Below are 57,671 nucleotides of genomic sequence, written 5' to 3' on the forward strand. Positions count from 1 at the left end.
GGCTCCGCTTCGCAGGCCATTGCTCAACCCGCGCTCATGCGCAACAAAGCTGCCGGACTCTAATCCGTGCTGGTGGAAACCAGGGGGTCACGTCAGCTTGAACAGACCTCGAATGTAGTGGGCGGCCTGCTCCTCGCCCCAATTGTCGCGGGTATAGACGTAGATCTCGTCGAGGCGGCGACCCGCACGATTCTGAACCCGAAAGGTGGCCACTCGATCAGCCCCGCGTATTGCGCGCGATCACCGTCTCGGCATCGAGTTTTTCATAGGCCGTTTCCGGCGCAGCAAAAGCGGCCGTCAATTCGGCTTTCAGCCGCGCGAACCCTTCGGCCTCGGCGCGCTCTTTGTCGCGGCGGATGAGATCGCGGACATATTCGCTGACATTCTCATAGGCACCGTCGTCGCCGATGTTGTTGGCAACAAACTCGCCCAGTGTGCCGCTGACACGGACATTCAGGGTCATGGCCTTGGGCATGGCATCGTCCTTTAAAAGACTGTCCTCAACATAAGGAATATTGTGGACAAGTGCAAGCGCATGGATCGAGCGAGGCGACATGGCCGCCTGCTATAGAACGACAAAATCGGCCCTTGGGATGTGCTGACGCAGATCGAGGTCGGGCAGGCTTGCACGACGCGCGCAGGAAGGCCGAGAGCGATGATCTGGTTGGAGAGAAATTCAGCATAAACGGCCTTGTAAGGGGCGCGAGGACGCCAATATCGGCATCGGCACCTTGTCTTTCTGAACGGGAGCGCAGGCATATCGCGACCATAATGCCGGATGACGGCGATTCATCCTTCCGCTAGGGTCCCCGGATGATGACAGCGAGTGCCAGAACAACGCCTCCAGCGCCGAAAACGCGGCGACAATACAGCAGCCAGGGGATGACCGAGCGCAGGGCACGGATCATCGCCCGCGCGCATGAAATTCTTGGCGAGGGCGGCGTTCAGGGCTTCACGATCGAGCGCCTGTGCCGCGAAGCCGATGTCGCGCCGCGAACGCTGTATCGGCTGTACGGCGACAAGGAGGGCGTGATTTTTGCGACAGTCGCCGAACGGCTTTGCGAAGTGCGCGCCCACATCGCGCGCCGCCGCAAGGTCTATACCATCGAGGTGGTGTTCGACGAACTCGACTGGATGGTTTCGGAAATGTACCGCGACCTTCTGTACGCGCGCACGGTCATCGATTTCTTCTTTTCATCGGTGCCGCGCCCGGCTGCCATTCGCGAGTTGGGATCGGTCGCCTACAATCGTTTCCGCAACTGGATGGACCGCGAGATTCTGGCAGGCAACACGTGCAGCAATCTCGATCTGGAACGCATCGCGCAGGAGCTCGTCGCCACGGAATTCGTGATCTACCACCGCTGGGCGGTCGAGGCGATTGACGGGCCGGCGTGCCGCCTGGAGCTTCACGCGAACTTTCTGAAAAGCGCCATCCTTGTACTGGAAGGCGAGGAACGCCGGCGGTACGTTGACCTTCTGGCGGAAACGCACCGCGCGCTCGGGCTGAGCCCCATCGGCGCGGCGGCATCCACCAACCGGGCCGAACGCGACGACGGCATTCATTTCACCGGCAAGGCATAGGCAATGATCTCGTCCGAACGCGGCGTCTGAAACCACATGTGCTGGCCCGCGGAGACGACGACATATTGCCGCCCCCCGCTCATGTAGCTCATCGGCGTCGTCTGGGTTCCGCCGGGAAGCCGATCCCGCCAGAGTTCCTTGCCGGAGCGCATGTCGAACGCCCGCAGATAGCGGTCCATTGTTGCGGCGATGAACAGCAGCCCGCCGCCCGTGGTGACAGGCCCGCCGATATTGGGCGTGCCGAGCGCAATATCCATAGGCAGCGGCACCGGAATACGATCGTTGATCGTGCCGAGCGGCACATCCCAGAGCGTTTTCCCGGTTCGCAGATCAATGGCGGTGAGCCCGCCCCACGGCGGCGGCGTGCAGGGCGCACCGAGCGGCGATAACAGCCATTCCCGCTTTACGTCATAAGGGGTGCCGGCCATCGGCGAGACATCTTCGGTTGCGGACAGCTGCACGGTGCCGCCCTCCGACGTCCTCCTGCGCAGCGTTACCACGGACGCCACGCGGCTGGAATTGATGAAATAGATCTGCCGCTGCGGATCAATAGCTCCCGCGCCCCAGTTCGCGCCGCCCGACGCCGCCGGATAGGTGATGGTGCCGCCCATGGTGATCGGCGTGAACAATCCTTCGGAGCGATATTTGGCGATGAGGTCGCGGCACTTGCCGCGGTCCCACCAGGTGAATCCCCACGCCTCGTCAGGCGTGATCGACTGCGGCGCGATGGGACGCGGGAGGCGCGGCCGGGGCTGGGTCGGCGACAGCCATTCGCCCTCCACGCCGCCTTGCGGAACGGGCACTTCATCAATCGGGAACAGCGGCGCGCCGTCGCGGCGATCGAAGACGAAAACATAGCCCTGCTTGGTGGGCTGCACGAGCGCCGGGATGGACACACCGTCGCGGTCTATGGTCATCAGCGTCGGCTGCGCGGGCGTGTCGTAATCCCAGATATCGTGATGGATGAGCTGCTGCGCCCAGACCAGCTGCCCCGTCGCCGCATTAAGCGCCACGGTGCTGTTGGCATGGCGATTATCGCCCGGACGCAGGCCACCGTAATAGTCGGGCGAGGCGCTCGAGGTCGGCAGATAGACCATGTTGAGGTCCGGGTCCGCCGACATCACCGACCAGACGTTGGCAGCGCCCGTCGTCTGGCGGCTGTCGCCCATCCAGTCGCGGTCTGATCCGCCATCCTGCGGGATCGGATCGAAGGTCCAGATTTCCCGGCCCGAACGCGCATCGAAGGCACGGACAATGCCGCGCGGGGCACTGGCGCGCACGTTGTCGAGCACCGAGGTGCCGATGACGATACTGTCCCTGACGATAGCGGCCGGGCCCGCGAGCTTCACCTCGCCCGGATGATGGACCTTCCCCGGATCGACACGCACCGTACCGCCCTCACCGAAGGCAACGCAGGGACGGCCGCTGCGGGCATCGAGCGCGATCAGGCGCATGTCGACGGTGGCCAGAATGATGCGGGTGGCGCACGCGGCAGTTTCCGGCACCTGCGTGTCGCGCCACTGCGAGACGCCGCGGCAGATATATTGATCCGGGATACGGAAGCGCGGATCAATCTGCGGGTCGAAAACCCATCTTTCCCGGCCTGTGGCGGGATCCAGCGCGATCACGCGCGCGAACGGCGTGCAGGTGATAAGCGAGCCGGCCGCAAGGATCGGCGTCGTCTCGTTGGTGCTGTTCGCCAGCATCGACTCCGACCGGCGGCCCAGCTCGCCGGTGGAATAGCGCCAGGCGACCTTCAGGTGCGCGACGTTCTGCGGGGTGATCTGTTCCGCCGGGGTGAAGCGCGTGCCGGCCTCGGTCGCGCCCCACTGTGCCCACGGTGTTTCGTCCGATGCGGTGGCGGGAATGACGAGCGGCCCCGGATCCGATCTGCCAAGCAGCGCCCACGCGCCTGCGAGCAGCGCGGCAATCGCCAGCAGGATGGACAGGGCTTTGACGGAGCGCGCTCGGCCGGCCATCGGCTCAGGCCGATATCGTCGCGATATGGGCGCGCACCTCGACGGTCTCGCCCTCCTCGGCGAGGATTTCGGAGAGCACGCCGGAGCCGGGTGACGGCACCTCGACCGTGGTCTTCGCGGCTTCGATTTCCAGAAGGTATTCCCCCTCCTGAACGGTATCACCCACGGCTTTCATCCAGCGGATGATCTCGGCATCCTGCATGCCCATGCCGAACTGGGGAAGCAGCACCTTGATATTTGCCATTGTCTGTTGCTCCTCTTCAGGCGGGGACAGGTTCGGGCGACGTGACAAGCTGGCGCGCGGCAGCGACGATGCGGTCCGCCGACGGATACAGCGCCTTCTCGATGGACGGCGAGAACGGCAGATGCGTATCGGCCGTGGCCACCCGCAGAACCGGCCCACGCAGCGACTCGAATGCGTGCTCCGCAATCAGCGCGGCGATCTCGCTGGCGGCGCTGCAGGTCTGGTGCGCGGGGTCCACGGCAATCGCCCTGCCGGTCTTTCGAACCGACTTCAGAATGATATCCTTGTCGAGCGGCACGAGGCTGCGCGGATCGACGACCTCCGCCGAGATTCCCTCTTTCTGAAGTGTCTGCGCGGCCTTCAGCGCCAGCGGAACCGCGCCGCCAATCGCGATGATGGAGACGTCTGTTCCCTCACGCTTGATATCGCCGCGGCCGAGCGGAATTATGAAATCGGGATCGTCGGGTAACTCCGATTTCGACGTCCAGCAGGTGGAATCCTCAAAGCACAAAACGGGATCATCATCCCGGATCGCGGCCTTCAACATGCCCTTCATGTCGTATGCCGTGGACGGCACCATGATCTTGAGACCGGGCTGGTTCATGAACATCGGATAGTTCCGATCCGAATGCTGCGCGGCGTTCGCATTGCCGTAGAACATGCAGCTGCGAATGACGAGCGGCAGACGTGCCTGCCCGCCATAGATGTAGCGCGACTTGGCGATGATGCTCATGATCTGGTCCATCGCCGGATACAGAAACGACGAGATCGTTGCATCGACGATCGGCCGCATGCCGACCATCGAGGCGCCGGCGGCCGCGCCGATGAATCCATTTTCGGAGATCGGCGTGTCGCGCACGCGTTCCATGCCGAAGGCATCGACGAAGCCGGTCGTCGTGCCGAAGACGTTGCAGATGATGTCCTCGCCCATGATGAAGACGCGTTCATCGCGGCTCATCTCCTCGAACTGCGCCTCGCGGATCGCTTCAAGAAAGGTTGTTTTTGCCATTGTCTCTCTCCGCTCAGGCTTTGATGAAATCAGGGATCGGCAGGCGATCGACGAACACATCGTCGAAGGCTTCGGCCTGTTCGGGATAGGCGCTGTCGCGGGCGAACTGGATGGCGTCCGCCACTTCGTCGGCAACCTCGCGCTCGATGGTGTCGAGCACGTCCGCAGCGACTCCGGCCTCCAGCAATCTCGCACGGTAGAGCGTCAGCGGATCACGCTTGCGCCATTCGTCCACCTCCGCGCCGCGATCGAGCAGGATGCGCCCCATGTTCACGGCGTGGTCGGCATAGCGATAGGTCTTGGTTTCAACGAGGGTCGGACCGCCGCCGGTGCGCGCGCGCTCGACAGCCTCTGCAACGGCCGCCTCGACGGCGTCGACATCCTGACCATCGACGATGATCGCCGGCATGGCGTAGGCTTTCGCACGCTCAGCAATGTCTTTCACCGGCACCGCCGCATGTGCGGGTGTGGAGACGGCGTATCCGTTGTTTTCGCAAACGAAGATCGCCGGCAATTTCCAGACGGCCGCGAGATTGACGCCTTCGTGGAACGCGCCCTCGTTGGTCGCGCCGTCACCGAAAAAGCACAAGGCGACGCGGTCGTTGCCCTGCAGCTTCGAGCCGAGCGCCGCGCCGGTCGCAACCGGAATGCCCGAGCCCACGATGCTCGTTTCGCCGAGGCTCCCGACGGAAAAATCAGACAAATGCATGGAGCCGCCCTTGCCCTTGCAGATGCCCGTGACCTTGCCGAGCAGTTCCGCCATCAACGGGCGCAGCTTCGCGCCCTTCGCGATCGGATGGCCATGGCTGCGGTGCGTGCCGACCATGTAATCGTCGTTCCGCAGCGCCATGCACGCGCCGACGCCGGAGGCCTCCTGCCCCGCATAGGTGTGCAGCGAGCCGGGGATCTCGCCCTGCGCGTGAATGGATTCCGCCAGATCCTCGAATTGCCGAATGCGCTGCATGCGGCGATATTTTTCGAGACTGCGATCGTTGGTTCCGTCCGTCATCATGGTCCTTTCAAACAGTTTCGCGAACTGGCGCGGCGGCAGCCGGCGCGTCCTCGGTGGTGATGAGTTCCAGCGGCGCGGCATACATCGGCTCCGGCCCCGGCGGTGTGATCGCGTAGACATTTTCCATATGACAGGGCCCGAGCTTTGCGCCGAAATACAGGCTGTCGAGGCTGATCAGCATGTCTTCTTCCATCACGAAGCCCTGCTTCACCCCGGCAAGACCGGCGGCGGGATAGGGCAGCGGGATTTCGAGCGGCATCAGCCCGATACCGTGCGCCACGACGAGGAGCTTTTCGGGCGTCGCGACGCCCTTGTCCTTCAGATACTCGTATCCGATGGCGGGCAGCGTGTTGGTGGAGACACCGGGCCGCAAACGATCGACCATCTTCAGGAACGCATCGCGCAGAATGTCGTGCATACGCTGATAGTCGGCGGAGGGCTTGCCGATGACTGCAGTGCGGTTGATGTCGATCCAGAACCCGTCGAGCACGCCTTGCGTTTCCAGGATGACGATATCGCCGCGCCGCAGTTTGCGATTGCCGCGCGTGCGAAAGAGATCCGGGATGAAATCATCCTTGTCATAAGAGCCGCCGAACAGCATCGCGCCCTCGTCAACCGGGATGACGCCGTTGCGCACCATGAAATCGCACAGACCCACCTGCACGCCGTTCCAGTCGACGCCTTCGCCGAGCAGCGATCCGGCGTGGGCGATCACCCGGTCGGCCATCTTGCCGACGCGGCGATAGCGTTCGATCTCGCCGGCGGTTTTCACGACGCGCACGCGCATCATGAAATCAAGCGCATCGCGATAGGTGTGTGGAACGGCGGACACAACCGCTGCGGAGACGCGGTGCTCGTCGAACGCAATCGTTTTCCCGGCCATGCCATGATCGGCAAGCGCGGCGGAAATCGCGGCGGCGATATCGGGCTGGCACGCGCCGCGGATCGCCGACGCCAGCTTCACGGCATCGGCATCGAGCGCACCGGGAGTGCGATCCGGATCGATATAGCGCGCGACCTCGCAGAAGTTCAGCATATCGAACGTGCGAATCTCGTCGTAGGTGCAATTGGCGCCGTCGCGGTTCAGCACCGCGACGATGCCGAGCGTGGCTTCGGGAATGACGAGGATCGCCGGCTTGGCCGGATCCGCGAAGACGATTGCGGCCGCGAACGCTTCCATCTGCGTCCAGCGTTCCAGGACCGAATGATAGCCGGTGGCATAACGGACGTCGTGCGGATGGCTGAGCACTGCGGCGTCCAGACCTTCGCGCGCCATCATGTCACGCATACGGTCGATACGGGGGTTCGGCATCAGGCAGGCTCCCGCACCGCAGTGTCGGCGGCTTCTGCCTTCGAAATGTCGGGCTGATGCTTGCCCAGATCGAGATCGCGCAGGAACTCGTGATTGAGCACGAAACGAATGTCGCCTTCGGGACCAGTGAACGCAACCGCGCCGTGGCCCATGAACAGATATTCCGTGGGCACCTTGCAATGCGCTTCGGTATGACGCGAACCGATGGGCTCGTAGCCATAGGTGCCGGCGGGCGCGGAGCCGACGTCGTAGATCAGCTCGCCCTTGGTGATGAAATACTGGCCATGACCGAGGTGCCAGTGCGGCGCGAAGGTGGCGCCGGGCTGCATTTCCACCCACAGCACCCAGTCGCCGGTTTCCTCGCTGTAGCGCAGCATGCGGATCGTCGTCCCCTCGCCCAGCTGATGCGGTTTCGCGTCGGCGATGTTGACGATGAGATCGCCCACCTTGCCGGGATTATGTGTCGCAGTCATCGTGCTCTCCTCGTCACATCGTCGCTGTAAGCCCCTCGTCGGCGATCACGACCGCGCCGTGGAGCGCGCTCGATTTCGGATCGACGAGAAAGCAAATCACTTCCGCCATCTGGGCGGGGTCCATGAAGAATTCGCCGCGCGGCGAAGGATGATCCTTCATCAGCGCAGCGATGGCCTGCTCGCCTTCCGGCGTGCGCAGGCCCGCCGTGAGCGGTGTGGCGACCGAACCGGGGCAAACACAGTTGATGCGAATGCCCTGCGCGCCCAACTCCGCCGCGAGCGTGCGCGCCAGCATGGCGACGCCCGCCTTCGATGCCGAATAGGCGCTGTCCCCCGCGCGACCGGCGATGCCGGAGACGGAGCCGACAAATACGATCCACCCTGCGCGCTTTTCCAGCATCGCCGGCAACACCGCGTGCGTGACGTAGAAACTGCCCTTCAGATTCACGTCGATGTGCCGATCGAACAGCGCAAGCGGGCTTTCCGGCACGGGATTGGGCGCCCACATCGCAGCGTTGTTGACGAGGATATCGACCGGGCCAGCGGACGCGGTCATGTCTGCGACGCTGCGCGCCACCGCCGCCGCATCGGAGATATCGACGTGACGCGCCGCGTCGATCATGCCCTCTGCAACGGCCGCATCCAGCTCGGCCTGCGGGGCGTTCGACAACACCATCACATATGCGCCCTCGCCGCGCAGCTGCCGACTGACGGCCTCCCCGATGCCGGAGGTGCCACCAGTGACGAGCGCGATCTTGTCGGCAAAACGCGTCATTGCGCGGTGTATCCTCCGTCTACAATGAGTTCGGAGCCCTGCATGTATCCGGACTCGTCTGACGCGAGGAACCTGACCGCCTTCGCGATATCGATGGGATCGGCCATCCGCCCGATGGGATGCGCGGGGCCCATTCCGGCGAACGCCTCTTGGACCGACTTGAAGAAACCCTCGTCGACGAAGCGCTGCATGATCTGATCGACCATGCCGGTCTTCACGCCCGAAGGGTGCAGGGTGTTGACGCGGATTTTCTGCTTCAGCGCCGAGAATTCCATCGCGCACGCCTTGGAGAACAGACGCACCGCGCCCTTCGACGTGCAATAGCCCGTGTGCAGCGGCGAGCCGATGAGGCCGGCGACCGACGAAATGATGATGATCGAACTGCCGTGCGGCGTCGTTTCACCGGTCCGCGCCATCAGATCAGACGCGACCTTGGTGCCCAGAAATGGCCCATCGACATTGACGGCCATCTGCTTGCGCCATTGTTCAAGCGTGGTGTTGACCAGCTTTTCGACAACGACAATCCCGGCGACGTGCGCCAGAATGTCGAGCCGTCCATGCTCGGCTTCGGTCGCGGCGATGGTCTTCTGCCAGCCTGCTTCGTCGGTGACGTCCAGCCGGTAATAGCTGCTGTTCGCGATATCGCTGGTGAACGTGCCGCTGTCGGCGGGAAGATCGGCGCCGATCACGGTGGCGCCTGCGTCGGCAAGCGCGGAACAGATTTCCTTGCCGATTCCGCCGGTGCATCCGGTGACAAGCGCAACGCGGCCTTCGAGCGATCCTATCATCCCAATTCTCCTTAGATGTTCTTGTCGGTGAGCGGTGTGCAGAGGTGGATTTCGGGCTGCCCGTCGACACAGTCCCAACCTGCCGCCGACATCGCGACGTGATAGGGTTTGCCGGGATGCGCGGCTTGGGCTTCGGCGCTTTCGAATAGCTCGGTGAAGATGAAAAGATCGGGATCGTCGTTCGATCGCATGACTTGCCAGATCAGCGCTTCAGGTTCATTCGCGTGCACATCGCTCTGGAGCTTTGCGACGAGACGTGAGAATTGCTCGGCGCGGCCGGGCTTGGTCCGCACATGCATGATGACGCCGATCATAAGGAGACACCTCTTTGATTTCGCAGGACATGTTGCGTGAAGCTGCGCGATTGGCCCAGGGGCCGACTCCGGCCGCCGCATTGCCGCTCATCGACAGGATGCTCGCGGCGGCGCCCCGTCATGCGGATGTGCTGACCGTCGCCGGGCTCGCCGCGCAGCGCCTCGGCAACCTGCCGCTGGCGCTCGAACGATTCGCGGCGGCGCGCAGCGTGGACCCGGACAATCCCGCGCGGCTTGGAAACCACGCCGTCGCGCTGAAACAGGCGGGCCGATACGACGAGGCTATCGCCGCGCTGCACCGCGCACTGGAGCTGCGCCCAGGCGCGCCCATCACGCTCGCCAATCTGGGATCGTGCCTGATTGCCGCAGGCAGAGCGGGCGATGCCGTTGCCCCGCTGCGAAATGCCGTATCCCTGAAACCCGATCATGCCGAAGCCTGGAACAACCTGGGCATCGCACTCGCGCGGAGCGGCAACGCCGACTCGGCCGACACGGCGTATCTGACGGCGGTTCGGCACCGGCCCGGATATGTCGAGGCGCTGCTGAACCGGGCCGACCTGCTCGTGCGCGGCGACCGCATCGACGAGGCCGAAGCAATCGCTCGCGAGGTTCTGGCGACGCACAAGGGACATCCCCGCGCCGCGAACCAGCTGGCGAGCCTTCACGACCGGCGCGGCGATCTCGACAGGGCGATTGCGCTCTACCGCGAGGCGCTCGACAGCGACGGGCTCAATCATCCCATCGGTGTGAACCTCGCCATGGCGCTGCTGCGCGTGGGCGACAATCCCGCCGCGCTCGCGCTGTGCGACAGGCTGCTCGATGCCTCTCCCAGCATTACAACGCCCCTCGCGCTGAAATGCGCGGCGCTGGACAGAATCGGCGACGCGGCGGCGCTGAATACGCTCATGAGCCTCGACCGTTTCACTGCGATGATCGACATCGAGGAAGCGCCCGGATTCGAAACGATGGATGAGTTTCACAGGGCGCTCGAACGGGACCTCGCGGCGCACCCCTCGCTCACGTTCGAACCGGAAGGTCTGGTGGCGCGGACCGGACATCAGAGCGGAGACCTCGCGGAGGACACCTCCCCTGCCTTCGCCGCGCTTGCGCACATCGCTCGCACCGAGCTTGCTCGCCACATGGACAGGGTGGGCGATGGCGTTCATCCCTGGCTGAGGGCGCGGCCCTCGGAATGGTCGCTCACGCTGTGGGGAACGATGCTGTCTCCCGGCGGCGCGGTCGAAGCGCACATTCACGCGCCCAACTGGCTGTCGGGCGTCTATTATCCCGCCTTCGCGCAGGACGGAGGAGACGGCCACGAGGGCTGGTTCGCCATCGGCGCGCTGCCGCAGGCGCTCGGCGGCGGCGGCACGCTTCATGTTCGCCAGCCGAAGGCGGGGCGCATGATCCTGTTTCCGTCTTATCTCTGGCATGCGACATTGCCGTTCACCGGCACGAACCGCCGGATCAGTTTCGCATTCGACCTTGTGCCGGAGGGCATCGGCCGGCGGCACAGCCTCGATGCGACCATGGCTTGACAGCCCGGCCCGCCGATCGAACCCACGGGGGAGGATTGTGGGAGGCAGATCGGAGGGCCGGGCCATCACGGCCGTTCAGAACCTCACACCCAGCTCCGCTCCGATGGACCGGGGCGCAGCATAGTTGGTGAAGTTGAACAGGCCGGCAACGGAATTTGCCGCGACGCGATACGTTTCATCGAGAAGATTGCGCGCGTAGATCGCGACCCGGTAGGTTTCTGTCGGATCGTTCCACTGCAGACTGGTTCCCAGCAGTGTCCGCGACTGACCGATTGTGAAATCGGAATTGAGCGTCGTGGTCTGGTAATCGGTCTGATAATTCACGTCCGCATTGACCGTGACCTGACCCCAATCCTGCTCGGGGAAGGCGTAATTGACGGCAAAGTTCGCCGTCCATTTCGGTACGTTGCGCAGCTCGAGATTCGAGGCATCATCATTGATGCCATCACCGTCAATATCCGTGAGGAATTCGAGATATTTCGCCTTCTGATAGCCCAGCGCCGCGTTGAGCGTCAGGCCATCCACCGGCGCTGCACTCGCTTCAAGCTCAAGCCCGTAGACCTCTGCCTTGCCGGCGTTAGTGGTCTTCGTCTCCTGCCCCGGAAGCCCGGTGATCGGATCGGTGAACGGCACCACGGCATCACGCTGAAGATCATCGTAACGCACGTAGAAGGCAGCGGCATTGAAGCGGAACCGGCGGTCGGCCGTTTCGGTCTTGAAGCCGAGTTCGAAACTGTCCGCCGTTTCCTCGCGGAACGGCAGCGCAGATGTCGCGGACATCGCCTGCTCGTTATAGCCGCCCGACTTGTAGCCCTGACTGTAGGTGAAATAATTGTTGATACCGTCGGCAATTGTCCAGCGATAACCAGCGCGGAACGTCGGCTTCTGGAAGCTGTCGCTGTCCGAATATTCCGGCCAGAAGCCGGTTTCGATCAGCGACCGGCGAACCTGCGGCCGCACCGAGAAGCTCTTTTTCTCCTTGGTGTAGCGGGCACCCAGGAACACGGAGAACGGATCGGCGAGCTGGTATTCGGCTTCACCGAACGCCGCGTAACTGTCCACCTTGTAATCCGCGGTCGACTGGTTCGGATCGGACGTCGCCGTATCGTCGCCAAGGTAGCGCAGGAAGCCCAGGAACGACGTGGCGTTCGCGTCCAGCGTCTGCCCCCAGTACATCGTACCCACCGTGAATTTCAGGCTGTCCGAGAAATCGGACGAGAAGCGCGCCTCCAGGCTATATTGTTCGCGCACGTCTTCGCGTGTCGAAACGAACAGATACGCGCTCTCTCCCGTATAATCCGATGGCAGGCTGGATTCCACACGGCGATAGCCGCCAACGAGCGTGAGCGCGCCGACATCCGGCCAGCTATGCTCGCCGCGAAGATAGACACCGTCCACGTCGATCCGGTGGCCATTCATCGTGCCAGGACATGTGGGCGCATCCGCGTCGCCGCGGCAAAGCGTGTTGCCGGTGTCGAACGGGCTGCCGCCCGTCGTCTGGATGCCCGGGAAACCAACCGCGTCCAACAGGAAACCGGGAGGCGTTTCATTGACGCTGGGCGGGGCATCGCCGCGATCCCGAAGCATCTCGTAGGTCAGCATGATGTCGGTGTCATCACCGGCTTCCCAAAGCAGTTTCGCGCGCCCGCTGAAATAGCGGGTGCCCGAAATGCGCTGGCCGCGCGGCTCGACGTCCGGCTGGAACTCATCGACATTGTTGCTCTTCGTCAACCGGTAGAAACCGTCGCTCTCCTGGAAGGACCCCGCAACGCGCAGGAACAGGTTTTCGGCGAGCGGAAGATTGACCGCCGCCTTCACATCCTTCGTATTGAAGCTCGAATAGCCGACCCGAAGTTCCGCGCCGAAATCGGCGGTCGGGCGTTTGGTGATGACGTTGATGACGCCGCCCACGGTGTTCTTTCCGAACAGCGTTCCCTGCGGCCCGCGGAGCACCTCGATACGCTCGATATCGAACAGATCGAACAGCTGCGTCTGAACGTGCGCCAGAACGAAATCATCAACCACCACGCCCACGGCAGGCTCGAAGGTCAGGATGATGTCGCTGGTCGACTGGCCACGAATACCAATGGCCGCAGCGTTGAACCCCGGCACGTTCGCGATGACGACATTCGGAACGTCACCGGCAATTGCGCGGAGATCGGTCGCGAACTTGCGATCGATCGCGGCGGCGGAAAACGCGGTCACTGCGACCGGCGTATCCTGAAGCGATTCAGAGACGCGGCGCGCAGTCACAACAATATCTTCGAGACTGAACACTTCTTCCTGCGCGCTCATCGGGGCCGGAGCCGGATTTCCAGTCTGTGCTGGCGACGTATCGGCCTGCGCCTGCGCAAGCGCTGCTGTGCTGGTTGTTGTCAGAAAGGCGATCGTCGCCGTTTCCAGAGCGCGTCTTGCGCCCCAGAGAAACTCCTTCATGGCGTCCTCCATCCCTCAATGGTCGTCCGCCCCTTTCGGGCGAATCATTTTCCGTTTCATAGCCGGTTGGCTGTTTCATAAAGGAGCATATATGTTCATTTTGTGAAAGCAAAAAAACAGACATGAATGCTTTTTTAGAGAACATGAACAACAAGGATCAGTGACTTTTTTATACTAACTATTTGATATTATTGACGTATCGCCTTTGTATCGGTATACAATATGACTCTGATTCATATGTGGCAGCCCCTATGCCAAGTGACTTTAGTCGGGACGGGATTGATCGGTTGCTTTCCTATGTCCGGTGTGGTGTCAGCCCGAGCGACGCGGCGAATTGTCTTCCCGATCGGAACTGGTCGGGATCGGTGACTGTCGCGGCGATGGCATTGCGAGAAATTCGCGGCTGAACTCGTCGATGATGCCCGGCATCCGGAACTTGTTTTTGGCCCGGAGCTAGGAGCCGTCGCGTCCCCTTCCCGCAGCGGCAAGCATAAACGCGCGTTTCCCCCTCCCCGTGGTCGCCCATCCGCCGCCAATTCAGCCGGGCGGAGCTTGGGACATCGCGCTGCACCCGCGCCCCGTCTTACAACCCCACTGGTGATTGAGGCACACCGGCCATTGCTTGCTTCGCACCTCAGGCAGACCGCGACATTCGGCATAAGGATTCCGGCAACGGCAACGGGATGATGCCGCCGGTCATGGAGCAGGAATTGCAGTACGGATTGAGGGACGTCGCAGCCACTATCGATCCGTCACCGGCAAGTTTGATGGTCGATGTCTATTCGGGACACCTGATGCCCGACGAGCAAGTGCGGATTTTCGGACAGACCGAGCGCGCCTTCGCAACCCGCGCGGTTCGTCGCGGTTCCTCGGTGCGGGCTCTCGGCAGCGGTCCGGCTCGGGGGCTCCCCGCGCTTCCCGTTCTTGCCAATGGCACGCAGTATGATCTTTATGACTATGTATCGCGCAACCGGGTGGCCGGTCTGCTGGTGATGCAGGGCGACGAACTCGTCCACGAGCAGTACGAGCTCGGCATCGCCCCGGATACGCGCTGGATTTCCATGTCGATGGCGAAATCCATCAGCACCACGCTGGTGGGCGCGGCGATCAGGGATGGCTACATCGGTTCGGTGGACGATCAGCTCACACACTATCTGCCGGAGCTTGGCGGCAGCGGGTATGAGGGCGTCTCGATTCGCGCGCTGATGCAGATGACTTCGGGCGTAAGCTGGGATGACACCCACACAAACCCGGATTCTGAACGGCGACACATGCTGAACTTGCAGATCGCGCAGGAACCGGGCGCGATCATGGCCTATATGGCGGGTTTGGCCCGCAAAGGGCCGCCGGGCACGCTGTGGAACTACAGCACGGGCGAGACCCATGTGGTGGGTGCTCTGGTGCACGCCGCAACCGGAAAATGGCTGGCCGATTATCTTTCGGAACGGATCTGGTCGCGCATCGGCACGGAAGCCGATGCCGCCTGGTGGCTGGAAGCTCCCGGAGGTCTCGAGGTCGCGGGCAGCGGCATTTGCGCGACGCTGCGGGACTATGCGCGCTTCGGGCGGTTTGTGCTGGAAGGCGGTGTCGTTGATGGCGAATCCATTCTTCCGGAAGGATGGGCGGCCGAAGCGGGCGCTGCGCGAGAGGTCGCCGGCCAGCGGCTGGATTATGGTTACATGTGGTGGGCCGTGCCTGCGCGAGATGGCGCGCTGGCCGACGGCGCTTACTCCGCCCGCGGCATTTTCGGACAGTATATCTATATCAATCCCGCCCGGCGCATCCTTGTCGTCGTGCTGAGCGCGCGGTCGAAACCCAGGGGCGCCGAAGCGATCCTCGACAATGATTTCTTCAATTCGGTCGTCGAGGCTATTGGCTGATGGACATTGGCGGAGGCAAGAACAGGTCATGACCACCGCCATCGACGCCCCCTGCCTGCCGGGCAAGCCCGCCCCCCGCGAAATCTGGGGACAGCCGCGGGGGCTTGCCTATATCGCCTTCACCGAGGCGTGGGAACGGTTCTCCTTCTACGGAATGCAGGCGCTTCTGGTCCTCTACATGGCGGGCCATCTGCTTCAGCCGGGCAATATCGAAGCCGTCTGGGGGTTCGCGACGTTCCGCGGCGGCATTGAATCGATCACGGGGCCGCTCTCCACCCAGGCGCTCGCATCGCAGATCTTCGGACTCTACGTCGGGCTCATCTACTTCACGCCGGTTCTCGGCGGTCTCCTCGGCGACAAGGTTACGGGACGCAAGCGCGCGGTTCTGGCGGGTGCCTGCCTCATGGCCATCGGTCACTTCCTCATGGCCCTGGAAGCGGCTTTCCTTCCTGCACTGGGGACGCTCATTCTCGGCGCGGGTCTTCTCAAGGGCAATCTCGCCGCGCAGGTCGGTGATCTTTACGAAAAAAACGACAGCCGGCGTGACGGTGCGTTCACGATCTACTGCACCGCAATCAATGTCGGCGCCACGATCGCCCCCCTTGTGTGCGGTACACTCGGCGAGCTTTACGGCTGGCACTACGGCTTCGGCGCCGCCGGCATCGGCATGCTGGTGGGCATTGTCATCTATCTTGCGGGCTATCGCCATCTGCCTCCTGAAAACGAGGCCATCGAACGCGGCGACAAGCCGAGCCTGGCGCCGGGCGACGGCCGCGTCATCATCGCCATCCTCATCGTGCTTTCGATCACCGCGCTTTACTGGATTGCGCAGGCACAGGTCTGGAACACCTACCCGCTTTGGCTTCGCGATCATGTCGACCGCGATGTCCTTGGCTGGTCCGTGCCGGTCACCTGGTTCCAGTCGCTCGACTCCCTCGCCGTGCTGATGCTCGCTCCCGTGATGATCCTGGCCTGGCGGAAGCAGGCGAAACGCAGCACCGAGCCGACCGAGCTTTCGAAAATCGCCATAGGCTGCTGCGCCTTCGCGGCTGCCTGCCTGCTCCTCAGCATCGGCCAGGCCGTTGCAGGCGATGGGCAGGTCGCGCTGGTCTGGCCTGTCGCGTTTCATTTCCTTTGCGCCATCGGCTACCTCTACGTCGCGCCGATCGCGCTTGCGCTGGTGTCGCGCGATGCCCCTGCCGCCGTGAATGCCATGATGGTGGGCGCCTACTACCTCGGCATCTTCATCGGCGGCATCGGCAGCGGCTGGCTGGGTCGCTTTTACGAGCCGCTCGGGCCGCTCGGCTTCTGGATGCTTCACGCCGCGGTGGTCGCGAGCGGCGCGCTGTTCGTGCTGCTGCTGCGGCAATGGCTCGTTTCGATGCTGCGCTCCAACGATACGCGCGCCCGGCACTGAACAGGGTGCTGGTGCGGTCCGGGCACCAGCACCTTTCCGTTTGTCATCTTGGCCCTTTCGCCAACCCCCTGAATGATCGCGATCAACAGGGTCGCCGACTGAGGCGACCCGCAGGGTGAGGATTTCAGGGTCATGCTTCGCAACTTTGCCGATACCGCCGCGCTTCAATCCCTCGACGCCGCGCACCACGTCCACTCGTTCGCCGACCCCAAGGCGCTGGCGCAAAAGGGCGCGCGCATCATCACGCAGGGCAAGGGCTGCTACGTCTGGGACAACGAGGGCAATCGCCTCCTCGATGGGATGGCGGGGCTCTGGTGCGTCGCGGTCGGCTACGGCCGGCAGGAGCTTTCGGACATCGCCGCGCGGCAGATGACCGAGCTTGCCTACTACAACAATCACTTCGGCACCTCCACGCCGCAGATGATCGAACTCGCAGAGAAGATCGCAAGGCTGACACCCGACGGGCTCGATCATATCCTGTTCGCCAATTCCGGGTCGGAGGCCAACGACACCATCGTCCGGCTCGTCCGCCGCTACTGGATGCTGCAAGGCAAGCCGACCAGGCAGACCTTCATCGGGCGCGATCTGGGCTATCACGGCAGCACGCTCTGCGCGGTGAGCCTTGGCGGCATGTCGCACATGCACGGCATGGCCCCCGAGATGCTCCCGGGCTTCGCGCATATCATGCACCCGCACCACTATCTGCTCGGCGACGGCCTGACGCGCGAAGAGTTCGGCCTGAAGGCTGCGCGCGCGCTTGAAGAGAAGATTCTCGAACTCGGCCCGGACAATGTCGCCGCGTTCATCGGCGAGCCGCTGCAGGGCGCGGGCGGCGTGATCGATCCGCCGTCCACCTACTGGCCGGAAATCCAGCGCATCTGCCGCCGGTACGATATCCTGCTCGTCGCCGATGAGGTTATCTGCGGGTTCGGGCGGACCGGCGAATGGTTCGGCTCGCAGCTTTACGGCATCCAGCCGGATCTGATGCCGATGGCGAAGGGGCTCTCCTCGGGCTATCTGCCGATCGCGGCCGTCGCCGTCGGCGCGAAGGTTTTCGATGTGCTGAACGAGGGCGGCCTTCTTGCGCACGGCTTCACCTATTCGGGGCATCCGGTCGCCTGCGCGGTCGCGAGCGCCAACATCGACATCATCGCGAACGAAGGCCTCGTCGATCGCGTCCGCGAGGATGTCGGCCCCTATTTCCACCAGTCGCTCCGCCAGCTGGCCGACAGCCATCCGCTGGTCGGCGAGGTTCGGGGTGTCGGCCTCGTGGCGGCGCTGCACCTTGTCCGCGACAGGGCGCCGAAAACCTTCTTCGCCCCGGAGCAACAGGCGGCGATCCATTGCCGCGAAACCCTGTGGGACAACGGCCTCATCGCCCGCGCCGTCGGACAGGCCATCGTGCTCAGCCCGCCGCTCGTCATCACGCGCGCGGAGATCGACGAGATGGTCGATAAGCTGAAAGCAGGCCTCGACGCGACCGCCGCTGCGTTCGTGATATGATGACGCTGCCGATTTCACCGGCCGCATCGGCGCTGATCGCGCGCGGACTGAAGCTCGGCGGGCCTGCGTCCCGCATGTTTGCGGTGCTCAATCCGGCAAACGGCGCGCACATCGCCGACGTTGCGGACCGCAGTGCTGACGACATGCACGCCGCCGTCGCACGTGCCGGGGCCGCCTTCCCCGCCTGGAGCGCCCGCACCGCGAAGGAACGCGGCGCGATCCTCCGGCGCTGGCATGGGCTTGTCGTCGATCACGCCGATGCGCTCGCGGAAGTCCTGACGCTCGAACAGGGCAAGCCGCTTGCGGAGGCGCGCGGCGAAATCCTCTTCGGCGCGAATTTCATCGAATGGTTCGCCGAGGAAGCGAAGCGCGTCTACGGCGACATCATTCCTCCCCATGCGCCTGACAAGCGCTGCCTCGTGCTGAAGCAGCCGATCGGGGTGGTCGGCGCAATCACGCCGTGGAATTTCCCGAGCGGCATGATGACGCGCAAGGTCGCACCGGCGCTCGCGGCGGGATGCACGATCGTGGTGAAGCCCGCCGAGGATACGCCGCTTTCGGCGCTTGCACTCGCCGTGCTGGCGGAAGACGCGGGCCTTCCCCGGAACGTGATGAGTGTCGTCACGGCGGCGCAGGCGTCCGAGGTCGCAGGCGTGCTGACGGCGAGCCCGGATGTGCGCAAACTTTCGTTCACGGGCTCAACCCGCGTCGGCAAGCTGCTGATGCGCCAGTGCGCCGATACGGTGAAGAAATTGAGCCTCGAACTCGGCGGCAATGCGCCTTTCATCGTCTTCGACGACGCTGATCTCGATGCCGCCGTCGCCGGCGCCATGGCGACCAAGTTCCGCAACGCCGGGCAGACATGCGTATCCGCCAATCGCCTCTATGTGCAGTCCGGCGTCATGGATGCCTTTGCACGAAAATACGCCGAGGCGGTCCGCGCGCTGAAGATCGGCGACGGCTTCGCATCCGGCACGCAGATCGGTCCGCTTATCAATGCCGCAGCTGTCGAGAAGGTCGACGGGCTCGTGCGCGACGCCATCGGCAAGGGCGCGCTTGCCGTGCTCGGCGGCGGACGGCATCCGCACGGCGGCAACTTCTACCAGCCGACGATCCTCACCGGCGTCTTGCCCGGCATGGAGATCGCAGGCGCCGAGATTTTCGGCCCCGTCGCGCCGATCACGCCGTTCGAAACCGAGGCCGAGGTCATAGCCCGCGCGAACGATACGCCTTACGGTCTCGCCGCCTATTTCTGGTCGCGTGATATCGGCCGCGTGTTCCGGGTGGCGGAGGCACTGGAATATGGCATGGTCGGCGCCAACGAAGTGCTGACCTCGAACGAAGGCGCGCCGTTCGGCGGCATCAAGGAATCCGGTATCGGGCGCGAAGGCTCGCGTTACGGCATCGAAGACTTTGTTGAAATCAAGTATCTTGCGCTCGGCGGAATCGCCGCGGCGGCCTGAACAGGGAGAGTTCCGATGAAGACCAGCAAAGAGGTTCTCGCAGCCCGCGCCGAAGCCGTCGCGCGCGGCGTGTCGCATGTCACCAGCATCGTTTGCGACCGCGCGCAGAACGCCGAGATCTGGGATCTGGAAGGCCGTCGCTACATCGATTTCGCGGCGGGCATTGCCGTGTGCAACACCGGGCATAATCACCCCGATGTGAAGGCGGCCGTCATCGCCCAGCTCGACCGCTTCACGCACACGAGCTTCAACGTCGCGATGTACCCGCAGTATGTCGAGCTTGCGCAGCGCCTGAACGCGCTCGTGCCGGGCAGCAGCCCGCGCAAGACGATCCTCGTCTCGACGGGGGCGGAGGCTGTCGAGAACGCGGTGAAGGTCGCGCGTGTGGCGACGGGGCGCAGCGCGATCATCGCCTTCTCGGCGGCATTCCACGGCCGGACGATGATGACGATGGCGCTCACCGGCAAGGTGACGCCTTACAAGGCCGGCTTTGGCCCCTTCCCCGCCGACGTGTTCCACGCACGCTTCCCGGACAGTGCGGCGGGGATCACGGTGGAAGACAGCATCGCCAGCATCCACGACATCTTCCACGAGGATGTCGATCCGGCGCGCGTCGCGGCCATCATCATCGAGCCGGTGCAGGGCGAAGGCGGTTTCCACATCGCGTCGGTCGAGCTTCTGCAGGCGCTGCGCAAGCTCTGCGACGATCACGGCATCCTGCTGATTATCGACGAGATACAGACCGGCTTCGGCCGGACCGGCGCGCTGTTCGCGCATGCCCGCGCGGGGATCGAGGCCGACATCATCACGATGGCCAAGGGCATCGCCGGGGGTTATCCGCTCGCTGCCGTTACCGGCCGCGCCGACCTGATGGACGCCGCCGCGATCGGCGGCCTCGGCGGCACCTATGCCGGTTCGCCCGTGGCCTGCGCTGCGGCGCTCGCCGTGCTCGACGTCATTGAACGCGAGGATCTGTGCGCGCGCGCTGAAGCGATCGGAGAGACGATCGAAACCCGTCTCACCGAACTGCGGGCGCGGGCGCGCAAAGGCATGATCGGCGACATCCGCCGCCTGGGCGCAATGGTCGCCATGGAGCTTTGCGCCGCCGAAGCGCCGCATGCCGCAGACCCGGCGCTGACGCGCGCATTGATCGCGGAGGCGCAGACGCAGTGCCTGATCCTGATTTCCTGCGGCACCAGGGGCAACGTCATCCGTTTCCTGATGCCGCTGACGATTCCAGACGCGCATCTCGAAGAGGGTCTTACGATTCTCGAGCGGTCGCTCGCGGCACTCGATGTGATCTCGCCCCGGCTCGCCAACGCAAGCTGAAAGCACTCAGGCCTTGCCGGAAAGCGACTTGGCGATCGCGTCCTTCAGCCAGCGTCGATAGTGCCGGATAAGGGGCGCATCCCAGCGGTCGGCGCGCGCAATGAACAGGTAAATACCGTCGCTGTAGGGCTGGAAACTCTCCAGCCCCTTGCCGATCTCGACAAGGCGGCCGCTCGCGAGGTCGTCGGCGGCGACAAGATGGTTCGCGAGCGCGACACCGCGCCCATGCAGCGCCGCATCGAGCGTCAAATGGCCTTGCCAGAGCTTGGGCCCGGTTAAATCTATATCGTCGTAGATACCGTGCGCGGAAAGCCAGTTGACCCAGGAATCGAAGTTATCCTCGTGAAGCAGTCTGTGGCGAAGGAGATCGCCGGGTTTTTCAATGGGCGCCGAGGCGACAAGGTAGTCGGCGCTTGCCACCGCGACGATCGGCACGCGCGCCAGTTCGACATGGCGCAGCTTGGGGCCAAGCAGGAACGGTGAACCGTAGGTCGGAACGAAACGGATATCGATATCCGTTTCGTGGGAACCGAAATCGGGGCTGCGATCCGTCGGACGGATTTCGATCTGCACGGTCGGGTCAAGCCGCTCGAAAGCGCCGACCCGGCGCGACATCCAGTGCAATGCGAAGCCCGGCATGCACCAGATGTGGAGACGGTGCTCGCTCCCTCGCCGGATCAGATCCATCGTGGCATCCGACAGGATGTCGAGCGCCATCGCCACCTGCTCGTGGTAGCGTATGCCCTCTTCGGTCAGAACGACACCGGCGGACGTGCGCTCGATGAGCGTGGTCCCGGTCCATGTCTCGAGCGTTCGGAGGTGGCGGCTGATCACGGCATGGTCGCGGCCAAGGCTCTGGGCGGCGCGTCTTACGCCCTTCAGGCGCGCGACCGCGTCGAAGGCGCGCAAGGCCTCGAATGGCGGCAACGACTTGCGCGACGGCGGATTGACGCCCTTGACCTTACGCTCCAGCACATAGTCCTCCCGACCAGGCTGAGCTTCCCATCCCGCCCTGTTCGGGTCAAGAACCCGTGAACCAACCACTTGAAAGCCTTAAATCAGGGGCGGCGCGTCCGAAGACGCGCCGCCGGTATCGTTCAGAAGCTGACCGACGCCTTGACGCCGAGGACGCGCGGACGTGTGCGATTGGAGTTTGCCCAGCCCTGATAGGGGTCGATGGCCTTGTTCACGTTGGCGATGTTCTGGCCGTACAGCTCGACGCCCACCGCACCGAACGTCGCGCCGATCCGCGCATTCAGCAGCCCGATATCGTCGGACGCCTGCGGCAGCGCGGACGGCAGGAAGCTCGACCGATCGATGTATGTCACCTTGTCACGGTAGCTGTAATCCACGCGCACGAAGCCGGGCACGTTCGCCGTCCAGTCGAACTCGTAGTTGGCGCCGAGCGTGATGCTGAACTTCGGCGTGTAGTCCGTGCGGTCGCCGGGAATATTGACCTGATCCGTATCCGCCGTCGCGACGATCTCGCTGTCGAGATACGCGGCGCTTGCGGTAAAGGTGAGCCCGGCGGTCGGGCGGACGGCGGCGCCGAGTTCGATACCCTTCACCTCGACCTCGCCGATATTGCTCGATTCCGAGAAATACTGGCCTTCCACCACGACCAGCCGCCGCCGCACCATGTCCTTGTACTTGGTGAAGAACGCCGCGATATCGTAGCTGAACGCGCCGCCGGGCGTCATGCCCTTCGTGCCGATCTCGTAGGTGTAGACCTTTTCCGGGTCATAGGGGGCAAACGGCTCGCTGTTGAACCCGCCCGAGCGGAAACCCTTGGCGATATTCGCATAAAGGCTGCCGTTCTCCGAATACTGGTAGGAAACGTAGAAACGCGGATCGACGGAATCGAATTTCGCCCGCTGCGTCGTACCGGCGCCCGGCGCATATTCGATCAGGCTCGTCCGCTTGTCCTTGAAATAGCGGATGCCGGCGCCGACGGTCAGGCGGTCGAACAGCTTGTAGGACGCGTCTGCGAACAGCGAATACGACTTTGCGCTGGATTCGGAGAAATAATAGAGGTCGTCGTACAGCACGCCGCCGCCCTCGTTGAGATCTCCGTCGGGTGCGTAGACATATTCATAGTCGGCGATGAAATCGCTGTTGCCGTCGCTGTAGAATGCGCCCAGCGTCCATTCGAAAGGCCCACCTGCCGACGTCAGCCTCAATTCCTGGCTGAACTGCTCCGCATTGCCCCAGCGATCGTCGTTCCCTTCCACGATACCGTAGGAATAGTTTCCCGGCCGCGGGATGTAGGTGAACGGATACTGGTGGCTGTGCTCGATGTACGTCGTTGCGCTGACCAGCTCGGCGAAGCCCATGTCGTAGCGGAGTTCGAGGTTGTAGAGATCGAAATCGAACTTCTTGGGAATCATGGCCTTGCTGCGGTCCGGCCCCACGTCCACCGTGCGGTCCGGTTCTTCGTAACCCATGCCGAGCTTCGTGTCGGCGCGGTGAATCTGCACCATCGCCTCCGCGCTGAAATTGTCACCTGGCGTCCACAGCAGCTTGGCGCGGACATTGATGAGTTCGGTGCCGTTGCCGTTCTTTATCCCTGCCTCCGGCTGGTCGATCCAGCCGCCGCCCTGCTCGTAAGCGCCTGCGACACGCAGTGCCAGCTGATCCTCCACCAGCGGGATGTTGAGCACACCGCTCAGCTTCGTACCGACCTCGCCGTCGGCTACATCATAAACTTCTCCCTCGACCTTGCCTTCGAAGCGGCTGGCGTTCGGATCGTTGGTGACGAAGCGGATCGTACCCCCCGCAGAGCCCTGCCCGTAGAGCGTGCCCTGCGGGCCCTTCAGAACTTCCACCCGTGCGAAATCGAGCGGAACCGGGCTCAGCTGATCGAAACCCGAAAGCGAAAGCGGCGCCTCATCCAGATACATGCTGACCAGCGCGCCCGAGCCCGACTGGTTCGCCAGGCCGCGCAGGAAGATCGTGTAACTGCCGGGGCCGTCTTCGCGCATTGTAAGACCGGGCACCGCGAACGACAGATCCTGCACGCTGTCGATCCCGCGCCTTTCCAGATCCTCGCCGCCGAGCACCGCTACGGCCATCGGCACGTCGATCAGACGCTGCTCGCGTTTCTGAGCGGTGACGACAATAACATGGCTGCTCTCGCCCGCGTCATCGACTGCTTCCTGCGCCTGCGCTGCAGCCGCGACCATCGCGAACGCAGATACGCCTGCGACGAACTTCATTCTCGAAACCATTACCACCCCCTCTTTGCAGCTTGTTCTTGGTTGGAAAGGCTATGGGACAGCCACTTTCGCGGCAGATGCGAAAATCGCGACAGGCGGTGCAATGAAGTCACCACCATGACATCTTACGTGAAAGCCGCGATGCCTGTCTGCGCGCGCCCCAGGATCAGCGTATGGACGTCGTGCGTGCCTTCATACGTGTTGACCGCTTCAAGATTGCACATATGCCGCATGACGTGAAAGGCGCCGGAAATGCCATTGCCGCCATGAATATCCCTTGCGGCACGCGCGATATCCAGCGCCTTGCCGCAACTGTTGCGCTTGATCACCGAGATCGCTTCGGGCGGACATGTCCCTTCGTCGAGAAGCCGTCCAACTTTCAGGCATGCCTGCAGGCCGAGGGCGATTTCAACCTGCATCTCAACCAATTTGCGCTGGACAAGCTGGTTCGCCGCAAGCGGTCGGCCGAACTGGTGCCGTTCGAGCGCATAGTCCCGTGCCGCATGCCAGCAGGCCGCGGCGGCCCCCAACGCACCCCAGCCAATACCGTAGCGGGCTTTGTTAAGGCAGCCGAACGGACCTTTCAGGCCTTCCACATTCGGCAGGATATTCTCCTCGGGCACAAAAACCCCGTCCATCACGATTTCACCGGTGATGGAGGCGCGCAGTGCCAGCTTGTCCCTGATTTCGGGTGTCGACAGGCCATCGAAACCGCGCTCGAGTACGAAGCCCCTGATAACGCTGTCGAGCTTCGCCCAAATCACCATGACGTCGGCGACAGGTGCGTTGGTGATCCACGTCTTGGTGCCCGTGAGTCGATATCCGCCAGCCACGCGTTCGGCGCGGGTCGCCATACCGCCCGGATCGGAACCCGAGCCGGGCTCGGTCAGCCCGAAACACCCCGCAAGCTCACCGGAGATCAATCCCGGTAACCAGCGTGCGCGCTGCGCGTTCGAGCCATAGGCGTGAATGGGATGGATAACGAGACTCGACTGCACGCTCATCGCGGACCGATAGCCGGAATCCACGTTCTCGATTTCGCGGGCAATGAGGCCGTAGGCCACATGGCTGGCCCCGGCTCCTCCATCCGCTTCCGGCACCGTGCAGCCGAGCAATCCCAGCGCGCCCATTTCCCGAAGTATTCCGCGATCGAACACACCATCGCGATTGGCATCAATGATGCGGGGCAGCAGTTCAGCCTGCGCGTAGTTTCGGGCTGTATCCCGGATCAGGCGCTCTTCATCGGTGAGATCTGAATCGAAGGCGAGCGGATCCGACCAGTTGAACTGGGCAGGCATGCGAATGTCTCCTTGATGATTAGTTGCCGCGCTTGCGGCCCGTCTGTTGCCAGCGTCCGGGATTGACGATCACCCCACCCCGATCGTCGAAGCGCAGCACGGTCGGATATCGGCCGGGCACAACAAAATCGCCGGCTTCCGTCCGCAACAGCTCGACGGGCGCCTCCTTCGGAATACCGAAAACCTTGCGCGCGCCGGTGGCCTTGCCGAAAAGCTTGTCCTGATCCACCGTAAGTTCGAGTTCGGCCAAAGCGCTGAAGGTGTATCGGCCCGTAAGCCTGCGCAGGGTGGCTTTGTCGGCGGGGTGGCGATCCGGCGTTTCCGACGCTGCAGCGGGTTGGGGTGGCACGGCGCTGAGAATCGCGTCCCACATCACTTCAGAAGCCATTGTTCCGATATCGATCGATGCGATGCGCTTATCCTCCGGCGGCGTATATTCGGCCGTTGAAACCGCATAGAGCACGTCCCCGTCGAACTCGGTCTGGAAGGGCTGAATACCCCGCGCCATCGAGGTGTGAACCTGGATCGCCAGTCTCTGCAGTTCCGAGGGTTCCATTTTCTGGTTCACGACGATGAGGCTGATCGTCGTATTCTTCTTTTCCCCGGATGCTGGACCTTCGGCCATGCTCGAAGACGCGTCCATGGGCTGACCCTGCCACCCCGGCTTGCCGCTCGCCGGTGCGCCCGCCAGAATGTGCTGGGTCTTGAGTCCCTCAAGCCACGTTGTGTCCGGGTAGCAGGCCACGGCGCGACCGTCACGATCGGTGACGATACCAAGCGCGTTGACGACGGTGAAGGCCGCGATCTTCAGCTCACCGGTCTGCCGGAAGGCACCGCCTTGCCCTGAGTGCGCATTGCAGCCGAAGATGCTGCCGCTGATCGCGGATCGGCCCGCGCCGTATGCCCCTCTGGGGAAAACACCGGGCGTGGCTGCTTTAAGTGCAGCCTGCGCGAGTCGCTTATCCGGGTAAATCTCGTTCAGTCGTCGTCCGCCGAAATCATAGATGATCGACCCCACGGTCAGCCCGATATTGTCCCAGTTCCCCCCGCGATAGCCCTCGTCCTTCAGCGCCGTGTTGACCGCTGTCACCGCTTCGAGGCCGTACCAGGAGCCGCCGGAGAAGACGACGGCATCCAGTTCAGGGAACGGATAACCGATCTTTAGATATTCGGTATTCACGGTGCCGGGCCCGCCGCCCCGAACATCGACCGCCGCGAAAACGCGCCGATCGAACCGGAAAACGGTAAGCCCGGTCGGACCATCCTCATATTGACCGGTGCCGATTCTGAGGGCTGGCCAGTCGAAGCGGAGTGCCGCGGGCGATCCGTAGCCATCATTTATGGTGAGCTTCAGCGCATCCTGCGCCGGAGACTGGGCCGCGAGCGGAGCGCCCGTAAGAGCCAATGCGATGGCCGCCGCTGCCGCGGCCACCATTCCGCGCGTTCTCGCCTGTCCCATTTTTGTCTCCATCCCGATACCTTCGGGCCAGAATTGCGATGTCTGCCGCAAAAGCGAAGATGCAAATGCGAAAGCAGGTGTTGCCATAAACGCACCGCCTCAGGCGCGCCAGTCAGCTTCACAGACGCAACGCCTGATGCGTCAATGGCAGCACAGCGATTCTGGAAGGAACGAGCATTTGGGGAAGGCCAGGCAGCGTTTGCACGCGGGCGTTCTGCGCATTCACCGCCGGCTCAGCCTCGCAGCCGTGTTGTTTTGGCTAGCGCAAGCTCTTTCAGGGGTTTTGATCGTCTTCCATTGGGAGGTCGAAGACGCATTGATCGCCGCCGTTCATCGGAACACCGATCCGCCGGCGATCGAAAGCCGCCTTGGAGAGTTGCCGGGACGGCTTGCTGTGGCTGCCACAGGGTTTTGGCTTCTGACGATTTTCATGCTGGGCCTCACCCTGTGGGTCAGGCGCAGAGGGGCGCGGTGATATGCGGACACCGCCGCAGGCGCGGTTGGCAGCACCAACCACCGCCGGGCATTTCTAAGGTAAGTTTAAGGGACAAGGGGGAGATCATATGCCGTACCTTTCGACTTTACGCGCGATCCGTGGCGCTACGGCCCTCGGCATCATGATGGGCATTCAGGTCAGTACGGCGCAGGGAACGGAAATTCTGACCTCTCCTGCCCGAGACGTTGCGCTGACGCTCACGGAAGGCACCTGGATGAGCGTCGACGTGAGCCCCGACGGGAAAACCATACTCTTCGATCTGCTCAACGACGTTTACGCAATGCCGGCCACCGGCGGACAGGCAAAAGCCATTCTCTCGGGTCCGGCCACACAGCGTAGCCCGCAGTTCAGCCCCGATGGTCGCCACATCCTGTTCCTGAGCGACGAGGACGGTGCGGACAACATCTGGATCGCCGATACCGACGGCCGGAACGCGCGACAGATCAGCCGGGAAACCGTAGCCATGATCACCGCGCCAACGTGGGCGCCTGATGGCCGGGCAATCGCAGCAACGAAAACCAGCGCCTCCGTATTCGAGATGCGCACTTCGGAAATCCGCCGCTTCGAAGTCTCCGGCGGCGGCGACACCGGAATCGTCGAGGCACCCGCCAGCGGCAAGGATATCCAGGAACCGCGCTACGCTCCCGATGGACGTTCGCTTTATTATACGGAGCGGGTCGGCGGCACGCATTACGTCTACCATAATCCGGGACTTTCGAACTTCGTCATCCGTCGCCGTGATCTGGTTTCCGGCAAAACCAGCGACCTCATTTCCGGGTTCGGCAGCGCGACAAGCCCGCAGATTTCCCCGGATGGCACCAAGATCGCCTTCATCCGTCGCGTCGGCGCGAAGACCGTGCTGTTTCGCTACGACATCGAAGCACGCATACAAACTGCGATCTATCAGGATCTCGATCGGGATCTGCAGGCAGATTATCTGGCGCAGGAACATTACTACCCCGCCTTCGACTGGTTCCCCGACAACATCCATGTCGCGATCGGGGGCAAGGGCAAGCTTTACAAGGTAAACATGCAGACCGGAGCGGCATCCGAGATTCCGTTTCGTCTCACGGCCCGGCACCGGATCCACGACGCGCTGCGAACCAGACTCGACCTGGCTCCGAAGCAGGTCGAGGCGAAGATCATTCGTCAGATTTCGCCGTCACCCGATGGCAGAACCCTGTTGTTCCGCGCGCTCGGTGCATTGTGGCAACAGGACATGGAAGGCTCCGCCCCACCCCGGCGGCTCACGCAGGGAACCGGCGTCGAAACCAACCCGGTCTGGGCTGCTGACGGCAGATCGATCGCCTATGTCGACTGGAATGACGAGACCGGGAGCACGCTGCGGGTGCGCGATGCCCGCGGCGGACGCGAACGCGTGATCGCAAGCAGCCGGGGCATCATCGGAGAGCCCGTTTTCTCGAACAACGGCAAGAGCATCGCCTATCGCATTCTCGATCCGGACAGCGCGATGGGCGGCGCAAGCGATGCTGCCGGCCTCTATGTTGTCGATATGAACGGCACCAAACCGCGTTTCCTCGCAAAAGCGTCCGGTGTCGCCCGCTTTTCACCCGATGATTCCCGTGTCTATTTCATGGGAACGCCGGACTATGCTGCGAAACGCGCGGTGAACCTGCGCAGCATAGCGGTCGCTGATGGCCAAACGCGAGACCACGCGTATGCGGAAACTGCGGATACCGGCGATTTTACGCTCAGTCCCGACCTCAAATGGATCGCCTTCAAGGAAGAGCAGGAACTTCATGTCATGCCCTTCCCCACCGCCGGCGAGACGGCCGCGAAGATAAGTGCAAGGGGCAATTCATCCGCGCGAAAGCTGACGCGATCGGGCGGCTTCGACATGGCGTGGAGCGCTGATTCGCGGCAACTTTACTGGGTTCTTGGACCGAACCTCTTCAGCACCTCGCCCGATGACGCAGGGACAGTGGGCACGGCCACGCGAAAGATTGCAATCACTGCCACCGCCGACCAACCATCGGGAGTCATCGCCTTCACCAACGCGCGCATCCTCCCAATGAGCGGCGGCGACACCGTGATCCCACGCGGCACCGTGGTGGTCGAAGGTAATCGCATCAAATCGGTGGGTGCGGAAAGCCGCGTTCAAATTCCGGCCAATGCCAAGACCATCGACCTCGCGGGCCGAACGCTCATGCCCGGTCTGTTCGACGCGCATGGCCATATAGACTGCTGCTATGGCACCGGCGTCATGCCGCAGAAGCATCCTACCCGCTACGCGGCGCTTGCCTACGGCGTCACCACGAACTTCGATCCCTATGCGAACGAGCTTTCAAGCTACGAAACGGGCGAAATGACGATCGCGGGAAAGATGGTCGGCCCGCGCTGGATCACGACCGGCAACGTGATCTACGGCCGCGCCGGAAAACCCGACCGCGTGTTCAATCAGATCCGGAGTCTGGAGGATGCCCGCGCTATCACGAGGCGCAAGGCGGCGATCACGGACGGCGCGATACTCAAGAGCTACAAGTTGACGACCCGCGCACAGAAACAATGGCTCCTCGAGGCTGCCGCCGAAACCGGACAGATGGTGGATGCCGAAGGCGCCGGCCACTTCTACGACAACGTCAGCATGATCCTCGACGGTTATACCAACCTTGAACATAATCTGCCCGTCGCGACCTATTACGACGATCTTCTGCAGCTCTTCAAAAATTCGCAGATGTCCATGACGCCGACGCTCATCGTCACGTTCGGCGAACTTTTCGGGGAGAACTATATCTATCAGCATCAGGAACCATGGAAGGAATCGAAGGTCCGCACCTTCATCCCCGGTGTCAATAACGCCTATAACCCGGTGTCCGGCCCCTCCGATGCTCCTCTATATGTTCGCGCCATGCAATCGATCCATCAGGCCGACGCGCTTTACGACGTCGGCTTCCGATCCGTAGGACGCTCGATCAAACGGCTGGATGATGCGGGCGTCACGGTCAATGTCGGTTCGCACGGACAATCCTCTGGAATCGCCATTCACTGGGAGATGCAACTGCTTGCCGAAGGCGGAATGACGCAGATGCGCATTCTCCGCGCCGCGACAATCAACGGCGCTAAAACATTCGGGCTCGACCATCAGCTTGGCTCGATCGAGCCAGGCAAACTTGCCGATCTGATTGTCCTCGATCGCGACCCGCTCGTCGACATCAAGAACACGAACAGCGTGCGCTACACCATGGTCAATGGCCGGCTCTATGATTCCGAAACGATGAACGAGATTGGCAACCATCCGCGTGAACGCAGCAGGTTCTTCTGGGAATTGACAGATCAGAACGGGATCGACTGGAATCCGGCATGGGGAGAGGTGGGCCGTGAACGCTAGACTAAGCACCTGAGACAGGCCGACATCTTCGGGGATACGCTGCATGCTGAAGAGGGCAGTGAGGAGAAGCCATCCATGCAGGGCGACACTTGATCCGGCTCAAGCTGGGGAGGCTGTGAAAACCGGCTTGCCAGTAGTCCCGCGTCAACTCGCGCGATTCAGACGGATGCGCGCGGAGTTCCGCCATGCGATCGTAGCGACCGCGAGTGTCGTCATCGCCAGCATCAGAAAGAACGTCGGGATCGAGCCGCCCACAGCGAACAGGAAGCCCGCAAGCAGCGCAACCAGCACGACCGCAGCGGCGTTGGCCAGATTGTTGGCGGCAACGCTTCGAGCCCGCCGTTCAGGATCGCCGACCGTCTGCAGGACGGCAAACAGCGGTACCGCGAACGCGCCCGCCGCGAGGGATATGCCGAACAGATCGAACAGGATGCGCCAGGAGTTGCCATCCGTCAGAAATTCGGACGCGCCAACGAGCCTGGACGGAGCGGGCAGTCCGCTCGTCACAAGCCAAAGGTCGAAGGTGAAGAGGCTTAGGAATGCGGCGGAGAACGGCACATATCGCGCCGAAACGCGGCCTTTGAGAAGGTTGCTCACCCCTATCGCACCCGCCGCGAGGCCCAGGGTGAAGGCCGCAAGGAAGATCGCCCCGACAGTCTCGGTAGCACCGACGACGTTCGCCACCAGCGAGGGGAACTGGCTGGTGAAGCCTGCACCGAGCGCGTAGAACCATGAGATGCCGAGGATAGCGCCGAGCAGCACCCGATCCTCCATGGCGGACCTGACCAGATCGATCATTCCGGCTGCCAGGTTCCGCCTCATGGGCAGATCGGGGTGCACCGGCGGCGCCGGCGGTATCGCGCACGCCGCAAGGAAAGCGCCGATTGCGAGCAGCACCAGGATCACGGCAGTAGCCGCATTGGGGAGCAAAGCTGCCGCTACCTGACCGGAAACGGTGGCGAGGAAGCTCGCCGCCTGCATCAGGCCTGTGCCGGCAAGCAGTTCGCGTTCATCGAGGTGCTGCGGGAGGATCGAATATTTCAACGGGCCGAAGAAAACGGCCCGCATGCCGGTCCCGAAGACCGCCGCCAGCATCAGCGGCAGCGAGCTCAGCATGATCGCGACCGCCGCGAACATCATCAGGCCGACATCGACAGCGCGCAGGATCTGCGCGAGCCGCGCCTTGTCCATTCGCTCCGCGAGTTCCCCCGCGAGCGATGAGAACACGAAATAGGGAAGGACAGAAAGTCCCCCCGCAACGACGGCCCATGTCCCGGCCATCGCGGCATTGCCGGGGAGTATTTCGAAGGCAATCACGAACAGCATCGCGGTTCGATACAGGTTGTCGTTGAACGAGTTCACCGCCTGCGTCACGAAAAGGGGCCCGAAGCGTCTTGTACTCAGGAGGCCAAAGCCGGAACCGGCCACCACGGAATGGCCCCTGCGCTCCGAGCGGTTCGAATCGACGATTCTCCCAGCGGTTTTCAAGACGCGGCGGACTTTTTTGCGAGCTTATCCATTGCCATACTGATCAACACGGTCGCAGCCGGCCGAAATCGTACCCCATTGCGTGGCGCTTCGACACTCGGATTGAGGGCACGGCGCTCAGCCAAGCGGCCACCGAACTCGACCAACATCTCGACCGTGCGAGGGGCAGCCTTAGACGCGTTCGGTCCCGTGATCACCTGCCATTTCCCCGCGGATGCGTCGGTCCAGACAGGAACGACCGATCCTTCCGACAACCTATACAGGGTTCGCGCTCTGTTCAAGCAAATCGGCGAGCGTACCGAAGGCGTGTTGGCCCCGGAGCTTGCAAAGGTTTCGGCGATCCTGAGCATCGTTGGGAGGCAGGCGGAGGGCTTCCCAAGGCGATCACTCCGCCATTCCCGGACGCGATCGTCCGACCCTGCGTCGTCCCTCTGCTGCGCAACGCGATGGACTTCGTCTCCTGGACGGACCGCAAGGGCCTGGGTGACGGCGCTCACCCGCCGCGGGCTTTATGGGCGAAAAGCCCTTCCGCTCATAAAGCCGGGTCAGCCATCCCTCTATATAGAGCGCCCTTATGCGAGCATGCGCACCTTGGGCTCTCGGTCCCAATAGCGGGTTTTGGCAGCCTCGACGAAGCCTGCGAGGTCTACGACACCCTCATCCGGCTCAACCCCTGCCTTTTCGAGCAGAGGAGCGCTCTCAGGTGTATGCCCGATCGCTTTGAGGTGCCCGAACGCGTCCATCACAAACTGGATTGCAGCAGCCTCGCCCAGCAGTGTTTTACAGCCCTCTTTGGAAAGGACGAGCGCAACCGCATCGACCATCACCGAAGGGCAGCCGGCGAGTTGCGCATCCGCCTTGCGTATGGACCCGTCGGCAAGCGTCGCGCCCCCGACCTTGGGCGCGATCAACACTGCGCGTGCGCCGGCCGAATCGATCGCTTTCAAGAGCTTGTCGAGTGCCTTGGCGTCCGAGCCATCGGCGATCAATACGCCAACCGATCGGCCTGCCAGAGTATCCAGATCAAGCGGGCCGTTGATGATTCTCACCGCGGGAGAGGGGTCGAAATCCTGAACGGGCACTGCTGAAGGCGAAGCTTTCGGCAGCGGCATGGCAAGTCCCTCGGCGACACGTTTCGCAAGGTCCGGATCCACGTTCAAAAGGTTGGCAAGTACCCGTATCCGCACATGCTCCAATCCGACCTTGGACAGCTCGAAAACCAGCGCCGACGCAAGATGTGCCTGCTCCGCCGGATGCAATGAACGAAAGAACATCCGTGCCTGACTGTAGTGGTCGGCGAAGCTTTCGGCACGGATACGCAGTTTTCCGCCCTGCTCTTCTGCCACGTCACGACCGATCGCCGTCTCGAAACCGGTGACGGGACATTCGCGGGGGCCGGTCTCCTCGCCTGCCTCGCCTAGACTATTGGGTTCATAGTTGGCGCGGCCTTTCGGCGTCAGCATCTGCATGTGACCGTCCCGCTGAAAATTCATGACCGGGCACTTCGGCGCATTGATGGGAATCTGGTGGAAATTGGTCGAACCCAGCCGCTTCAGCTGTGTATCGAGATACGAGAACAGTCGCCCTTGCAGCAGCGGATCGTTGGTGAAATCGATACCCGGCACGATATTCGCGGGGCAATAAGCGACCTGCTCGGTCTCCGCGAAGAAGTTGTCGGGGTTGCGATCCAGCACCATTCGGCCGATCGGCCTGATCGGAAGCACTTCTTCGGGTATGATTTTGGTGGGATCGAGCACATCATAAGGGAGGCTGTCCGCGAATTTCTCGTCGAAGGCTTGGATGCCAAGCTCCCATTCGGGGAAATCACCGCGTTCAATAGCCTCGAAAAGGTCGCGCCTCTGGAAGTCAGGATCGGCACCCGCGATTTTCACGGCCTCATCCCAAAGCGTGGATGCCAGGCCGAGTTTCGGCTTCCAGTGAAATTTGACGAAAGTGGATTTTCCCTTCGCGTTCACCATCTGGAAGGTATGGATGCCGAAGCCCTCAATGTTGCGGAGGGTGCGCGGAATCGTGCGGTCGGACATCGCCCACATGATCATATGCGTCGATTCCGGCATCAGACTGATGAAATCCCAGAATGTATCATGTGCCGAAGCCGCTTGCGGATATCCGCGATCGGCTTCCATCTTTACCGAATGAATGAGGTCCGGGAACTTGATCGCATCTTGAATGAAGAAAACCGGAATATTATTGCCGACAAGATCCCAGTTACCGTCTTTCGTATAAAATTTTACGGCAAAGCCGCGCACATCGCGAGGTGTATCGACCGATCCTGCACCACCCGCCACGGTGGAAAAGCGCGTGAAGAGCGGCGTGCGCTCGCCGGGCCGCTGGAAAATATCGGCTGAGGTAAGCTCGGCAAGGCTCTCGTAAACCTCGAAAAACCCATGCGCCGCAGAGCCGCGCGCATGAACGATGCGTTCCGGAATGCGTTCGTGATCGAAGTGGAAGATCTTTTCTCGCAGCACAAAGTCTTCAAGCAGCACGGGACCGCGCGCGCCTGCCTTGAGCTGATTCTGGTTATCCGAAACACGGATGCCCTGATTGGTGGTAAGATGGCCTTCCGCATCATGAGGCCCGCTCTTCGGCACCTGCTGGTGCGTCTCGCCGCCTTTGCCCGGCCGCGTTTCAAAGCCCGTCGTTTTCGAGTCTACCTTCGGCATGATTCGTCTCCCCATGTTCGCATGCAACTCCAACGGCGGCGGACGCTCGATGTTCCGAAGCGCCGTCGCGTTACGCGCCAAAGCGATAAGGGTCGAAGCAAACCGCGTCGGGGTCCGGGGTGCCGGAAAATTCAGCTGCAATGAGTTCGGCGGCCAGCGCGGCGAAGCTGACGCCGTTTCCGCCAAAGCCGCTTGCGAGCCATAGGCCGGGATGGTTGGCGGCCTCTCCGATGCCCGGCAGCCCGTCCGGCGATGAACCGAAGGCCGCGCCCCATGCGCAGTCCACAGCGATGTCATCCCGGCCGATCATCTTGCTCAGTTTCGCCTGCAGCTTGCCGCGCTTTTCACCGATCAGCGCGTCTCGCCGGGCCCCGTCCTCGAAATTTTCATCTTCTCCGCCCGCAATCACCCGCCCGTCATGGGTCGCACGCGCGTACATGTAGGGGCTCGAGGCCTCCCAGATCATCGCGTTTTCCCGCCAAAGCGGCGCGGTGCCCGGCATGGTCGCAATGGCATAGCTTGAAAGGATCGAAAACGCCTCGGGCAGAAACCAGCGCGCACGCTCGTAGCCGGTGGCAAGAACCACTTTATGCGCGGTTACAGATTGACCGGCATCAGTACGCAGTGTGCTGCCGGTTGCAGAGTGTTCAATCGCATTGATATCCGCAGGGAATGTTATGGTTGCTCCTTGACTGCGCGCACGGTCCAGCAAGCTCAACGTCAATCTGACGGGATCAACCTCGTAGCTTCCATCGCAAAGGAGCGCCGGTCTCGGCGGAAGACCAAATCGCGACGCGACAGCGCCGCCTTCCAGGAACTGCGCTGGAAGACCGGCAGCACGCCTGGCTTCACCTTCGGCTTTGAGCGCGTCTTCATCGAGCAGCGTTCCGGCCAGATACAGTTCGGGGCGCTCCACCCGCGCCGCATCGAGGCGCAACTCATCGATTCTGTTTGCCAGGCCTCGCACAGCGCTATGCACCCGCCGCCAGCGCCTCCCCGCCTCTTCGGCACCGATGCGTTCCGACAGGTGCGTTAGCGGCACATCCGCCGCCCACATGACAAGCGCCGTCGATGCGGCAGTGCTGCCGTGACCCGGCGGCCTGCGATCGAACAGTGCGACGCTGCGCCCGGAAGACGAGAGCCGCTCCGCCAGCATCGCCCCAATGATACCGGCCCCCACGATCGCGACATCGACAGCATGATCGGGGAACGTGTCGGTCACCGTTTCCGGGTAATCGTCCGGAAGCCAGCAAGAGGTTCCGCCACGCAGGTTTCGGGTTTCAGTCAGAAACATAAGACGCCCTTGCAAATCCGCGTCCGATCTCACGTTTCCGCAAGTCAGTCGGGCATCAAGCCTGTAGGTATGAGCCACAAGCGCGCGGGCGGCGTTTACGTTCCCTTGGTCTGAAAATTGGCCGCTCTCATGGGCGGCGTCACGCCGGCCCGCGCAATTCGACAAGCGCCGCACGCGCCGCCGCTTCGTTGATGGACTTGCGATCAATGATCCTTCGCGCGACTTCAGCCACCTCGTCGCCGACAGCACCCGCCGCGAACGCGACATTCTGGGCATGAAGCGACATGTGCCCCCGCTGGATACCCTCGGTCACCAGGGCTTTCATCGCCCCGAAATTCTGCGCCAACCCCACGGCCGCAATGATCCGCGCCAGTTCTCCCGCCGTTTGAACCTGCAAAATGGCAAGCAGCGCGCGCGCCGTCGGATGGATTTTTACAGCACCGCCCACCAAGCCGACAGCGAGAGGCAATTCGATGGCGCCGGCCAGGTCGCCGCCGGATGTAACCTCCCATTGGGTCAGGCTGCGATAGCGTCCGGTGCGCGCGGCAAAGGCGTGCGCACCCGATTCCACGGCGCGCGTATCATTGCCCGTGGCAAGGACGACAGCGGAAATGCCGTTCATGATGCCCTTGTTGTGCGTTGCTGCGCGATAGGGGTCGTTATCGGCAAATTTATAGGCGGCGATCATCGCATCGCGGATCTCAGCACCCCCGATGGCTTCGCATGTCCAGGTCGCCCGCGCACGCACGACCCGTCGATCGGCGAGGTTAGACAGGATACGCAGCAGCGTCCGCCCGCCGGTCCACGCCGCGATATCAGGCGCAAGCCGTTCTGCCATCGAATTGACCGCATTGGCACCCATCGCGTCGTGCGTATCGATTACGATGTGCGTGATGACCATGCAGCCCGAATCCGTACCGATGAGACGGACATCGAGATCGCGGAAGCCTCCGCCCAGGCTGACGAGAATGGGATCGCAGGCGTTGCAGATGCGTTCGATTTCCGCCCGGCGTTCCAGAATCAGAAAACGCGCGCGGACGGGATCCGGTATATCGAGCAACTGGATCTGCGCGATCATTTCGGTTCCCGACATCGATGTCGTGAAGCCGCCCGATTCATAACATTGGCGCGCCGAATTGCCGACAGCGGCGATGACCGATGATTCTTCTGTGGCCATCGGTACAAGGACATCGCGCTCATCGACCCGCATGTTCGTCGCGATGCCGACCGGAACGGCGATGGTGGTGACCATGTTTTCGATCATATGGTCTGCCAGATGCGTATCGATATTGGATGGCCGGGCAAGCTGGCGCCGATGCTCGTCTTCAAGGTCTGCAAAGCCGGCGACCAGGTCGATGCGTTCCTCGACACCGAGTTTGTGAAAGCCTGATATCCGGGATGTCCTTCGGGTCGCGTCGTTTGTCACCGCTGCTCTTTCGCTTACTGTTGTACGGCGGCACCAGACGCGTCAATGCCGCAAAATAACTTCGACAATCCGCACGGTGTCCCGATTTATCGATAGCGATGTCAGCGGACATGATGCAGGTACAATTCAGGACAATATGATAGGAACGTAGCGAACGCCGGGAACAGAGCATCACGCCATCGCCACCCCTCAAGATTGATTTCGTCGTCAACAGCATCCTGATGCAACTGCGTGCGGGCACGCTGCGGCCCGGGCAGCGCCTGCCATCGATACGAGACGAAGCACAGCGCCTCGGCATCGGAAAAAATACCGTGGTCGAGGCATATCTTCGCCTGGTCGGGCAAGGCATTTTGCAGGCGAAACCGGGATCCGGTTATTATGTTGTCCGAACCCCTCCGGCTGCAACGCAGGAACACAAGATACCGCTGGTCGCTGCGACCGACCGGGTTTCGCTACTTGCCGAGCAGCTTGACCGCCGTTTGCCGATCCGTCCCGGCGATGGACGCCCACCTACCGAGTGGCTCGAAACCTCCGAGCTTCGTCGCTATCTCTCCTATCAAAGATTTCAGGAAGCAGATTCCTACAATTCGAGCTGGGGCTACGCGCCGCTTCGCGAACGACTGTGCGGCGCTTTGGCGGAAAGAGGTATCTCATGCCGGGAGAGCCAGCTGTTGATGACCCACGGCGCCAACCATGCGATGGATCTCGTCATCAGAAGATATGTCGCGCCGGGCGACAATGTGCTGGTTGACGATCCGGGCTATTATCCCTTGCTTGCCAAGCTGGCACTCGCAGGCGCCAATGCGGTCGGTGTCAATCGAATGCAGGATGGCCCCGATGTCGGCGATCTGGAAGCAAAGGCAAAAAAAAGCGGCGCACGACTTTTCTTCACCCAGTCGCTTGCTCACAATCCGACCGGTGGATCGATTACCTTCGGCACCGCCTATTCCGTGCTGAGAGCGGCGACGGAGTTCGACCTTCTCGTAATCGAGGACGATCCGTTCGCGGATATTCTGCCTTATACCGCGCCCCGCCTGGCAGCACTCGATCAACTCGACCGGGTAATCTATATCGGCACGTTCTCGAAAACATTGGCGGGCAGTTTCCGCACCGGCTATATCGCCGCCGCACCGCGACTGGCGAGCGAACTGAACGAACTGAAGGTCGTCACCACCGTTTCGACATCGGCGCATGACGAACGGCTGATCTTCCAGTTGGTCGAGCACGGCCATTATCTCAAGCACCTTCGCCGGCTGCGCGCGCGCGCGAGCACGGCCACCACGGCGAGCGTGAAGGCGCTGGAGGCTCTGGGGTTCAGCATCCGTCGCCCTATCGGCGGCGGCTTTTATCTATGGATCGAACTGCCGGAACATATGGGCGGCGATGATCTGGCCCATGATGCCGCGATGGCCGGCATCTTCATCGCCCCGGCCGCCAATTTCTCGACCTCCCGGAATCCGCCCCCCGCCATGCGCGTCAACGTGGCCTACGGCGCGGACCCGAGCTTCATCGGCTGGCTGGGCGATCAGGTCAATCGTCGCTGATCCGGGCGCGCGGCGAAGCGAAGCGGGCCAAGGATTGTTTGGCGGAATCGCTGGTGAATGTGCGCTGGCCGAGGATCGCTTCGCGCGCGAAGGCTTCCGCGACGGGAAGGTCATACAGCGTCAGTGCCGCTTCTTTGATGGTCTGGACCGCGACAGGGCTTTTGCTTGCGATCTCGGCGGCAATGGCAGCCGCCGTCGCTTCAACCTCGCCACTTGCAACCACCTGGTTCAACACGCCTCGCGACAGTAATTCCGCGGCGGTGAAACGCCTGCCCGTCAGCATTAATTCCATCGCATGCGCATAGGCGATCTGCCGGGTCAGGCGAACCAGCGTGCCGCCTGCAGGTACAAACCCGTGCCCGACCTCGGGAAGCTGGAACACGGCGTCTTCGGCAGCGATCCTGATATCGGTCGCCAGCAAAATCTCGAATCCTCCGCCCATGCACAGCCCGCGTACCGCAGACACGATGGGCTTGTAGAAGGCGCCGGTCTTGAGATGGGCCGGATCCCAGGCACTGATATCGAACCGGCCCGAAGCAAGCGCCGGAATGGATTCGGTGAGATCGGCGCCGACACAGAACGCCCGGTCCCCAGCGCCGGCGAGGACGACAGCGTGAATGCGATCATCGCTGCCGATCTCGGCGAAGGCGCGCCCGAGATCGTCGTACATGGCCAGCGTCAGCGCGTTGAGCTTTTCCGGCCGCGCAAAGCGAACGGTTGCAACCGCGCCGTCGCGCGTCACCTCGATCGCCACCTCAAATCACTCCGTCTTCGCGAAGCGCAGCAAGCGCAGCATCGTCGAGACCAAGCATGCCCTGAAGCACAGCGGCATTATGTTCACCCAGCGACGGCGCCGGATCGTGCGCCGCAGCCGTCGCACCCGAAAGTTTTATGGGCAGACCCAGCATGCGGATATCGCGCCCACCCACGGGAACATCAACGATCATGCCCCGCGCCTCGATATGTGGATCCGCGATCACTTCATCGATCGATTTTATAGCACTGAGCGGCACATCATCCCCTGCCATCGCTTCCAGCTGCGCCTTGGTGTAGCGGCCGAACCACCGTTCGAGCAAAGGGTTAACGATCTTTTCGCTGACCTCCGGATCGAAGCGTTTCTCCATCGTGTCGATCCGCGGATCAGTCGCCATCCCGGGCTCGCCGAACAGCGCGCAGGTGATCGCCCAGAACTTGTCCGTATATCCGCCGAAGAACACATAGCCGTCGGCACAGGGAAACTGGCCATAGGGCCGAACAAACGGATGATCGTTGCCGAGGGGACCCGCTATCTCTTTGTCCACGGTGTAGCGGACAACCGCACTTTCGGTGAGAGAGAGCACGGCATCCTGCTGGGAGATATCGACGACCTGGCCGATACCGGTACGCTCGGCCTCGCGCAATGCGGCGAGGATACCGATCGCCGCATAAAGCGCCGCCGAAAGATCGCCGATGATCGTGCCGACGCGAACGGGCGGCTGCCCTGGATAGCCGTTCATCGACCACAGCCCGCCAGTGGCTTGTCCGCTATTGTCATATCCGGGGCGCCTGGAGTTCGGTCCGGTACGTCCAAATCCGCTGATTCCGGCATAAACCAGGCGCGGGTTCTCGTGCTTCAGATCGTCGTAACCCAGACCGAACTTGTCCATGACGCCGGGGCGGAAGTTCTCGATCAGAATATCGGCTTTCCGAACCAGCCGTTTGAAAATCTCTTTCCCGTCTGCGCTTCTCAGGTCGAGCGAAACGCCCAGCTTGTTGCGGTTGTACTGCGCGTAAAAGGCGCTCGTCTGGCTTTCACCCTCGTTCACCATGGGCGGGAAGGTCCGCGTGTAGTCCGGGTCCTTGGGGTTTTCGATCTTGATGACCGTCGCGCCCATGTCGGCCAGAATCATCGCACAAAAAGGCCCGGCGACAACCCGCGTGACATCCAGAACGACAATGCCCGTGAGCGGCCCCGTGCGCGGCGATGCGGGGCCGGCGGTTTCATTGCCGTCAACGTTCAGCGGCATGCTATTCGTCCTTCAGAAGGTCGCGCTCACGCAGCAGCAGCATGGTCACAACAAGCGCCATCGCGACAACACCCCAACTGTACCAGAGCCCCGCGTAGGAGTTCCCGGTTCGGGCCACGATATACTGCTCCACAAACGGCAGCACCCCGCCGAAATATCCTGTACCGAAATGGTACGGAATCGACATCGAGCTATAGCGTATGCGCGCGGGGAACAATTCGCTCAGCAATGCCGCTACAGGTCCGTAAGTCGCGCCGGACAGCGCCGTGAGCGCCATGATGGCAAGGAAGATGATCGCAATGTTCCGCGGCGACGGCGTGACTTTTTCGAGCCGGTAGCCCGCCCCTGTCAAAGCCGCGTCGAGTTCGGCTTCGCTACGGCCGGTCACGACGCTACCCCCCACCGTCATCTCCACGGCGGGCGCTTGTTGCAGACTGTAGGAAATGCCTCGCTTCGACAGATAATCGATCAGGCGGCCGCACGCTTCGTCCTGTGTCCCGGCAAACGGATTGAAAGCGCAGTCCGGTCCGGAGACAACGATCGGCGCCTGCTGGGCTGCGCGCGTAAGATGCGGGTTCGCCGCCCAGCCGATCACCCAGTAGAGCGGAAAGAGCAACAGCAGCGTCAGCGCATAGCCTGTCACGATCAGCCGCTTGCGCCCGATGCGGTCGCTCAGCCAGCCGAACAGTATGAACCAGCCCACGCCCATCGCCGCAGCCGCGCCGACGATGATCTGCGCCACGCTCTCTTCAACGTGCATCGCTCTCTGCAGAAAGCCGAGCGTCGTGAACATCGCTGTGAACCAGATCACCGTGAGCCCGGCGGCGATACCGAACAGCGCCAGAAAGAGCCGTCGACCGTTTCCGGGATAGGTGAAACTTTCGCGGAGCGGATTCTTCGAGGTCTTTCCTGCCGCTTTCATGGCTTGGAACACCGGACTCTCGGAAAGTTTGACGCGCATCCAAAGCGAGATCGCAAGCAGCACGATGGAGAGCAGAAACGGTACGCGCCAGCCCCATGCGTTCCATGTCTCCGCGGGCATGCTCCATTTGCAGCCCAGCACGACCACAAGGCTGAGGAAGAAACCCGCGCCGACGCTCGCCTGAATGAAGCTGGTGAAGAATCCGCGCTTACCGGCGGGCGAATGTTCCGCCACATAGATCGCCGCACCGCCATATTCGCCGCCCAGCGCCAGGCCCTGAAGAATGCGCAGCAGGATGATGAGCGCGGGCGCAGCCAATCCGATGGCGGCATAAGACGGCACCAAACCCACACCCGCCGTTGCCACGCCCATCAGCAGGATGGTGACGATAAACGTGTGCTTGCGCCCGAACCTGTCGCCGAAATAGCCGAACACCACTGCGCCCAGAGGCCGGAAACAGAACCCCACGGCGAACCCTGCCCACGCAAGCAGTGTCTGGAGCTGTGCATTGTCGGACGGGAAGAAGACCTGGCCGATAATGCCCGATGCGGCAAGTGTACCGTAGATAAAGAAATCGTACCATTCGAACAAGGTGCCGAGCGACGAAGCCGTGATGACGCGGCGAACATCCTTGGCGGCTGGTTTATCCAGGCTCGCTTCTTCAACTGACACGATCATCCCCCATTTCCATGTTTCGTCCACTCACGCAGAAGGCGCGGCGAAGCGTTCCTCACCATCCACAAAGGTTCGCAGGACGCCGGTCTTCAAATATTGATCGGGCGCGACGGTAAGCAAATTTCGGTCGAGCACCGTGATATCGGCGAGGCTACCGGCGGCGATCCGCCCGAGGCGGTCTTCCTGAAACCCGGCAAACGCCGCAGTGCGCGTATAAGACGTCAGTGTTTCCTCGATCGACACCCGCTGTTCGGGATGCCACCCATTCGGGTTCGCGCCGTCGATCGTGTGGCGCTGCACAGCGGCATCGATGCCCGTCATCGGATCGAGCGGCGCGACCGGCCAGTCCGATCCGAAGCAGGTCCGGACACCGGCGTCGAGAAGCGATCGGAACGCATAGGTACGGTTCAGCCGCTCCTCCCCGATCCGGTGCACCGCCCAGCGCCCGTCATCGGCGGCATGGTAGGGTTGCACCGATGCGATCACGTTCTGCTGCGCCATGCGCGACCAAGCTCCGGGGCTCAGGTGCTGGGCGTGTTCGATCCGGAATCGCCTGTCGCGCTTGCCGTTCCGCCGCTCCGCATCGGCGAAGATATCGAGCACGACATCGTTCGCCTCATCACCGATGGCGTGGGTGGTGATCGTGAGCCCCGCCGCGTCCGCTGCCGGTATCCATTCGCGCATGTCTTCAACGCGCGTGGCCCACACGCCGCGTTGATCCGGCGCATCGAGGTAGGGTTCATGAAAGCGCGCGGTCCGCGCACCGAGCGAACCGTCTGAAACGCATTTGAGCGCGCCCCAGCGCAGCCAGTCGTCGCCCCGCCCTTCCGCCTTGACCAGCGCGGCCATGCGTTCCCAATCCGCGAGCGGGACAAAGGAATTGAAGCGAAGGCCCAGCCCCCCTTCGCGCCGCAAACGCCGCGCGACATCCTGAACGGTCCAGTCAATCTCGGTGTTATGGACCTGGCTGACTCCTTTGCTCAAAGCATGGTCAATGCCCTGGCGGACAAGCTGATTCGTGAGTGCATCGGTCAGCGGCGGGATCACTTCGCCCACGCGGCGCGTGGCGTTGTCCTTCAGCACCCCTGTCGGCTCGCCTCGCTCGTCACGTTCAATAACCCCGCCGGCGACATCAGGGGTATTCCGGTCGATTCCGGCAAGGCGTAGCGCCGCCGAGTTCAGGAACAGCGAATGCAGATCGGTGCGGGGAATGGCGATCGGCGTGTCGCCGGACACCGCATCGACCCATTCCTTGCGTGGCAGCTCGCCGCCCCAGCGCTGCTCATCCCACGGCCCGCCCGTCAACCACTGGCCGGCTGGAACGGCGCGAACGGCCGCGCCGATGCGGTCGATGAACTCGGCTTTGGACCGAACATCGAGGAAAACAGGCTGCGCGAGCGTGATGGAGCCCAGCAGAAAATGCGTGTGGCAATCGATGAAGCCGGGCATCACGAACACGCCGCCGCAATCGATCACACGCGTTCCCGGGCGGGTTGCAGATCGTACCGCGCTGCTCCCAAGGGCTGCGATCCGGTTCCCCGAAATGCCGACAGCATCCGAGATCACGCCAGGATCGCCGGTCCACACGACTGCGTTGACAAGCGCAGTGTCCAGTGTGCCGTGCGCCGCGAATGCCGGCCCGCAGAGCGCGGCGGCGGCTCCGGAAGCGATCAGTTGGCGACGCGTGATCTGATGATTCATATTGTCCTGTCTCCCAAGTCCGTCTTCAGCCACTCGCCCGTTTCGATCAAACGCCGAGGCGCTTTACATCGCACCTTGCAGCGCGAGTCGTCATCGTGTTTCTCCAGCGCGTTCCAGGCAAGGCGCGCGACCGGGCAATTCTTGCGCATAAGCACGAAGCGAAGCGGTATCGAGCCTCTGCAGTTCCGGATAGTTTTCAAGCGTCGACTTCAGCCCTGCGGGCCGAAAACCACGAACATACTGGTTGAGGAAAGCGAGTGTCGTATCGTTGATGATGGCGAGCGCCCGTTCACCGTCAAGGCTGGTAAAATGCTTCGACTTGTATGGCCCGCGCGCGCCCAGCACGAAATCGGTCAGCCCCATGTGCAAAATGCCGCGCGCGCGAAGCCGAAGTATGTCCTCCCTATCGCCGACGCAGTGCCAGTTCTCCCATGCATAGTCCGTGGGATTGAATGTCCGGTCACTGCGCTGTTTATCGCTGAACGGCTGATCCGTAAGTATCAGAAGGAGCGGAGCGCGCAGCGCGCGGTCGAATTGCGCGCCGTCAAAATTCTCTCCGTCGAGATCGACCGCCGCAACGCAGTCGGGATCGGCGTCGCAGGCGCTCGCAGCCGTCGATCCGCCGAACGACATACCCGCATACGCAATTCTGGAAAAATCTGCGACCGCCATGATACCCTGAACTGCGGGCGGTGGACGATCGCGCAATGTCCGGCTCGCAAACAGCACATCGTCCCGCCAGACAGTCAGACTTCGGCCCAGCCGGTGTCCTGAGACCGCGGCCTTGTAGGACGGCAACGCCGCTATGCGCTTTTCGTGGCTCTCGCCTCCCATAAATGCCGACGTTGCCGCGTCCCATTTCCGGTCGGCCGCCGGATCGCCAACCCCTTCCGGGCCGGTATGAAGCGCCGACGTTATCAATGTCCCGTCCTGCAACCGCACATCGGCGCTGTCGCGCGGGTGCGCAACACTGACGGCGATATAACCATGGCTCGCCAGCCGTTCCATCAGCGCCGAATTCTGGGCACGGAACGACCAATAGCCGTGGCTGAAAACGACGATGGGAAACTTATGCCCCTGCGCGACATCGGCATCTTCGATGGCATGCGTACCCGTCGAATGCAGCGAAAGGAACCGATATGCGGGAAAGCCCCACAAGGTCGCCACCGATACCGCCTCGTCAAGCGCCTCGCGCCGCGTGAGATAGGGGCGTATCTTTCCCTTCGCATCGGCCGACGCCGGATACCATATGGTTAGCGGAATATCCCTTTGCACATCGGGGCCGAGGTACGACACGCCCCGGCGGGACGTATCGCGCAGATCGATATTCTGAATACCGACACGAAACGGCCCATCAGGCGCTGGCAAATCGAATATCGGGAAGAAAACATACGGCACGACTGCGACAAGCGTGAGCCCGGCGGTGGAGGCCGCCACAAGGCGTCTCCGTTCGGCGTGCCATACCATCCATGCGCCGAGGCCCGTCGAAACTGCGGAAACCACAAGCGCAGGAACGATCTGCCAGCGTAGCGACCAGGCCGCGATCGCCGCGACGACAAGTGCCGTGAACGACCCGCACAGGAAGGCACGTTTGCTGCGCGGGTCATGCCAACACGAAAGCAGGACCGCCGAGAGAAACAACAGCGCAAAGACGATCATGTCCAGTAACGGCACGCCCACTCCCCTGTCGTCCTCGCGTCAACCCTGAACCGGGAAACCGGGCCGGGCTATGCAAGCCCGGCCCTCTCCTGTGCTTTAAAATACCAGGTCAAGTCCAAGCCGAATGTAGCGTGGCCGCTGATAGCCGATCGGCGATCCGTATTCGGGCCGCAGGGCATCGCTGTTGTAATCGATCTCGCCGATCTGATCGACGTCGGTCACGCCCTTGAAGCTGAACAGGTTGAAAACATCGGCACGAAGCGTCGCCTTGCCCATCACCGGCAGATCGATGTCGTACCGGACGGAAACATCGATGTTCTTGACCCAGTCACTTTTCAGTCCGGCACCGTCGAGACCCGTACCGCGAGGTTGCAGGCGGCCGAGGCAGTATTGCGACCAGGCACCGTAGAAATACCCGAGGTTGGTGCCGTCGAACCCGCCGCGGCTGTTGCCGATACAGCCGTAGTGACGCGGCGAGGACAGCGATGCGTTGAACCCGAACAGCAATGCGTCCGTCACCTGATAGGCACCCCAGACCTTGAACTGGTGGGCGCGGTGGTTCGGCAGTTTACCGTATGCGCCCTCCATCAGGTCGGGTTGATCGAAGTCGCGCGTCAGGCCCGTGCCGTTCTGGCTGAAGTCGGACTGGACGAAGCCTTCGACGTTGCCGCGGCTTTTCGACCACGTGTAGGAACCGCGCAGCGACCAGACGCCGTCGAAGGCACGTTCGAAGGTGAACTCCACCGCATCATATTTCCGCACAGCGCTCGGAATGCCGATGTCTTCGGCATTCAGTGTAACTGTTCGCGGCGTCGCTTCGCCGTTGATCGGATCGCTGAGCGTGATCTCGATATCCCGGTTCGGATTGGCGACGACATATTGGTGATATCCCGACCAGATATCGTCGCATCCGGCGATGCCTTCCGCGGCGCAGTATGAGCGTACCGCCGCATCGATCGCGATGTCGTCGGCGACCGCCAGCAGGCGCCGACGCGTATAGGCGACGCCGAACGTCCATTGCTCGTCGAAACGGTATGATGCGCCGACGATGATCTCGTCTTCTTCGCTGGCCTTCAGGTTTCGCGAGGCCACCTGGCCGGGGTCGCGGATCGCACCGGTCGCAATGACGTTGCAATTGGCGCCGCCCACGCCGAAAATCGGCGCCGGGCAGGCTTGGCCTCCGTCCCACCCGGTGATCTGGGTGGTGAGCGTCGGCACGCTGCTGGCACTGAACGTGCCGTCGGTCTGCCAGTATTCGGTGAAGCTGATCGGAGATCCGAAACTGACGGCGGAAACATTCGACGCCACCGGAAGATAATAGCGGCCATAATTGGCATAAAGCTTGATCCGGCCATCCCCCGATACGTCATAGGATGCACCGATGCGCGGGGCCCAGGCATTGTCAAGATCGATGAATTTTACGCCCGCGTTGCTGGAGTTGGTGAACTGATCGAGCCGAACACCGAGATTGACGGTCAGCCTGGGCGTCACGCTCCATTCGTCCTGGACGTAATACGCCTTGTTCTTGCCCTCAAATCCGCCGCCGAGGCTGCCGTATCCGACACCTACATAAACCTCGTCCGCCGCGAGACCAGCGGCCACACACTGCGGCGTATCCACACCGCAGACGTTGAGGTAATAAGCGACACCGCCGGGCGCCGCCGCAAGCCCGTTCGCATCGTAACCATCCGCGCCGGTGGGCACGGAAACCTTCGACAATTTGGTGTTCTCGGTGTCCATGCCGAAGCGGACATGGTGGTCACCGAGCATCGAGAAATACAGATCGGCGTCGATCCGGTAGAATTCGCGCCGCGTGCTATAGGGAGACTGAACGCTGTCGAGCTTCTGGTCACTGAGAACCACGCCGGTCAGCTCGTCCCGCACATAATTGCCGTCGTTGTTGGTGAGAACGTCGAAGCGCTCCTTGGAAACGCCGTAGGCACCCGAAATGGTGAACCACTCGGCCAGATTCCCGGTGTAGCGCGCAACATAGCTCGCCCCGCCCGACCGATGGCGCGTCTGGCCGAGTTCACCGCCCACCGTGTCCGTCGCCGCATCGAAGGCGTACGTGGTTCTGCGGCGTTCGGTGCCGGTGTCGAAATATGTGAATTCCAGATGATGGTTATCGAGCGGATAGGCATCGAGCTTGATGCCCCAGATCGGATCATTGTCCCGGTCCACGAAACGCGCGCCCGATTCGATACTGCTGTGGCCGCTCTTGATGTCGCGGAACTCGATCAGGCCATACGCGAACAGCCGATCCTTGATAATCGGGCCGCCTACTTCCGCGATCGCGCTGAAATTGTTGTTCGTGTCCTTCCCGTTGCGATCGCGATAGGTATCCTTGGTTGTAGACCTGAGGCTGTTCGGTTCCCAGTTGAGATGAATGCCCGCCGTCAGGTCGTTCGTGCCGGCCTTCGTCACGGCATTGATGATGCCCCCCGTCGCCCGGCCGTATTCGGCAGGATAACCGCCGGTCTTGACCTCGACCGACCGGAAGAATTCGAACGGAACCGGCGCGGAGCCCAGATACGTGTCGAAGTTGGTGATGTTGAGGCCATTGATGTAATAAGCGTTCTCCGCCACCGAAGCACCGCCGAACGACGGAAGGTTGCCGAAGGCCGTATCGCCGGCCGTGGCGGTGGGCGCGAGCAGCGCCGCATCGGTGAGGCTGCGACCGAGCGGCACGCGGCCGGTCAGCTCCTGAAGGTCGACCGCAATGCCGGTGGTGGTATTGGAAAAGTCGAGATTGCGCCGTGCGCCCGTCACGACGATTTCGCCGCCCGAACTGACGACAAAGGTGTAATTGGCGGTTGCCGAGGCTGCGATCTGCATGCCCTCCTCGCTCGTGTCCCCTGCAGCGGACGTGATGGCAACGCTATAGCGGCCCGGCGGAAGCCCACCGAAGCGGAAGCCGCCCGATGAACTGCTGTTCGCCGTGCGGGAAAACCCTTGGTCTTCCGAGGTCAGCGTGATGTTCGCGCCTGCAACGGGCGCGCCGTCGGCGTCGTTGATCGTTCCTGCAAGAGCGCCCGATGTATAATCCTGCGCCATGGCGGGCGCATTGATGCCTGCACTGAATACGATTACCGGCGCTGCATATAGCGCCAGCACGGCCGCCGAACCCGATGTCAAGAACCGTGTCAATTTCCCCATGCTACGAATCCCCCTTTTTAAAACCGTGTCGTTCGCCCCGGCCACGTAGCCCGGACGCAGGAATTGGATATTCCCTTCACCGGGCGGACACTGAAGCCGATGGCTTTTCGCGCTCCGTCCGATGTGCAGGAAAATTTAGTAGAGCATCGACGAACCGACGTTCAGGCATGATTATGAGCTTATGTGCAGTTGATGTCCTCGCTTCGAAGCGGGTACAATTTGCAGAATACGCGCCAAAATGGCGTGAAATGCGCTGCCCCATGCAGGAACGATTGTACCTGATCTGTATCGCGCACGAGCCGCATCATAGGGACAAATCCGCCGAAAACGTCTCTCATGGCGCAGCGCCTTACCTGAAAGCGACCGTGATTACCCCCCGATCCGCTGGCAAAACGCCGTAGAAAGCGATTCTATGAGGGCGGCAGCTATCGCAATCATGGCTGAACGGAGACTTACGGAATGAACATGTCGTGGACGAAGCTCGTCGCTGTCACAGCACTTGCTATCGCGATCCCCGCCGTATCGGCAAGTGCAGAGCCGCCCGCGCCACCGCAATCCCCGCCCGGCTATACGATGCCCTCGACCCACATGTGGGACATGACGTCCGACACCGGGGAGGTCTACCGGATCTTCGTTTCATTCCCCGGCGAGGGCGAACCGCCCGCTGACGGCTATCCCGTGCTCTACGTGCTCGATGGCAACGCGAGCTTCGCGTCCTTTGCCGAAACGCGGCGGTTGCAGGAATTCTACGCGGTCGGAAAATCGATCATCGTCGGCGTCGGCTATCCGACCGACAAGACATATGATGTCAGACGCCTCAATGACCTGACCCCGCCGCTCCTCGATCCCGCGCCCACACAGTGGCGCGGACTGGCGAAATACGAAAGCGGCGGCCGCAAGGAATTCCTGGATTTCCTGACCGGAAAATTGCGCACCGAAATCGGCCGGCGCTACAAGACCGATCCCGAACGCCAGGCCTTGTTCGGTCATTCGCTGGGCGGTCTGTTTGGTCTGTATGCGCTTTATTCGCGGCCCGATGCCTTTCATTCCATTATTGCGGCAAGCCCCTCGATCGAATGGAATCATCAAGGCGTGCTGAGCGAGGAGCGGGCGTTCACATCGCAGCTTGAAAACGGCAAGATCGGACGGACAAGCCGCCTGATGATTGTTGTGGGAGATCTCGACGTCGACGACGATCCCGAACCTGCGCGCGCGCTCGCGGATCGGCTCGATCGGTTCTCGGATCGCGGTCTTCGTGTCCGCTTCACGCGCTACGAACACGAAGGCCACATGAGCGTACCCGCCCGGTCAGTCACCGATGTCCTGCGGTTCGCGTTCGAGATACGCTGAGCCCGCGCGGCGGGCCGATCGTTACCCGCTTTTTGTGGAACGCGCGCGCGGCAGCAGGACTATCATCGTCGCCGCGAGCAGCCCGCCGAGGCCCATCGCCAGCGAGACGATCAGCAGGCTGTTTCCACCCGCAAACAACGCGCCCGCAACCACCGGCCCCAGCGCCGATCCTCCGCGCCCGACGCCGATCACGAAGCCGGTTCCGCTCGCGCGAAGCGCTGCCGGATAGGTCTGCGCGAAGATGGGATACATGCCCACGACCCCCGCATTGACGAAGAAGGCCGCAACCGCAGCCGTAATCGCAAGCCGCGTGAGATCGGGCCCGGCGAGGCCGAAGGCACCGATAGCGAGAAACCCGGCCAGCATCGCACCGGCAACCAGGGGCCGCAGGTTGAAACGCTGGCTCGCAAGGCCGATGACCAGCGCGCCCGCCAGATTTCCCACGTTGGCGGCAACGAGTACGCGGCCTGCCTCCGCCGCGTCGAAACCGAGATCGACGACGATCTTGGGAATCCATTTCTGGATGTAATAGAAAAACAGGATCTGCGCGAAATAGGCCGCCGTGAGCAGGATCGTCACGCGCGCATAATTCTGCGAAAAAAGCGAACCGATGGAAGGCTTCACGACCTGTTCCGGCGGCGGAGGCAGCGTATCGACCGGCGCGTGGCCGAGCTTGCGCAGTGTGTGATTGACACCTTCGAGCGCGCCCTCAGGTCGCCGCGCAATCAGCGACTCGATCGATTCCGGCAGGAAGAAAATCACCAGCGGAATCATTGCGGCAGTCGCCACAGTGCCGAGCATGAAAACCGATCGCCAGTCGCCTGTCATCTCCAGCAGTGCGGACGCCACCAGACCGCCGGAAATGGCGCCCACCGAATAGCCCGCGATGTTGAGCACCATGTTGAGTCCGCGTCGCCGGTCGTTGGAGAACTCGGCAACCATCGCGCTCGTTGAAGAGATCATGCCGCCGATGCCGATACCTGTCATGAATCGCACCGCCGAAAGCGTCAGCACGTCGTTCGCAAACAGCGCGGCGGCCATGCCCAGCGTCATCACGATCAGGCAGGCAAGAATTGTCGGTCGCCGTCCGATCCTGTCGGCAATGTTACCGATGAGCACCGAGCCTGCGGCCATGCCGAACAGTTCCATTGAAAGAACCACGCCCAGCGTCGCCCTGTCGACACCCCACTCGGCGGCGATGCCCGGCGCCGCGAAACTGATCGCGAGCACATCGAACCCGTCGAGCGCGTTGAGCGCGATGCACAGCGCCACGACGACAATCTGCACCGGTCGCATCGGTGCTGCGGCAAGCACCGCCCTTGGGTCACTCGTCATGCTGCCCTCCCCCTGAGAAACGCGTACCCGATCGGTCGCGGCTCTTCTTTGATTCCGAGCGCGGACGCTACAGCGCCGCCAGATGCCGTGCGACGATAGCCGCCATTTCCGGCCGCCGCTCCAGACAGCGTGAAACCGGACCCACCACCACGACCGACATGTTCCGGTCGCTCCCCGGCAGCGGCAGGGCCACGCCGGCCAGATCGGGCGTATATTCGGCGTTGCTCTGGTGCCAGCCGCGCTTGGCGGCATGCTTCAATTCCACCTCCACCGCCTCGGCGCTTGCCGGTGTCGTCGGCGAATAAAGCGTGAAATCGATCTTCCGATACAGGCGCTCGCGTTCGTCCGCACTCAGTTGCGCGAGAAGCGCACGCCCGGCCGAACTCGCATGGATCGGCACCCGGTCGCCGACGCGCGCGAAATAGCGCACCGGCTGACGCGATTCCGCGACATCCACGAAGGTCGCGAAGATCCCCGCAGGTGCCGAGATCGCGGTCGTCTCGCCGGTGGCTTCCATCACGTCGCGGGCGAGCCGCTGAAACCGCTCGGGCAGCGGCTCGGCCCGCGTCACCGCTTCGGCGAGCACCAGCCAGCGCGGGCTGGGATAATAGCTGCCGCGTCCGCGCGGTTCGTAGAGATAGCCCTTGGCGGCGAGCGTGCCCACCAGCTTGAACGTGCTCGATCGCGGCCAGCCGAGATCCCCGGCGATCTCGGCCGGAGTCGCGGGCTTCAGCCGCTTGGCGAAGTATTCCAGAATTTCCAGCACATTGGCTGCTTGCCGCACGATCATCTTGGTTTTCGCCTGAAGGATATTGCAGCCTCCCGTATGGCCGAAGCGGCGCGCCCGGAAAAGCCGCAAGCACCTGCGTTCACCGTGCCGTGAAGCCGCCGTCGACGGGCAAGGCGACGCCGGTCACGAAGCTCGCTTCGTCGGAAACCATCCACAGCACCGCGTCGGCCACCTCGCCCGGCTTCACGAGCCGCCCCATCGGCACGGCCGACACGATCTTCGCCTCGTTCGCTGCGGCTTCGGCGGGATCGCCGCTGCGGCCGGTGAAGCCGACCTTCATCGGCGTGTCGGCAAGGCCGGGACACACCACGTTCACGCGAATATTGTCCGGGGCGAACGCCAGCGCGAGGCTCTTGCCCAGCCCCACCACGCCCCACTTCGCCGCCGAATAGATCGGGCTCATCATCGATCCGACGAGGCCGGAGATCGAGGATGTGAAAACGATCGCCCCGCCGCCGCGCGCGCGCATGTGCGGCGCAACCCGCCCCGCGCCGAGTGCCGCTGCGGTGACATTGAGCGCGATCGCCTTGTCATAGGCAGCAAGATCGAGGTTCTCGACCGATGCCGGGCCGGGCATTCCTGCGTGTGCCCACAAAATGTCCGCGCCGCCCAGCGCCGCAACGGCCCGGTCGATGCTTTCCGTCGCGCCTTCGGGCGTGGAGAGATCGGCGGCGACGGGTGTTACCCGGCTGTCCCCGAACTCCTCGACGAGCGCCGCAAGCGCATCGGCATTGATATCGATGGCGGCAACGCGCGCGCCTTCGCGCACGAAACGCTCCACGCCGGCGCGGCCCATGCCGGATGCCGCAGCAGTGACGATGGCGAGCTTGCCCGAAAGGCGCATGGTCTTGTCCTCAGTTTGCAAAGGGATCGGCGAATGTGCCGGTGGTCGAAACGATCGTGGTCTTGGTTTCGAGGAACGGATCGAGCCCTTCGATGCCGTTCTCGCGGCCCCATCCGCTGGCCTTGACGCCACCGTAGGGCGTCGACCAGCGAATGTAGCGGTAGGTGTTCACCCACACCATGCCCGCCTCGATCCGCGCGGCGACGCGGTGCGCACGGCCTGTGTCCCGCGTCCACAAACCGGCTGCGAGGCCGTAAGGCGTCGAATTGGCGATCGAAACGGCTTCGTCCTCACCGTCGAAGGGGATGATCGCGGCCACCGGCCCGAAGATTTCCTCCTGCGCGATCCGCATGTTCGCCGACACCCCGGCAAACACGGTCGGCTCGACGAAATAGCCGTCAGCAAGGCCGTCGCGATCGATGCGCGCGCCGCCTGTAATGAGTTCCGCCCCTTCCGCGCGGCCGATCGAAACATAGGAGAGCGTCTTTTCGAGCTGCTGCTGATGCGCCTGCGGCCCCATGTGCGTCGCCGGATCGAGCGGTATGCCGACCCGCACGCGCGCGGCGCGTGCGCGGAACGCCTCGACCACTTTGTCGTAGACAGGCCGCTCCACCAGCACGCGGCTGCCGAGCGCGCAGCTCTGGCCGCAGAGTGCCCATGCCGAGCCCGTCGCCGCGTTCAGCGCCTGATCGAGATCGGCGTCGGCAAAGAGGATGTGCGGCGCCTTGCCGCCGAGTTCGAAGGTGCAGCGCGTCAGCGTGTCCGCACCCGCTTTCAGGATGGTCTTCGCCGTTGTCCCCTCACCGGTGAAGCTGATCTTGGCGACATCGGGATGCTCCACCAGACGCGCACCCGCGACCGGGCCATCGCCGGGCACGACGTTGACGACACCGGGCGGAAATCCCGCCTCCTCGAACAGATGCGCCAGCGCCAGCGAAGACGCCGGAGTCTGCTCCGCCGGTTTCAGCACCACCGTGCAGCCCGCTGCGAGCGCCGGGCCGAGTTTCCACGCCGCCGCCATCAGCGGCACGTTCCAAGGCGTGATCGCGCCGACGACGCCCACGGGGTGACGCGTGGTAAAGGCGTGGACACTGTCGTCCATCGGAATGGTGCGCCCGCCGAGCTTGTCTGCGAGAGAGGCGAACCAGTGATAATATTGTGCATGCAGCCCAATATCACCGCGCGACTCCCGCACCGCGCGGCCGTTGTCGCGCGTTTCCACCTCGGCGAGCGCGCCAACCTGAGTTGCGTAAAGGTCCGCGAATTTCCTGAGCAGCGCCGCGCGCTCCCACGGCGGCATCCTGCGCCACGGCCCCTCGAAAGCCGCCTTCGCCGCCGCGACTGCGGCATCGATGTCCCGCGCCCCGCCGTAGGCCACATCGCCCCAGGGCTGGCCTGTGGCCGGATCGATGCTGGGCCGGACGCCGCCATCGATCGGGGCCACCCATGCGCCGCCTATGAACAGACGATCGAAACGAAACCCGGTCGACATCGCGACTCCCCAACTAATTTCTGATTGTGGCCAAATTTGTCTCCATTTAGGAATATATGTCAAGATGGAGAGAGGGATCATGCTGCCATTGCTGGATGGAATACGGGTAATCGAGGTCGGCGCGGTGGTGCTCGGCCCCTATGCGAGCCAGCTGCTTGCAGACCTCGGCGCCGACGTCATCAAGGTCGAACCTCTGGAGGGGGATATCGCGCGCCAGGCCTTTCCGCATGGAGAGGGCGGCGGCGCGCTTTTCGTGAACAACAACCGCAACAAGCGAATGCTTGCGATCGACCTGAAGGCGCCTGAAGGCCGCGCTGCATTCGCGGCACTTTTGAAAACTGCCGATGTGCTCTTCCACAACATGCGCATTGATGCCGCCGACCGGCTCGGCCTCGGCTTCGAGACGGCAGCCGCGATCAATCCGCGTATCATCCATTGCGCCGCAGTTGGCTTCGGCCAGCGCGGCCCCTACCGCGACCGCCCTGCATTCGACGATATCATTCAGGCCGCGGCAGGCATCGCGGGCCTGGGGATCGCAGCGGGCGGCGAGCCGCGCTTCGTGCTGACCATTCTTGCCGACAAAATTGCGGCGCTCCACGCGGTCTACGGCATCCTTGCCGCACTTGTAGCGCGCGCGAACGGCCGCGAGGGCGCGATCAAGGTCGAGGTGCCGATGTTCGAGGCGCTCACCGCCTTCCTTCTCAACGAGCATCTCGCAGCGGCGACATTCGATCGCGAGGGCGCCGTCGGCTATCCGCGCATACTCTCCCCGAACCGCCGCCCGTTTCGCAGCGCCGACGGCTGGATCGCGGTACTGCCCTATACGGATCGCCAGTGGCGCGCCTTTCTGGCGGAAATCGGTCGCGAGGACGTGGCGGAAGAAGACTGGTTCAAGGATGCGCGGCAGCGCGCCGCACGGATCGATACACTTTACGCGCTCGTCGCCGAAAGCCTGGCTGCGCGCACGACCGCCGACTGGATCGCCGCGCTTTCGGCGCGCGACGTGCCGTGCTCGGAAGTCAAAACGCTCGAAGGGCTGCTCACCGATCCGCATTTGTCGCAGCTCGGCTTTTTCGACGTTCCGGAAACATGGCCCGAAGGCGTTGTCCGCAGCCTTCCGCAAGCCGTTCTGTTCGACGGCTTCGAACCGCGCCCCGACACGCCGCCGCGCGGTCTGGGGGAAGACAGCCGCGCGATCCTGCGCGAAACCGGAATGCCGGAAAGCGACATCGATGCCCTGATCGCGACGGGCGTCGTTAAAAGCGCCCCGGATTGAAGCGGCGCATCCACGCCGCCGTCGCCGCGTCGGGTAGCGACCCCAAGATGGATTGCAACGTCTCGGGCGCCTCGTCCTGTCCGAGCTTGAACCGTCCCGACAGTCCTGTCACGCGCGCCCGAAAGCCGATGATCTGGGCAAGCATCTTCTCATAGCGCGCGCCCAGTTCGTCAGCATTCCAAGGCTGCGCACGACCCGTTTCCACCGCATCAAGCAGAACCTGCAACGAGGTTTCGGTAAACCCCGCGTCAAACGTGATCTCCGCGCCGATCTTCAGCTGCGCATAATTCCATGTCGGTCCCCAGTTGCGCAGGCCCGCGTGTTCAGGGCTCACATAGGCGTCCGGCCCCTTGAACAAAATCGTCGCGCGGGGATCGGCGGCCAGTGCGGCATGAAGGGGATTGGCCCGCCCCATGTGGCCGATCAATTCCACAAGGGTTCCATCCTCGCCGAAAACACCGACGAGCGGCAGCAGGCTTGCCTCCATATCGGCCGCGCCGCCGCCGCAAACCCACGCGAGCGGATAGGCCTCGATCAGCGCGCGCACATCCTCGGGGGCGAATTGTTCGAATATCGACACGTGACACGGCTCCGTCTTTTTTGCGCGCGAGGCGCATAGCCTTCGCGTCGATGCGCTTCAAGCCGTGGGGGCGGGCTGCCCGGAAACGAGGCCGCGCTCGGCAGCGATGCGCACCGCATCGCGGCGCTTGGCGACGCCGATTTTACGGAAAACCGATTTCAGCCGGTATTTCACGGTATCGGGCGACATGCCGATCAGCCGGGCGATCTCCTTGTTCGAATGGCCCTGGCTCAGATACAGCAACACCTCGGCCTCCGCCTCCGTGAACGGTCCTTGCCCGGTCACTGTATTCCGACAGGCCGCGACAGACCGCGCCAGCGATTTCAGGAACTGCGCCCGAAAGCGGTCCACCTGCGTATCGGCGCGCATCGCATCTTCAAGGCAGGGCTGCACGAACTGCCGCGCGTCCACGAACGGCCGAACGATATCCTGGAACATCGCGATGCTGACGGCCTCGTCGAAGCAGTTCCGCGCATCCTCGATCGCGCCGAGGTTGCGCATCGCCGCTGCGCTCAGGATGTTGATATCGACGAGAAACCGCCCTGCCCCGCGCTGATCCGCCCATGCCCGCAGGCGCGT

At 62.7% G+C, this 57,671-nt stretch carries 43 protein-coding genes (1 of these 43 running past the window's edge); 12 read left to right on the plus strand and 31 right to left on the minus strand.

Features of this window, described 5'->3' with window-relative positions; genetic code table 11:
• Window positions 1-217: 217 nt before the first annotated feature.
• Window positions 218-556 carry a ribbon-helix-helix domain-containing protein gene (locus GGQ98_RS02115; protein ID WP_243451635.1) on the minus strand — a complete coding sequence of 113 codons (339 nt, stop codon included), beginning with the start codon at window positions 554-556 and terminating at the stop codon, window positions 218-220.
• Between the two features lie 326 nt (window positions 557-882).
• Here GGQ98_RS02115 and GGQ98_RS02120 point away from each other — a divergent pair, with 326 nt between their 5' ends.
• Entirely contained in the window at window positions 883-1,581 is a 699-nt protein-coding gene (locus tag GGQ98_RS02120) for a TetR/AcrR family transcriptional regulator (RefSeq protein WP_243451636.1), read from the plus strand.
• On the opposite strand, the gene GGQ98_RS02125 is transcribed toward GGQ98_RS02120, so the two are convergent.
• The 9 genes from GGQ98_RS02125 to GGQ98_RS02165 are packed head-to-tail and all read right to left on the minus strand — an operon-like array spanning window position 1,560 to window position 9,487.
• Window positions 1,560-3,560, minus strand: a complete 2,001-nt coding sequence (locus GGQ98_RS02125; protein WP_184064414.1) for a pyrroloquinoline quinone-dependent dehydrogenase — start codon at window positions 3,558-3,560, stop codon at window positions 1,560-1,562. The genes GGQ98_RS02120 and GGQ98_RS02125 overlap by 22 nt on opposite strands.
• A 4-nt stretch (window positions 3,561-3,564) precedes the next feature.
• Window positions 3,565-3,804, minus strand: a complete 240-nt coding sequence (locus GGQ98_RS02130) for a lipoyl domain-containing protein (RefSeq protein ID WP_184064417.1) — start codon at window positions 3,802-3,804, stop codon at window positions 3,565-3,567.
• Between the two features lie 16 nt (window positions 3,805-3,820).
• On the minus strand, window positions 3,821-4,813 hold the full coding sequence (locus tag GGQ98_RS02135; RefSeq protein WP_184064420.1) for an alpha-ketoacid dehydrogenase subunit beta: 993 nt from the start codon (window positions 4,811-4,813) through the stop codon (window positions 3,821-3,823).
• Between the two features lie 13 nt (window positions 4,814-4,826).
• The gene (locus tag GGQ98_RS02140; RefSeq protein ID WP_184064423.1) at window positions 4,827-5,822 is read right to left on the minus strand and encodes a thiamine pyrophosphate-dependent dehydrogenase E1 component subunit alpha; all 996 of its coding nucleotides are present in this window, start codon (window positions 5,820-5,822) and stop codon (window positions 4,827-4,829) included.
• Between the two features lie 10 nt (window positions 5,823-5,832).
• Complete coding sequence (locus tag GGQ98_RS02145) at window positions 5,833-7,137, minus strand: M24 family metallopeptidase (protein ID WP_184064426.1); 1,305 nt, start codon at window positions 7,135-7,137, stop codon at window positions 5,833-5,835.
• On the minus strand, window positions 7,137-7,610 hold the full coding sequence (locus GGQ98_RS02150; protein WP_184064429.1) for a cupin domain-containing protein: 474 nt from the start codon (window positions 7,608-7,610) through the stop codon (window positions 7,137-7,139). Before GGQ98_RS02150 ends, GGQ98_RS02145 begins: the two co-directional genes overlap by 1 nt.
• A 13-nt stretch (window positions 7,611-7,623) precedes the next feature.
• The gene (locus GGQ98_RS02155; protein WP_184064432.1) at window positions 7,624-8,385 is read right to left on the minus strand and encodes an SDR family NAD(P)-dependent oxidoreductase; all 762 of its coding nucleotides are present in this window, start codon (window positions 8,383-8,385) and stop codon (window positions 7,624-7,626) included.
• Complete coding sequence (locus tag GGQ98_RS02160; protein ID WP_184064435.1) at window positions 8,382-9,173, minus strand: SDR family oxidoreductase; 792 nt, start codon at window positions 9,171-9,173, stop codon at window positions 8,382-8,384. Before GGQ98_RS02160 ends, GGQ98_RS02155 begins: the two co-directional genes overlap by 4 nt.
• An 11-nt stretch (window positions 9,174-9,184) precedes the next feature.
• Complete coding sequence (locus tag GGQ98_RS02165; protein WP_184064438.1) at window positions 9,185-9,487, minus strand: putative quinol monooxygenase; 303 nt, start codon at window positions 9,485-9,487, stop codon at window positions 9,185-9,187.
• 50 nt (window positions 9,488-9,537) lie between these two features.
• Here GGQ98_RS02165 and GGQ98_RS02170 point away from each other — a divergent pair, with 50 nt between their 5' ends.
• Window positions 9,538-11,025, plus strand: a complete 1,488-nt coding sequence (locus GGQ98_RS02170) for a 2OG-Fe(II) oxygenase family protein (protein WP_243451637.1) — start codon at window positions 9,538-9,540, stop codon at window positions 11,023-11,025.
• Window positions 11,026-11,100: 75 nt separating this feature from the next.
• Here GGQ98_RS02170 and GGQ98_RS02175 read toward each other — a convergent pair whose 3' ends face one another.
• Window positions 11,101-13,461 carry a TonB-dependent receptor gene (locus tag GGQ98_RS02175; protein WP_184064441.1) on the minus strand — a complete coding sequence of 787 codons (2,361 nt, stop codon included), beginning with the start codon at window positions 13,459-13,461 and terminating at the stop codon, window positions 11,101-11,103.
• Between the two features lie 683 nt (window positions 13,462-14,144).
• Here GGQ98_RS02175 and GGQ98_RS02185 point away from each other — a divergent pair.
• The 5 genes from GGQ98_RS02185 to gabT all read left to right on the plus strand — a co-directional run bounded on the left by GGQ98_RS02185 (window position 14,145) and on the right by gabT (window position 21,053).
• Window positions 14,145-15,341, plus strand: coding sequence for a serine hydrolase domain-containing protein (locus GGQ98_RS02185; protein WP_184064444.1), 1,197 nt, complete (start codon window positions 14,145-14,147; stop codon window positions 15,339-15,341).
• A 28-nt stretch (window positions 15,342-15,369) separates the two neighbouring features.
• Window positions 15,370-16,758, plus strand: a complete 1,389-nt coding sequence (locus GGQ98_RS02190) for a peptide MFS transporter (protein ID WP_184064447.1) — start codon at window positions 15,370-15,372, stop codon at window positions 16,756-16,758.
• Between the two features lie 132 nt (window positions 16,759-16,890).
• A complete protein-coding gene (locus GGQ98_RS02195) occupies window positions 16,891-18,261 on the plus strand; it encodes an aspartate aminotransferase family protein (protein WP_184064450.1) in 1,371 nt (456 codons plus the stop codon).
• The gene (locus GGQ98_RS02200) at window positions 18,261-19,724 is read left to right on the plus strand and encodes an NAD-dependent succinate-semialdehyde dehydrogenase (RefSeq protein ID WP_424141338.1); all 1,464 of its coding nucleotides are present in this window, start codon (window positions 18,261-18,263) and stop codon (window positions 19,722-19,724) included. Before GGQ98_RS02195 ends, GGQ98_RS02200 begins: the two co-directional genes overlap by 1 nt.
• Before the next feature lie 15 nt (window positions 19,725-19,739).
• Entirely contained in the window at window positions 19,740-21,053 is a 1,314-nt protein-coding gene (gene gabT, locus GGQ98_RS02205) for a 4-aminobutyrate--2-oxoglutarate transaminase (protein WP_184064456.1), read from the plus strand.
• A gap of 6 nt (window positions 21,054-21,059) precedes the next feature.
• Here the strand turns inward: gabT and GGQ98_RS02210 are convergent, their stop codons facing one another.
• From GGQ98_RS02210 to GGQ98_RS02225, 4 genes are all read right to left on the minus strand, one after another.
• On the minus strand, window positions 21,060-22,028 hold the full coding sequence (locus tag GGQ98_RS02210) for a LysR substrate-binding domain-containing protein (protein WP_184064459.1): 969 nt from the start codon (window positions 22,026-22,028) through the stop codon (window positions 21,060-21,062).
• A 122-nt stretch (window positions 22,029-22,150) separates the two neighbouring features.
• Window positions 22,151-24,268, minus strand: coding sequence for a TonB-dependent receptor (locus GGQ98_RS02215; protein ID WP_207791208.1), 2,118 nt, complete (start codon window positions 24,266-24,268; stop codon window positions 22,151-22,153).
• 125 nt (window positions 24,269-24,393) lie between these two features.
• The gene (locus GGQ98_RS02220; protein WP_184064466.1) at window positions 24,394-25,566 is read right to left on the minus strand and encodes an acyl-CoA dehydrogenase; all 1,173 of its coding nucleotides are present in this window, start codon (window positions 25,564-25,566) and stop codon (window positions 24,394-24,396) included.
• Window positions 25,567-25,585: 19 nt separating this feature from the next.
• A complete protein-coding gene (locus GGQ98_RS02225) occupies window positions 25,586-27,037 on the minus strand; it encodes a P1 family peptidase (protein ID WP_341534108.1) in 1,452 nt (483 codons plus the stop codon).
• Here GGQ98_RS02225 and GGQ98_RS02230 point away from each other — a divergent pair.
• Together GGQ98_RS02230 and GGQ98_RS02235 are read left to right on the plus strand one after the other, a co-directional pair.
• On the plus strand, window positions 26,976-27,500 hold the full coding sequence (locus tag GGQ98_RS02230; protein WP_184064472.1) for a hypothetical protein: 525 nt from the start codon (window positions 26,976-26,978) through the stop codon (window positions 27,498-27,500). The genes GGQ98_RS02225 and GGQ98_RS02230 overlap by 62 nt on opposite strands.
• Before the next feature lie 88 nt (window positions 27,501-27,588).
• A complete protein-coding gene (locus GGQ98_RS02235) occupies window positions 27,589-30,870 on the plus strand; it encodes an LpqB family beta-propeller domain-containing protein (RefSeq protein ID WP_184064475.1) in 3,282 nt (1,093 codons plus the stop codon).
• A 144-nt stretch (window positions 30,871-31,014) separates the two neighbouring features.
• Here the strand turns inward: GGQ98_RS02235 and GGQ98_RS02240 are convergent, their stop codons facing one another.
• The 4 genes from GGQ98_RS02240 to GGQ98_RS02255 form a co-directional block, all read right to left on the minus strand.
• Entirely contained in the window at window positions 31,015-32,244 is a 1,230-nt protein-coding gene (locus GGQ98_RS02240; protein ID WP_184064478.1) for an MFS transporter, read from the minus strand.
• 686 nt (window positions 32,245-32,930) lie between these two features.
• The gene (locus GGQ98_RS02245; RefSeq protein WP_184064481.1) at window positions 32,931-35,042 is read right to left on the minus strand and encodes a catalase; all 2,112 of its coding nucleotides are present in this window, start codon (window positions 35,040-35,042) and stop codon (window positions 32,931-32,933) included.
• Between the two features lie 70 nt (window positions 35,043-35,112).
• Window positions 35,113-36,336: an NAD(P)/FAD-dependent oxidoreductase gene (locus GGQ98_RS02250; protein ID WP_184064484.1), complete on the minus strand. Its 1,224-nt coding sequence runs from the start codon at window positions 36,334-36,336 to the stop codon at window positions 35,113-35,115.
• Between the two features lie 139 nt (window positions 36,337-36,475).
• A complete protein-coding gene (locus GGQ98_RS02255) occupies window positions 36,476-37,762 on the minus strand; it encodes a hydroxymethylglutaryl-CoA reductase, degradative (protein WP_184064487.1) in 1,287 nt (428 codons plus the stop codon).
• Between the two features lie 194 nt (window positions 37,763-37,956).
• Between GGQ98_RS02255 and GGQ98_RS02260 the strand changes: the two genes are divergently transcribed.
• On the plus strand, window positions 37,957-39,306 hold the full coding sequence (locus tag GGQ98_RS02260) for an aminotransferase-like domain-containing protein (protein WP_341534113.1): 1,350 nt from the start codon (window positions 37,957-37,959) through the stop codon (window positions 39,304-39,306).
• Here the strand turns inward: GGQ98_RS02260 and GGQ98_RS02265 are convergent.
• From GGQ98_RS02265 to GGQ98_RS02290, 6 genes are all read right to left on the minus strand, one after another.
• Entirely contained in the window at window positions 39,293-40,060 is a 768-nt protein-coding gene (locus GGQ98_RS02265) for an enoyl-CoA hydratase-related protein (protein WP_184064493.1), read from the minus strand. The genes GGQ98_RS02260 and GGQ98_RS02265 overlap by 14 nt on opposite strands.
• A 1-nt stretch (window position 40,061) precedes the next feature.
• Complete coding sequence (locus GGQ98_RS02270; RefSeq protein ID WP_184064496.1) at window positions 40,062-41,312, minus strand: CaiB/BaiF CoA transferase family protein; 1,251 nt, start codon at window positions 41,310-41,312, stop codon at window positions 40,062-40,064.
• Window position 41,313: 1 nt separating this feature from the next.
• Window positions 41,314-42,912, minus strand: a complete 1,599-nt coding sequence (locus tag GGQ98_RS02275) for an MFS transporter (protein WP_184064499.1) — start codon at window positions 42,910-42,912, stop codon at window positions 41,314-41,316.
• Window positions 42,913-42,936: 24 nt separating this feature from the next.
• Window positions 42,937-44,610 (minus strand): amidohydrolase, encoded by a 1,674-nt coding sequence (locus tag GGQ98_RS02280; RefSeq protein WP_184064503.1) that lies wholly within the window; start codon window positions 44,608-44,610, stop codon window positions 42,937-42,939.
• Window positions 44,611-44,700: 90 nt separating this feature from the next.
• Window positions 44,701-46,284, minus strand: a complete 1,584-nt coding sequence (locus GGQ98_RS02285) for an alpha/beta hydrolase (RefSeq protein ID WP_184064505.1) — start codon at window positions 46,282-46,284, stop codon at window positions 44,701-44,703.
• Between the two features lie 81 nt (window positions 46,285-46,365).
• Complete coding sequence (locus GGQ98_RS02290; RefSeq protein WP_184064508.1) at window positions 46,366-49,416, minus strand: TonB-dependent receptor; 3,051 nt, start codon at window positions 49,414-49,416, stop codon at window positions 46,366-46,368.
• 468 nt (window positions 49,417-49,884) lie between these two features.
• Here GGQ98_RS02290 and GGQ98_RS02295 point away from each other — a divergent pair, with 468 nt between their 5' ends.
• Window positions 49,885-50,775 (plus strand): alpha/beta hydrolase, encoded by an 891-nt coding sequence (locus tag GGQ98_RS02295; RefSeq protein ID WP_184064510.1) that lies wholly within the window; start codon window positions 49,885-49,887, stop codon window positions 50,773-50,775.
• A gap of 21 nt (window positions 50,776-50,796) precedes the next feature.
• On the opposite strand, the gene GGQ98_RS02300 is transcribed toward GGQ98_RS02295, so the two are convergent.
• The 4 genes from GGQ98_RS02300 to GGQ98_RS02315 form a co-directional block, all read right to left on the minus strand.
• On the minus strand, window positions 50,797-52,110 hold the full coding sequence (locus GGQ98_RS02300; RefSeq protein WP_184064513.1) for an MFS transporter: 1,314 nt from the start codon (window positions 52,108-52,110) through the stop codon (window positions 50,797-50,799).
• Window positions 52,111-52,177: 67 nt separating this feature from the next.
• Window positions 52,178-52,900 carry an IclR family transcriptional regulator gene (locus tag GGQ98_RS02305; protein ID WP_184064516.1) on the minus strand — a complete coding sequence of 241 codons (723 nt, stop codon included), beginning with the start codon at window positions 52,898-52,900 and terminating at the stop codon, window positions 52,178-52,180.
• Between the two features lie 79 nt (window positions 52,901-52,979).
• A complete protein-coding gene (locus GGQ98_RS02310) occupies window positions 52,980-53,744 on the minus strand; it encodes an SDR family NAD(P)-dependent oxidoreductase (RefSeq protein WP_184064519.1) in 765 nt (254 codons plus the stop codon).
• A 10-nt stretch (window positions 53,745-53,754) separates the two neighbouring features.
• Window positions 53,755-55,236 (minus strand): aldehyde dehydrogenase, encoded by a 1,482-nt coding sequence (locus tag GGQ98_RS02315; protein ID WP_184064522.1) that lies wholly within the window; start codon window positions 55,234-55,236, stop codon window positions 53,755-53,757.
• 79 nt (window positions 55,237-55,315) lie between these two features.
• Here GGQ98_RS02315 and GGQ98_RS02320 point away from each other — a divergent pair, with 79 nt between their 5' ends.
• Window positions 55,316-56,512 (plus strand): CaiB/BaiF CoA transferase family protein, encoded by a 1,197-nt coding sequence (locus GGQ98_RS02320; RefSeq protein ID WP_184064525.1) that lies wholly within the window; start codon window positions 55,316-55,318, stop codon window positions 56,510-56,512.
• On the opposite strand, the gene GGQ98_RS02325 is transcribed toward GGQ98_RS02320, so the two are convergent.
• Window positions 56,493-57,092: an FMN-binding negative transcriptional regulator gene (locus GGQ98_RS02325; protein WP_184064527.1), complete on the minus strand. Its 600-nt coding sequence runs from the start codon at window positions 57,090-57,092 to the stop codon at window positions 56,493-56,495. The two genes, GGQ98_RS02320 and GGQ98_RS02325, sit on opposite strands and share 20 nt — an antisense overlap.
• A 57-nt stretch (window positions 57,093-57,149) precedes the next feature.
• Window positions 57,150-57,671, minus strand: partial view of a winged helix-turn-helix domain-containing protein gene (locus tag GGQ98_RS02330; RefSeq protein WP_184064529.1) — the end only. Its footprint extends 2,157 nt past the window's final position; the window shows 522 of its 2,679 coding nt (coding positions 2,158-2,679); the start codon falls outside the window, past its right edge; the stop codon is at window positions 57,150-57,152.

The organism is Sphingosinicella soli (assembly GCF_014199685.1).
Lineage (GTDB): Bacteria > Pseudomonadota > Alphaproteobacteria > Sphingomonadales > Sphingomonadaceae > Sphingosinicella > Sphingosinicella soli.

Excerpts from the sequence above, each read along its gene's own strand:
- GGQ98_RS02120 (WP_243451636.1), top strand. The coding sequence starts at position 883 with ATGACCGAGCGCAGGGCACGGATCATCGCCCGCGCGCATGAAATTCTT.
- gabT (WP_184064456.1), top strand. The coding sequence starts at position 19,740 with ATGAAGACCAGCAAAGAGGTTCTCGCAGCCCGCGCCGAAGCCGTCGCG.
- GGQ98_RS02245 (WP_184064481.1), bottom strand. The coding sequence starts at position 35,042 with ATGCCGAAGGTAGACTCGAAAACGACGGGCTTTGAAACGCGGCCGGGC.
- GGQ98_RS02140 (WP_184064423.1), bottom strand. The coding sequence starts at position 5,822 with ATGACGGACGGAACCAACGATCGCAGTCTCGAAAAATATCGCCGCATG.
- GGQ98_RS02305 (WP_184064516.1), bottom strand. The coding sequence starts at position 52,900 with ATGATCGTGCGGCAAGCAGCCAATGTGCTGGAAATTCTGGAATACTTC.
- GGQ98_RS02275 (WP_184064499.1), bottom strand. The coding sequence starts at position 42,912 with ATGATCGTGTCAGTTGAAGAAGCGAGCCTGGATAAACCAGCCGCCAAG.
- GGQ98_RS02135 (WP_184064420.1), bottom strand. The coding sequence starts at position 4,813 with ATGGCAAAAACAACCTTTCTTGAAGCGATCCGCGAGGCGCAGTTCGAG.
- GGQ98_RS02175 (WP_184064441.1), bottom strand. The coding sequence starts at position 13,461 with ATGAAGGAGTTTCTCTGGGGCGCAAGACGCGCTCTGGAAACGGCGACG.
- GGQ98_RS02215 (WP_207791208.1), bottom strand. The coding sequence starts at position 24,268 with ATGAAGTTCGTCGCAGGCGTATCTGCGTTCGCGATGGTCGCGGCTGCA.
- GGQ98_RS02250 (WP_184064484.1), bottom strand. The coding sequence starts at position 36,336 with ATGTTTCTGACTGAAACCCGAAACCTGCGTGGCGGAACCTCTTGCTGG.
- GGQ98_RS02185 (WP_184064444.1), top strand. The coding sequence starts at position 14,145 with ATGATGCCGCCGGTCATGGAGCAGGAATTGCAGTACGGATTGAGGGAC.
- GGQ98_RS02160 (WP_184064435.1), bottom strand. The coding sequence starts at position 9,173 with ATGATAGGATCGCTCGAAGGCCGCGTTGCGCTTGTCACCGGATGCACC.
- GGQ98_RS02190 (WP_184064447.1), top strand. The coding sequence starts at position 15,370 with ATGACCACCGCCATCGACGCCCCCTGCCTGCCGGGCAAGCCCGCCCCC.
- GGQ98_RS02155 (WP_184064432.1), bottom strand. The coding sequence starts at position 8,385 with ATGACGCGTTTTGCCGACAAGATCGCGCTCGTCACTGGTGGCACCTCC.
- GGQ98_RS02165 (WP_184064438.1), bottom strand. The coding sequence starts at position 9,487 with ATGATCGGCGTCATCATGCATGTGCGGACCAAGCCCGGCCGCGCCGAG.
- GGQ98_RS02200 (WP_424141338.1), top strand. The coding sequence starts at position 18,261 with ATGACGCTGCCGATTTCACCGGCCGCATCGGCGCTGATCGCGCGCGGA.
- GGQ98_RS02230 (WP_184064472.1), top strand. The coding sequence starts at position 26,976 with ATGGCCGCCGCTGCCGCGGCCACCATTCCGCGCGTTCTCGCCTGTCCC.
- GGQ98_RS02295 (WP_184064510.1), top strand. The coding sequence starts at position 49,885 with ATGAACATGTCGTGGACGAAGCTCGTCGCTGTCACAGCACTTGCTATC.
- GGQ98_RS02125 (WP_184064414.1), bottom strand. The coding sequence starts at position 3,560 with ATGGCCGGCCGAGCGCGCTCCGTCAAAGCCCTGTCCATCCTGCTGGCG.
- GGQ98_RS02130 (WP_184064417.1), bottom strand. The coding sequence starts at position 3,804 with ATGGCAAATATCAAGGTGCTGCTTCCCCAGTTCGGCATGGGCATGCAG.
- GGQ98_RS02315 (WP_184064522.1), bottom strand. The coding sequence starts at position 55,236 with ATGTCGACCGGGTTTCGTTTCGATCGTCTGTTCATAGGCGGCGCATGG.
- GGQ98_RS02310 (WP_184064519.1), bottom strand. The coding sequence starts at position 53,744 with ATGCGCCTTTCGGGCAAGCTCGCCATCGTCACTGCTGCGGCATCCGGC.
- GGQ98_RS02115 (WP_243451635.1), bottom strand. The coding sequence starts at position 556 with ATGTCGCCTCGCTCGATCCATGCGCTTGCACTTGTCCACAATATTCCT.
- GGQ98_RS02320 (WP_184064525.1), top strand. The coding sequence starts at position 55,316 with ATGCTGCCATTGCTGGATGGAATACGGGTAATCGAGGTCGGCGCGGTG.
- GGQ98_RS02300 (WP_184064513.1), bottom strand. The coding sequence starts at position 52,110 with ATGACGAGTGACCCAAGGGCGGTGCTTGCCGCAGCACCGATGCGACCG.
- GGQ98_RS02225 (WP_341534108.1), bottom strand. The coding sequence starts at position 27,037 with ATGGAGACAAAAATGGGACAGGCGAGAACGCGCGGAATGGTGGCCGCG.
- GGQ98_RS02145 (WP_184064426.1), bottom strand. The coding sequence starts at position 7,137 with ATGCCGAACCCCCGTATCGACCGTATGCGTGACATGATGGCGCGCGAA.
- GGQ98_RS02150 (WP_184064429.1), bottom strand. The coding sequence starts at position 7,610 with ATGACTGCGACACATAATCCCGGCAAGGTGGGCGATCTCATCGTCAAC.
- GGQ98_RS02280 (WP_184064503.1), bottom strand. The coding sequence starts at position 44,610 with ATGAATCATCAGATCACGCGTCGCCAACTGATCGCTTCCGGAGCCGCC.
- GGQ98_RS02220 (WP_184064466.1), bottom strand. The coding sequence starts at position 25,566 with ATGCCTGCCCAGTTCAACTGGTCGGATCCGCTCGCCTTCGATTCAGAT.
- GGQ98_RS02235 (WP_184064475.1), top strand. The coding sequence starts at position 27,589 with ATGCCGTACCTTTCGACTTTACGCGCGATCCGTGGCGCTACGGCCCTC.
- GGQ98_RS02195 (WP_184064450.1), top strand. The coding sequence starts at position 16,891 with ATGCTTCGCAACTTTGCCGATACCGCCGCGCTTCAATCCCTCGACGCC.
- GGQ98_RS02270 (WP_184064496.1), bottom strand. The coding sequence starts at position 41,312 with ATGCCGCTGAACGTTGACGGCAATGAAACCGCCGGCCCCGCATCGCCG.